At 51.8% G+C, this 46,787-nt stretch carries 35 protein-coding genes; 20 read left to right on the top strand and 15 right to left on the bottom strand.

Features of this window, described 5'->3' with window-relative positions; genetic code table 11:
* Positions 1-515: 515 nt before the first annotated feature.
* From F1593_RS17970 to F1593_RS17955, 4 genes are all read right to left on the bottom strand, one after another.
* Positions 516-2,036 carry a transposase gene (locus tag F1593_RS17970; protein ID WP_149402947.1) on the bottom strand — a complete coding sequence of 507 codons (1,521 nt, stop codon included), beginning with the start codon at positions 2,034-2,036 and terminating at the stop codon, positions 516-518.
* A 516-nt stretch (positions 2,037-2,552) separates the two neighbouring features.
* A complete protein-coding gene (locus F1593_RS17965; protein ID WP_149402945.1) occupies positions 2,553-3,275 on the bottom strand; it encodes an alpha/beta fold hydrolase in 723 nt (240 codons plus the stop codon).
* 17 nt (positions 3,276-3,292) lie between these two features.
* Positions 3,293-3,856 carry a PadR family transcriptional regulator gene (locus tag F1593_RS17960; RefSeq protein WP_149402944.1) on the bottom strand — a complete coding sequence of 188 codons (564 nt, stop codon included), beginning with the start codon at positions 3,854-3,856 and terminating at the stop codon, positions 3,293-3,295.
* Positions 3,857-4,408: 552 nt separating this feature from the next.
* Positions 4,409-5,566, bottom strand: a complete 1,158-nt coding sequence (locus F1593_RS17955; RefSeq protein ID WP_149402943.1) for a quinone oxidoreductase family protein — start codon at positions 5,564-5,566, stop codon at positions 4,409-4,411.
* A gap of 145 nt (positions 5,567-5,711) precedes the next feature.
* Here F1593_RS17955 and F1593_RS17950 point away from each other — a divergent pair, with 145 nt between their 5' ends.
* From F1593_RS17950 to F1593_RS17930, 5 genes are all read left to right on the top strand, one after another.
* A complete protein-coding gene (locus F1593_RS17950) occupies positions 5,712-6,569 on the top strand; it encodes a helix-turn-helix transcriptional regulator (protein ID WP_149402942.1) in 858 nt (285 codons plus the stop codon).
* A gap of 194 nt (positions 6,570-6,763) precedes the next feature.
* Positions 6,764-8,356 (top strand): IS4 family transposase, encoded by a 1,593-nt coding sequence (locus tag F1593_RS17945; RefSeq protein ID WP_149402941.1) that lies wholly within the window; start codon positions 6,764-6,766, stop codon positions 8,354-8,356.
* Positions 8,357-8,797: 441 nt separating this feature from the next.
* Entirely contained in the window at positions 8,798-9,817 is a 1,020-nt protein-coding gene (locus F1593_RS17940) for a DNA methyltransferase (RefSeq protein ID WP_149402940.1), read from the top strand.
* A 144-nt stretch (positions 9,818-9,961) separates the two neighbouring features.
* A complete protein-coding gene (locus F1593_RS17935; protein ID WP_172632217.1) occupies positions 9,962-10,765 on the top strand; it encodes an inositol monophosphatase family protein in 804 nt (267 codons plus the stop codon).
* Positions 10,766-11,360: 595 nt separating this feature from the next.
* Positions 11,361-12,494, top strand: coding sequence for a L,D-transpeptidase (locus F1593_RS17930; RefSeq protein WP_149402938.1), 1,134 nt, complete (start codon positions 11,361-11,363; stop codon positions 12,492-12,494).
* Positions 12,495-12,604: 110 nt separating this feature from the next.
* Here F1593_RS17930 and F1593_RS17925 read toward each other — a convergent pair whose 3' ends face one another.
* Positions 12,605-13,690, bottom strand: coding sequence for a glycoside hydrolase family 16 protein (locus F1593_RS17925; protein WP_216368906.1), 1,086 nt, complete (start codon positions 13,688-13,690; stop codon positions 12,605-12,607).
* A 535-nt stretch (positions 13,691-14,225) separates the two neighbouring features.
* Here F1593_RS17925 and F1593_RS17920 point away from each other — a divergent pair.
* Together F1593_RS17920 and F1593_RS17915 are read left to right on the top strand one after the other, a co-directional pair.
* Positions 14,226-14,852, top strand: coding sequence for a LysE family translocator (locus F1593_RS17920; protein WP_149402937.1), 627 nt, complete (start codon positions 14,226-14,228; stop codon positions 14,850-14,852).
* Between the two features lie 375 nt (positions 14,853-15,227).
* Complete coding sequence (locus F1593_RS17915; RefSeq protein WP_149402936.1) at positions 15,228-17,522, top strand: FUSC family protein; 2,295 nt, start codon at positions 15,228-15,230, stop codon at positions 17,520-17,522.
* 707 nt (positions 17,523-18,229) lie between these two features.
* Here F1593_RS17915 and F1593_RS17910 read toward each other — a convergent pair.
* The 6 genes from F1593_RS17910 to F1593_RS17885 all read right to left on the bottom strand — a co-directional run bounded on the left by F1593_RS17910 (position 18,230) and on the right by F1593_RS17885 (position 23,611).
* The gene (locus tag F1593_RS17910; RefSeq protein ID WP_149402935.1) at positions 18,230-18,505 is read right to left on the bottom strand and encodes a hypothetical protein; all 276 of its coding nucleotides are present in this window, start codon (positions 18,503-18,505) and stop codon (positions 18,230-18,232) included.
* Between the two features lie 101 nt (positions 18,506-18,606).
* On the bottom strand, positions 18,607-19,584 hold the full coding sequence (locus tag F1593_RS17905; RefSeq protein ID WP_149402934.1) for an alpha/beta hydrolase: 978 nt from the start codon (positions 19,582-19,584) through the stop codon (positions 18,607-18,609).
* Positions 19,585-19,767: 183 nt separating this feature from the next.
* Complete coding sequence (locus tag F1593_RS17900) at positions 19,768-20,616, bottom strand: alpha/beta fold hydrolase (RefSeq protein ID WP_149402933.1); 849 nt, start codon at positions 20,614-20,616, stop codon at positions 19,768-19,770.
* 470 nt (positions 20,617-21,086) lie between these two features.
* Positions 21,087-22,013: a hypothetical protein gene (locus F1593_RS17895; protein ID WP_149402932.1), complete on the bottom strand. Its 927-nt coding sequence runs from the start codon at positions 22,011-22,013 to the stop codon at positions 21,087-21,089.
* A 24-nt stretch (positions 22,014-22,037) separates the two neighbouring features.
* Positions 22,038-22,880 (bottom strand): protein phosphatase 2C domain-containing protein, encoded by an 843-nt coding sequence (locus tag F1593_RS17890; RefSeq protein WP_149402931.1) that lies wholly within the window; start codon positions 22,878-22,880, stop codon positions 22,038-22,040.
* Positions 22,881-22,918: 38 nt separating this feature from the next.
* Positions 22,919-23,611: a hypothetical protein gene (locus tag F1593_RS17885; RefSeq protein WP_149402930.1), complete on the bottom strand. Its 693-nt coding sequence runs from the start codon at positions 23,609-23,611 to the stop codon at positions 22,919-22,921.
* 763 nt (positions 23,612-24,374) lie between these two features.
* Between F1593_RS17885 and F1593_RS17880 the strand changes: the two genes are divergently transcribed.
* The 11 genes from F1593_RS17880 (at position 24,375) to F1593_RS17830 (ending at position 40,686) form a co-directional block, all read left to right on the top strand.
* Positions 24,375-25,919 (top strand): TIR domain-containing protein, encoded by a 1,545-nt coding sequence (locus tag F1593_RS17880; RefSeq protein WP_149402929.1) that lies wholly within the window; start codon positions 24,375-24,377, stop codon positions 25,917-25,919.
* 201 nt (positions 25,920-26,120) lie between these two features.
* Positions 26,121-26,465 (top strand): hypothetical protein, encoded by a 345-nt coding sequence (locus F1593_RS17875; protein ID WP_149402928.1) that lies wholly within the window; start codon positions 26,121-26,123, stop codon positions 26,463-26,465.
* Positions 26,466-26,480: 15 nt separating this feature from the next.
* Entirely contained in the window at positions 26,481-28,169 is a 1,689-nt protein-coding gene (locus tag F1593_RS17870) for a hypothetical protein (RefSeq protein ID WP_149402927.1), read from the top strand.
* Between the two features lie 366 nt (positions 28,170-28,535).
* Complete coding sequence (locus F1593_RS17865) at positions 28,536-28,826, top strand: WXG100 family type VII secretion target (RefSeq protein ID WP_149402926.1); 291 nt, start codon at positions 28,536-28,538, stop codon at positions 28,824-28,826.
* A gap of 313 nt (positions 28,827-29,139) precedes the next feature.
* The gene (locus F1593_RS17860; RefSeq protein WP_149402925.1) at positions 29,140-29,505 is read left to right on the top strand and encodes an EsaB/YukD family protein; all 366 of its coding nucleotides are present in this window, start codon (positions 29,140-29,142) and stop codon (positions 29,503-29,505) included.
* Positions 29,506-29,571: 66 nt separating this feature from the next.
* Positions 29,572-33,657 (top strand): type VII secretion protein EccCa, encoded by a 4,086-nt coding sequence (gene eccCa, locus F1593_RS17855; protein ID WP_149402924.1) that lies wholly within the window; start codon positions 29,572-29,574, stop codon positions 33,655-33,657.
* A 62-nt stretch (positions 33,658-33,719) separates the two neighbouring features.
* A complete protein-coding gene (locus F1593_RS17850) occupies positions 33,720-35,534 on the top strand; it encodes a serine/threonine protein kinase (RefSeq protein ID WP_149402923.1) in 1,815 nt (604 codons plus the stop codon).
* 33 nt (positions 35,535-35,567) lie between these two features.
* The gene (locus F1593_RS17845; protein ID WP_149402922.1) at positions 35,568-37,217 is read left to right on the top strand and encodes a serine/threonine-protein kinase; all 1,650 of its coding nucleotides are present in this window, start codon (positions 35,568-35,570) and stop codon (positions 37,215-37,217) included.
* 12 nt (positions 37,218-37,229) lie between these two features.
* Positions 37,230-37,742 (top strand): DUF2690 domain-containing protein, encoded by a 513-nt coding sequence (locus F1593_RS17840; RefSeq protein ID WP_149402921.1) that lies wholly within the window; start codon positions 37,230-37,232, stop codon positions 37,740-37,742.
* Positions 37,743-37,769: 27 nt separating this feature from the next.
* Positions 37,770-40,025: a serine/threonine-protein kinase gene (locus F1593_RS17835; protein WP_149402920.1), complete on the top strand. Its 2,256-nt coding sequence runs from the start codon at positions 37,770-37,772 to the stop codon at positions 40,023-40,025.
* 34 nt (positions 40,026-40,059) lie between these two features.
* The gene (locus F1593_RS17830; protein WP_216368905.1) at positions 40,060-40,686 is read left to right on the top strand and encodes a hypothetical protein; all 627 of its coding nucleotides are present in this window, start codon (positions 40,060-40,062) and stop codon (positions 40,684-40,686) included.
* 661 nt (positions 40,687-41,347) lie between these two features.
* On the opposite strand, the gene F1593_RS17825 is transcribed toward F1593_RS17830, so the two are convergent.
* The 3 genes from F1593_RS17825 to F1593_RS17815 all read right to left on the bottom strand — a co-directional run bounded on the left by F1593_RS17825 (position 41,348) and on the right by F1593_RS17815 (position 45,028).
* Complete coding sequence (locus F1593_RS17825) at positions 41,348-42,358, bottom strand: ABC transporter permease subunit (RefSeq protein WP_149402919.1); 1,011 nt, start codon at positions 42,356-42,358, stop codon at positions 41,348-41,350.
* Positions 42,359-42,457: 99 nt separating this feature from the next.
* On the bottom strand, positions 42,458-43,996 hold the full coding sequence (locus F1593_RS17820; RefSeq protein ID WP_149402918.1) for a sugar ABC transporter ATP-binding protein: 1,539 nt from the start codon (positions 43,994-43,996) through the stop codon (positions 42,458-42,460).
* 96 nt (positions 43,997-44,092) lie between these two features.
* On the bottom strand, positions 44,093-45,028 hold the full coding sequence (locus F1593_RS17815; RefSeq protein ID WP_149402917.1) for an ABC transporter substrate-binding protein: 936 nt from the start codon (positions 45,026-45,028) through the stop codon (positions 44,093-44,095).
* A gap of 414 nt (positions 45,029-45,442) precedes the next feature.
* On the opposite strand from F1593_RS17815, the gene F1593_RS17810 reads away from it, so the two are divergent.
* Complete coding sequence (locus F1593_RS17810; protein WP_149402916.1) at positions 45,443-45,670, top strand: bacteriocin; 228 nt, start codon at positions 45,443-45,445, stop codon at positions 45,668-45,670.
* A 79-nt stretch (positions 45,671-45,749) separates the two neighbouring features.
* Here the strand turns inward: F1593_RS17810 and F1593_RS17805 are convergent, their stop codons facing one another.
* Complete coding sequence (locus F1593_RS17805) at positions 45,750-46,019, bottom strand: alpha/beta fold hydrolase (protein ID WP_149402915.1); 270 nt, start codon at positions 46,017-46,019, stop codon at positions 45,750-45,752.
* A gap of 252 nt (positions 46,020-46,271) precedes the next feature.
* Between F1593_RS17805 and F1593_RS17800 the strand changes: the two genes are divergently transcribed.
* Positions 46,272-46,787, top strand: a 516-nt coding sequence (locus tag F1593_RS17800; RefSeq protein ID WP_149402914.1) for a transposase, incomplete at its 3' end; no start/stop codon positions are given.

Below are 46,787 nucleotides of genomic sequence, written 5' to 3'. Positions count from 1 at the left end.
GTCTGCTGATCCGCTGGGAGAAGCGCCCGCGTTCCTATCAGACCTTGTTGTGCTTGGCTTGTGCGCTCATTTGCTTTCAACAATGTGATCGCGTTTCCTCCTTGTAGGTTTTCGGATAAGTTCTCACGGGTGGAGGGGCATTGCCATTCCGCCCCAAAGCCCCACCAGTGCAGGCGGGAAGATCAGAGCCAGTGCGAGAGCGTCGTGGCCCTCCACCCGTGAAGGGTGGCTCCTACGGATGGCTCCTCTCGCCTTCATTCCTCTTCATGAAGCGGGGTGGTAGTGCACCCAAAAAACGTTTGCAAGCACGCCAGGATCCGTAGAAGCCACCCTTCACGGGTAATACTTCTGACTTAAGAAAAAAGGGGGGGGAATGGGGAGAAAAAAGCATCAAGAATGTCCTTTCTGACATACTAAAAAAAACTCCATGTGAAGAAAGGACGTTCTTGATGCTTAGCTTACGTCAGTTGCACGAAAATGACAAGGTCTGTGAACACATGAATCTCACTTTTTTTCTACGACGGCAAACCTGATCGGCAAAGGCACTCTTCCAACGAGGCAAGATAGGTCTGTGGATCACGGCGAAAGCGGAGTTGGCGACGACGACCCTCGTGACGATAGTCAAGAGCCTGGCGAAGCGCCTGCCAGGCGGTGATATTGGAAGGGCGGAGGTCCGCAGCCGAAATGGACAAGATGCGGCTGGCTCCTGCAGCAACAACGCGTACTGAGCCACGAACGATCAGGGTCGGTGACGCCCGTTTCCGTCCGGTGGCGCGCCGCTCGGCATGCCGGGCAGTGCCAAAGAACTGTTCCAGGTCATTGTTGGTGCAAGGCAAATCGTTCACCTGATAGCACGCAAACAAACCATCCCAATAGCTGGCCGTGACTTTCTGGAAGTGCGTGACCGCAGGAGCCAGGGCTCCAAGTCGATCTTGCTGTTGAGTCATGGTGGACAAGAGCTGTTGATATTCCTGCTTCAGCGTGTCCACATCGTGCTGGTTGGCATTAGCCAGCAGGTGAGCTGCTTGATGCACCCACGCATACGCTTGCTCGATGGCTGGCCAGAGGTTTTCTGTCGCTGTCAATCCTGCTTGCATGAGCCGTTGAAGACGGCTAAGCTCGTCAGGAAGCTTCCTTTTTTGTTCAATGCGAACGATGGAGCCAGAAATATCTTGAAGGCGTTTTTTGAGCTTCAACCCATCGGCATCGAGCGGTGGTTGTCCATCATCCGTGAGTGCGCTCCTGACCGCCAGACAATAGCCGCGTACCGCCTCAGCCTCCTCATCCGTTCGTCTCTCTAATGACCGCTCGATCGGACGCACCCCACGCACGTGTTTTTTGAGTTCCTTCTTGGCATGGCGGTCAGCATCGGCGATGGGTTTGGCGGCCTCACGCAAGTAGTGAAAATGGCAAAGCTGGTGGGGAATGTCTGGCAGTGCGCTCGCCACCGCGTTGCGGATGGAACGTTGCCCATCAGTAATCACTCCTTTGATCGGGATCTCCAATATTCGACACAGATTGGCAACCTCTTCCAAGAGCGGCACTAAATCCTTTTCTGTCGCTCCGAGCAAGCTCCGCGCCACCAATACTTCTCCCGAACAGCAGTCGCGCAGCACCCACAATACCTCGTGCCCCACATCCGGCTGCAATCCATCAAGGGCTAAGATCACCTGCTTCTGGCCTTTGAGCCGCTCACGCAACCGCTTTCCGTCCGCCAGATGGAGCGCTAGCAGTTCTTCATACCGATAGAGTTGATCGGTGACGGTTCGTTGGGCCACCACGAGACCTCTGTCAAGCAACTCCTGGTGGATCTGCGGAATACTGCGTTGCTGTTGATAACGCAATGTCCCGACCAGGGCAACCACATCCAAGCCAAATTCTCCGTGGGGCAGTGCCCATCCACCTTCTTCCTCTGGTCGCGTTGGCCGGTGGAAGCGCGGGCAGGCTGTGTTTCGGCACCGGTACACTTTGAGCGTGAGACGCGTGACCCCCTGTAAGGTCGTCACCGTCCGGTGGCTGTGATGGCCCATACGCATTCGACTACCACACTTCTGACAGGTGATTTGAAGCGGGGAGAGTGTCACACATCGAACTGGAGGTGGACGGCTTTGCTTTCTTGCCACGGAGAACCTCCTACTGGATCATGTCAGAAGTCACAGCCAAGACAACTTTGTAGTATCTTGTTCACGCATGTCCTGGACTCGTCACTGGATTGTTTTTCGTGTCATACTTCTCTTGTCTCGGAGCGAGAAAAAACATGGCACCAGAGCGTTGATGCCATGCGAAAGCGTGAGAAGGAGTCTCTGTCTTGTCTATGATGCTTCCAGAGCACATTCCGCTTTACAATATATGTGTCCCTTCATGTGCGAACAATTGATGGATTAACCTCAACATGCTACCCCTCTCCTCAATTGGGGCAAGATCACATGGCGCATCTCACAGGGGAAACGCGAGCGGAATGGCAACGTGTGTTTCCTGGCTTGTGCTCACTCTGCACGTCGTAGAGACCATGACCGTTTCTTGTATGAACAACCAATTGAGGCAAACCTTCCTCACTCTTGACTCAGCGAGAGGAGATGGGCGGCCAGTTTGTCTGGCGCGGCAAAGAAGGGGAGATGTCCCGTCTCAAGCGAGAAGACCCGCTGGCATGGCGTCGCTGTGTACATCTGCTTCTGTGCTGCAGGAGATACCACCCGGTCTTGCAGCGTCTGGATGTACACGCGCGGTACTCGTCCAAACCGTTGCGTGCTCACGCTTACGGGAGTGACAAGCGGTGCCAACGGCTCATCACGGTACTTGATCTTTGCACGAGACACGTCCTCATCTGGGCAATCGGCGAACAATGCCTCCTTCAACCCCTCCTCTCGAATGCCGAGCGTCCCTTGAGGCTCATTGACGACGAAGTAGGTGCCAAGCTTGGCCTCACGATCTGATCCTGCGATCTGAGAGAGGGACTCGCTCTCACGAAGTAGATAGGCACTCAAGTAGACGAGGGTCTGAATGCGCTCCGGATGCCGCTCCGCTACCTGTGATGCCACGACGCCTCCCATACTGTGGGCGACAATGATCACTGGCTCGGGCTGCTGCTCAAGCATCTGCGCCACCTGGTCAGTATAGCTTTGAAGCGAAGCAGACGAGACGGGAGACGAATCCTCGCCGTGGGCAGGGAGATCAAAAGTGACAATGCGATGGCCCGCTTGCTTGAGCAGTGGCGTCAGCTTCGACCAGCACCACCCACCAAGCCAGGCACCGTGAATTAAGACATAGGTATTCATCGTTCTTTTCCTCTTTTCTAGGGAAGTCCTTCAAGCTTTGCAATGGTTTCCTCACACCACACGAGTTGTGCTCGTCCCATATGTAAGCCATAGCTGAGAGCGAGGAGCCGATATGGACGCCCTTGGGGCACTTTCTGTTCCAATGCGACAACAGATGCTTGCCGATCGAGATCCTCAAGGGACGTGAGCATGTTTTGGAGCGCCTCGCGCCAGAACCTCATCTGTTCTATCGTGATGGAGAGAGGCACCTGATCTGCGAAGAACATCTTGAGCAGATGTTCATTGCGTGGAGTCTCGTGAAACACTGTCGGTTCGTTGAGCCAGCGGCGCAACTCCGCCCTTCCCTGCTCAGTCAACGTGTAGAGATGTCGATCTGGCCGCCCCTCTTGTTTCTCCTGAGAGCTGACGACCAGCCCTTCCTGCTCCAACTGTTTCAGCGTCGGGTAGATCCAGGCATAGTTTTCGTTCCAGAAGTAGTTCATGCTTTTCTCGGTGAATTTTTTGAGATCATATCCTGACATGGGTGCAATCGTCAGCATACCCAGGATGGCATAACGGCTCTTGTTCTCCGATCTCTTCATGCTTGTTCGCATTCCCCTTCTCAATGTATAAGTCTTGTATATACAAGACTTTAATATGAAAAGAGAAAAAAGTCAAGAGTTTCGTGGAGGCCGATGAGCGTGTGAGGCTCGACGGTATGCTCATACAAATGGAGGGTTGAGAGCTCTTTCAACGCTTTTCTTGTTCGTATGGGAAAGGCAGAACTCTCCTATCACCGTGAAATGCATGCTGCTAGTGCTTTTACGATTTTTATGGCATCAAAGAGGGAATAATTCATCTCACAATCGTCCATTTCATTCTGACATATACACCCTTCTACCATCTATCAGCTGGTAAATTAACTGAAGGGTGGACCGACTTTGCACGGAAAGGTGGGAATTTGACGTGAAGGATGGGAATCAGCGTTTCACCTCCAGGCCATGCCGCTTCTAATGCGGCTTCTTCTATTGGCATTTTGTAAATTGGGCCAGTGTCAGTGCATGGTGTTTGGTAACCTAAGCGAAGGGGGTGCCCCCTTCGCTTAGGTTACCAAACACCAATGAGAGATCTGCCTTTAGTGACGCACAAGCCTTTTAAATGCTGGATGGTTTAAGCACCGTGAGTTGGAAAGCGCCTCCATGGTCGTGGGCATATTGGACTGCTTGATTTACCTGCTCAAGCGAAAATGTGGAGACGGAGAATGGTTCAAGGTTGAGCAGGCCACTGTTAATCAACTCAACTAGCAGCGAGGGCGCATGCCTTGGACACATCCATTGGCCGCGAATCACCAGGTTGTTGCGCATCACGTAGTTATAAGGTATATCCAGATCGGCTTGCACACCTCCCATCAAGACGGCTGTTCCTCCGGGGCGCACAGTCATAATGGCACGGCGGGTTGGTGCGGAATCGTGGATGGGTCCCAGGATATCCAGCAGGCAATCGATTGGACCTTCAGCCGCTTCCATAAAGCGTTTGCGGTTCATCGCTTCATCTTCAGATAAAGAATAGGCCGAATACGTGATGGAAGAACCTTCAGTAGCTTCTCTAAAGCGATTACTACCAGTCGCTTCATCTGCAGAAAGTAGCACAGGACGGACACGTGAACCGAATTGGTGTACGAGCGTGTTAAGAGCTTGCTCATTGCGCCCAGATGCAACGACGCGAGCCGCGCCCATAGCCAAAGCAACGGCGACAGCGGCACTACCGAAGTGACCGGTTGCTCCATTGACCATAATAACCTGTCCAGGCTGGAGGCCCGCAGCTAAGAACCCACCGTAGGAGACTAGCAGCGTATTCAGCCAGACAAGTTTGGCGGGATCAATGGAACGCACATGTTCAAGAGAGAAGGCATTCTCAAGGGGTAAGAGCATTTTTTCAGCAAACGAACTATTCCTGAAGTGTGCCTGGAGTTTCTGTGGTCCCTCGCCAGGAGCGACCCATCCTTGCAGCATGATATCTGGGGAAAGAGCATCATCACGTGACCGCACGGTGGGATCGCAGAAGACGAGCTGACCAGGTTTAAGTCGAGTAGCGTCGGGACCCGTTTTTTCTACAATACCGACAGCTCCACAGCCGGGAGCGAGCGGAAGCAATAAGGGATAGTGTCTTTGCCCAGTAAAGACTTCCTGTGCATAGGCCAGGACTGGAGCAGCTAGCACACGAACAAGTACTTCGCCTGCACCCGGCACTGGTTCAGGAATATCTTCAATGGTAAGAGGTTGACCGATGGTTTTGAGAATTGCGGCTTTCATATACTATGTCCTTTCTGTATTTGCAACTTGACATTGCTGCTCTTATGCGAGCATGCTAATTCTGGTAGTAGCATGCCACAGGTTCTGAGGCTATACCAGAGCGTGCTAATACTGGTATTGGCACCACCAGGGAAAGGAGCGCAGCATGACAAATAACAACGAGCAACGTGGAGAACTGGCAACCTTCTTACGCACGCGCAGGGCCAGGCTGTCACCAACAGATGTGGGATTGCCACGCACAGCACGCCGCAAGACGGTGGGATTGAGACGAGAAGAAGTGGCACAACTTGCCGGTGTCGGGGTCACCTGGTATACTTGGCTGGAACAGGGGAGAGAGATCAATGTCTCCGTCCAGGTCCTCGATAGTCTGGCACGAACCTTACGGCTTTCTGCGGAGGAGAAAGCACATCTGTTTCTTCTAGCAGGTCAAGTACCACCTCAGCATCCTGCGCCTCAGCAGGAACATGCCAGTCCTTTCTTGCAGAAGTTTCTTGAGCACCAGGGAAGCAGCCCAGCCTATATTATGGGCCGGAGATGGGATATCCTGGCCTGGAATCGTGCGGCGTGCCAGGTTATCACAAACTTTGCAGCCCTGCCAATAGAAGAGCGCAATATTGTGCGTTTAATCTTCACCCATGAGGAATTTCGTCACCGTTTCGTGGATTGGGAAGCAATGGCGCAACGGATTCTGGCACAGTTCCGAGCGAGTAGCAGCCAATATCGCGATGATGAACAGTTGGGTGCACTGATTACGGATCTGCAGCATTGCAGTCCAGAATTTGCGTGCTGGTGGCCGCGTCATGAGGTGCAAGGGAGACAAGATGGACAGAAGGAACTTCTTCATCCGCAAGCAGGTTTGCTTGCACTCGACCATAGTACTTTTCAGATCGATGGTTCTCCAGGGTTGAAAATGGTGGTCTATCTTCCAGTAAACGAGGAAACTGCCAAGAAACTCGAACAGCTATATAAACAGGAAGAAGCTGCAGGAGAAGTGACACACTAAGGATGTAAATTTTGAGATGAAACTGGTGAAATTTTGCTCATTTTCTGTTGATCAGCGGCCTTCACAACAACAAGAAGACCGCTGAAACGAGGATAGAGGAAGCAACTCATCCACAGAACAATTGCCAAAGTTCCACCAGTTTCATCTCAAAATTTACAGCTTACCAGGCACTGAACACTGGCCCAATTTACAAAATGCCAATAGAAGAAGCCGCATTAGAAGCGGCATGGCCTGGAGATGAAACGCTGATTCCCATCCTTCACGTCAAATTCCCACCTTTCCGTGCAAAATCGGCCCACCCTTCAGTTAATTTACCATCAGCTTCAGATCAGGCTTGCCGCTCTAGTTTTTTTGAAACCTTTTACCCTCGCTTGATTGTCTCGGAGATCTTGACGGCCTGCCAGCAGCAGAAAGCGCTCAACACCCCCGCCAAAAAAACACGCGTGCGGGGCTGTACGCCAGAAGCGATGATGCTCTTTCAGCTCAGTTGTTCCTTGTGGCGACGGCGCTCTCAAGAGCAGGTCTGGCAAGAAATCAGTTCGGAATTGACCGAGTTGCATCCACGCCTGCCTGACACCCGTCTTTGCAGTGCCGCTTTGAGTCGGCAACGCGAACGCCTGGGATCCGAACCGTTTCGCCAGCTCATTGAACGCTGTTGTCAGCCCCTTTGCGATCAGCAGACACCGGGCGCTTTTTATCATCATCTGCGCGTCATGGCGGTGGATGGCACCTTCTTTGATGCGCCCGATACCCCGGAAAACGCGCGTGCCTTTGGCCGGGCTCGCAACCAGTATGGTCAGGGAGCCTATCCTCAGGCGCGTGCGGTGCTGCTGATGGAAGTGGGAAGTCGAGCGATCATGAATGTCTCTCTGGGGAACTTCCATCGCTCCGAGATGCATGGCGTGGTGGATCTTCTCCCCTCTCTTCGCCCTGGTATGCTGCTGCTGGGGGATCGAGGGATCTTCAGTCTCTTTGTCGCCGAGCGTGTGAGCCAGCTGGGAGCCGATATCCTCTTCCGCATCAAAAAAAACCAGCTCCTGACGATCGAAAAGCGGTGCTCGGATGGCAGTTATCTTACCACGGTGTCCCCCTCAAGTTCATCGCACTATCGCGCCAGCGAGCCTCAAACGTTGCGCGTGATTGAGTACCAGGTCAGCGATGCGCGTTGTGGAAAACCAGGAGAAATCTTCCGGCTGGTCACCAGTCTGCTTGATGAAACGCTCTATCCCATGCAGGAATTGATTGCGCTCTATCGGCAACGTTGGGGCATTGAGCTCATGATTCGCGAACAAAAAGTGACCCTGCAGGAACAAAAGAGAGTGGTACGCTCGCGCAAGCCCGATGGGGTCAAGCAAGAGCTGTATGCCCTCTTTCTCACCCACTATGCCGTGCGAGGATGGATGAAGGAAGCAGCCAGCTTGATCCAGGAGGATCCTCGTCGGATCAGTTGCAGCAATGCCATTGAGCAGGTGCGCCGAGGGGTGAGACGAAGCATGATCTATGCGCCAGAGAACCAAGAACACCTTCACACACGCATGGTTTTTCACATCAGCCAGGAGGGCGTACGGCAGGAGAAGATGCGCATGAATTATCGGGAGGTCAAACGAGTGCATAGCAAATACAAACCCAAGAAGCGAGAGCGAAAGGCACCCAGAGCATTTGAAAAAGAGGAGACGTATCTGTCCTTTGTGGAAACCGTGATTCGAGAGCAAGCAGAACTCGACAAGGAAAAGCCGTCAGGAAAACCGGCGAGAGAAGCCATCCCCAAACACTCGGCGATGGCTTAAGTCAGAAGTATTACCCGTGAAGGGTGGCTCCTACGGATGCATCGGCGTTCCCCATGCTCCCTCTTTCCATTCATTTGTTGGAGTAGGTGGGTTGACAACATGCTTCTACCAGAGAGCGCTGGAGATGCAGGTCGGTTACGGGGTGCGAGATGGTCGTGTAATTCCCCCGTAGAACGGGGGCCGCTACGTTGGGTCGAGGCATAGGTTGGGCCTGGTGTTCTGTCCTGCTTGTGAGCTTTGAAATGCATTGCTGTTATACGTAAGCAGGTAGCTATTTTTCTACAGATATGATAGAGTGAACACAGCATTTAGTGTATTCTGTTGTGCATGATACTATGGCGTATTCTATGCTATTTTTTGCTAGTATAGAGGCGATTAAATCTATATATTGTAGAGGATAGCTATGCATGCGTTTGTGATTGGAGGGTCTGATAGGTACGTATGGCTGAATTGGTTTGGCGGGGGAAATTACGACCTTTATTGCATGCGCCGTCGTTGCCGTTGCAAACACGGGAATGGTATCGACCAGATGAGCGCTCTTCCCGACCACATTCTTCCCAGGAGTGGCACAATCGCTTGATTCTGGGGGATCGCTCTGAGGTGCTGCGGGCCCTGCTCCCGGAGTTTGCGGACGGCGTCCAGTTGATCTATGTAGATCCTCCTTTTATGACGGGCCGGACATTTCGCGTCGGGGCACAGGATGCGTCCGCTACCAGCATTGCCTATCGCGATATCTGGCAGAATGATCTGGATGGCTATTTACAATGGCTGTATGAGACATTCTACTATCTCTATCATTTGCTGGCCCCGGATGGTTGCCTGTATGTCCATCTGGATTGGCGGGCGACTCACTATGCGCGGGTGATGTTGGATGAGCTTTTTCAGTCTCCGGCACGAGGTGGGGGTCTGAAGAATGAAATTATCTGGCATTATCAGTCGGGTGGGAGGACGCAGCGGGCGTTTGCGCGTAAGCATGATACCTTGCTACTCTACGCGAAATCCTCTGACTATACCTTTCATGGTGAGCGTGTGGGCCTGCGGCGCGGCAAGGAGAAGCGGAACCATATGCGCAAGGAGGTGGATGAGAATGGGCAGACTAGCTGGACGATTCGTTCGGCTGGGAAGCTGTATCGCTATTCTGAAGATATGACAATGGGACTGGATGATGTATGGAGTGACATCAGTCATTTGCACCAGAAAGATCCCGAACGGACCGGCTATGCGACGCAGAAGCCCGCCGCCTTACTGGAACGTATCATTTTGGCCTCGTCGGAGGAAAATGATCTGGTGCTGGACTGTTGCTGCGGGAGTGGAGTGACCCCCGGCGTCTCCGAGCAGTTGGGACGCCGCTGGCTAGCCTGTGATCAGAGCGAGGTCGCTATTTCTGTCACGCTGGCTCGACTGCTGCGACAAAATCGGCGCAACGTTTTTGCCCTCCAGAGCGTTAAGATGATAGAGTGAAAGCGCTTGCAATGGATGCAAGTGCAGTCATGTGGCACTCAGAGGGCCAACGAGGGCAGCGCTTTAGATGTACCGCACATAATGGCTATGAAAAAGAACTTGCGCGGGAGATTCGCTTGCGCGCAAGAGATAGGCGAAACCAACATGTTAGAATTACTCGAACAGCTATTTCGTCAGGTCCGAGCCTATACCCAGGCCGAGCGCTATGATCGTAAGCAGGTCTATGCCCGTTCCTCCAAGCATACGACGATGCAGTTTGATCGCGATGCTGAGGATCTCATTATTTCGGGTCTTGTTGAAAGTGGCCTGGGATTTGAAATTATCACTGAAGAACGCCCCACCTTTGCTACCTCTGAGCATCCCCTGTATCGGATTGTGGTGGACCCCATTGATGGCTCGACAAATGTTGAGCGTGGTGTGATGACGGCAGCGGTTGCCCTGGCCGTCCTGCCCATCGACGCGCCCGTGACACCAGAACATGTCCAGTGGGCCCTTGTCGGTGAGCTGTTCACCGGCATTGTCTATGAGGCCCAGAAGGGCGGCGGCGCGTTCCGCAATGGACGCCGCTGTCAGGTCAGTACGACCACGGCACTCAAAGATTGTGTGGCGGGCCTGAATCTGGATGGACACAACGGGGATACCCTGCGCTCGCTGCTCACCGGCAATCCACGCCTGGGCATCGTGCGCCGTACTGGCAGCTCCGCCATCGATAGTGTCTATGTCGCCAGCGGCACCTATGATGCCTACATCGATATTGGGGATGAAATTACCGGAGAGTCCTTTCTCGCCTCTGCCAGCATCGTGCTAGAAGCCGGTGGACTGGTTACCGATCATGAAGGCAAGCCCCTGCGCCCTATTCTGAACCTGAATGATCGCTTCTCGCTGGTCCTGGCTGGCAACAAAAAGCTGCATCAGGACATCATCGCACGCATCCAAAAAGGTGGCTAAAAGACCGTCAGAAGAGAATAGATTGATATGTATATAGATAGCTCGGGGCTTTGTACACCCAGGCAGGGGCTGTACACCAGATCCAACCAATGTGTGAGAGCGCGCAGCGCCCCCTTGGATCATATAACCATCAAAAGTAGCGGCCCCCCTTCATGGGCAATAGCGCTTAACCCCCGAGAAGCATGAAGGAGGAAGTGTAGGTGCGTGCCGAGGTCGCAACCGAGGTGCGCTTTCCTCATCATCGTACGATCCGCTCGCCCGTAGGCACATGGGTACCCCAACCGAGGTGCGAGGGGAGAAGAGAGAGCGTTGGAGGGAGATGGAGATACGTGAACAGGCAAGCGCACCTCGGTTGCGACCTCGGCACGCACCTACATCGTTCCCCAACTCTCTGTCCCATGCCCGGGCTCCACCGTGAAGGGTGCCCGCTACGGAGGATTGTGTCGCCGCCGCAGGCGGCAAAAAAGAGTACTAATAATGGCGAATTTGCTCGCTCTGGCGTATACTAAGAGACAAGTAGTAGCACATACCGCTCTTTGAGCCAGGACTGCTCAACAAGCTGATAACTTTCTAGAAGCGAAAAAGGAGTTCTTCCATGCATGATCTACGAGGTGTCTTTACAACAGCGAAACGGCCTGACGGGATGCTCTGCCTGCTGTGTAGTCTGACACTTTGTCTGCTGCTGAGCGCTTGCCAGTTACCCGGTCAAACGTCGGCTCCCACCTCATCGTCCCAACAACCGCAGGCGAGCAGTACCAGCGCCGCTCCGGCCATCAGCGACAGCCTGAAAAGTCAGGGCAGTATGGAGTTGCAGACGTTCCAGCAGTGGATTACGCAGATCAAAACATATGAAGGACAGACGGATTCCTATCAGCAGCAATATCTCAGCGATCAGCATGCGCTGCAAACGGCCCGTACCGTCAGCAGTTATCAGAGCGCCCTGGCCCAGACGCGTGCCCACGTAACCGCTATCCAACTGCCAGCCGCTAAAGTCGAGGAGAGCAGGTTACAGCAGCAATTGCAGCAACAGGTCTCCGACTGGGAAAACAAGCATCCCCATCACGACAGCTATAACAATATCACCTATAAAATGGGCTTTGAATACGACAATCAGACTGGCATTGGCACCTGGATCAACGATGATTTATCCGCCGCCAAAACCCTGGCCGACTATCAACAAATCATCGAAAATACCAACATGTACCTGACTAACTTCAAAGCCTATGTCGCCAACAGCAGCGACACCACGCCCTCTAATCAGGTCCATCAGACTGACCTGCAACTGCTCACCACCTATCATAAGATGGATCGCGAGGTCCTGGTGGTATCCCTGGCCGAGCAAACTATGCGCGTCTACAACCAGGGCAAGCTCACCAAAACCTTCCAGGTTACCACCGGGCAACCTGATAAACCGACCCCGCCGGGAAGCTGGTGGGTCGAAAGCCGTCAAACGCACATCGTCTTCAAATCCAGTGATCCTAAAGGATCGCGCTACTGGTATCCCGACACGCCCATCAACTACGGCATGCAATATCACAGCAACGGCTACTACGTCCACGATAGCTGGTGGCGAGCCGAATATGGACCCAACACCCAATTTCCCCATCAAGACGTCACGGGAGATACCGCCGCCGATCTGGGTTCACACGGCTGCGTCAACATGTCCACCAACGACGCCAAATGGATCTACGACCACGTCCAACTCTTCACCGGCATCATCATCTATTAGCCGTATAATGGAGCAGGGATGCGGACACTGGCAGAGGCATAGGGGCAAGATGATCGTGCGTTTTTGTCCATTACAACCAATATGAAACATGAAGAGAGGAAGATTGGTTTTCAGGCGGGCGTGTAGGCGGTGATCCAGTCGATCTGGATATAGCCAGCGGTGGAGGCGGCGGGACAGGTTGGCAGGCAGGATTCGGTCTGGATGACCCAGTGCATCGGGCCATTGGGTATGCGGGTGGTGGATGTGCCAATGGATTGTCCGTCGAGAATGAAGTTGACGCTATTGGGGGTCCATTCGATACTGGTGGTGTGCCAGGATTGGTCGTTGGCACTCGTTGTATAGGTATCCTGGTCGTTACCGCTACTCGCGCCGAGATGATGCATAAAGGCATTGATCGTGCCGTCAAGACCATTCTCAGGAAAGTCGATCTCGCCATGGCTGGGCCAGATATTGTCGTCAGGCCACAGGAGCCAGGCCGTTTTGAAGCCTGGGAGGTTATCGGCACGGAAACGGATCGTATATTTCCCGTACAGATGATTTCCTTGCAACTTCGGGAGGAACGCGGCAGCCATTGGCGTGCCATTCTCAGTGTGTAAATAGAGATCAAGCAGGCCATTGCTGACGCTGGCAACCTTCGAGGGATAATAGCGCGAGGGCGCGCCTTGCTGACCGGCGGTATCAGGGGTGCCATCGGCATAAGTCGTGAATTCATTGCCATAGATACTGCCAGGGAAGCTACCCGCTGGAACATTCGTATTGAAGTCCTCAGCAAAAATTTGTCGCCAGCCCGCGAGATCCCCGTTCGGTATCGCCTGACCGGATGGATCTGCTGTTGCTGTATTTCCAGCACTCGCTGTCCCGGCAGTCGAGCCCCCGGTGGTTGCCGTTGGCTGTGCCGCAGTGCCAGCCTGGTTTTTTCCGGTCTGCGCGGGCTTTGAGGTATTCCCCGATGGGAGTTGATGTGGAGAGATTTGCAGGGCGTTGACGGATTTAGAGCTGACGGACGTGGAACTGATAATCGCTCTTTGTGTGAGCCCGCTATTGCCTGTCGGCGCTGGACCACTGGTCATTGCATTGAAAGAAAGCAAGCGTGGTGTCACAATAGAAGCAATAATGCAGGCTACTATCGTGACCAATGCAACAAAGATGCGCCAGATTTTGCGGCGCGTCCAATTTCCAAAACCCAAATGCTGCATTACGGCAATTATCCCCTTACGCTTCTCCTTTGTACGCGCCAGAGCAACTGGCACCAATTGAGAACCGAATTCTTTTTCTTTTTTTAGAAACCAACCTGCTTCTTAATCAAGAATATTCGATATCACCCTCATTTGACAAGAAAAAAGGACTTGTGTCGGCTCTGCCCTTCTCAATCTGATCATCAAGAACGCCAACCCTGCACAGCATATAAAATAATGATGGAATTGAAATCCATTTCGCGATTGTTCATAGGATGGTGTGAGGGATGTGTTATAATTGTGACAATTGTTTTCGCAAAAAATGAATAACGTCATTCAGGGAGTCACTAGTGTATCGGGATATTGATAGGTATGGTCGCAAGCAGCAGCAACAACAAAGCCAATCTTCGGTAAGATCTGGCTCTATTGGCCTGTGTTTTGCTCCCTGAACAAATCCCTGCAGTATTGTTGTGAGCGTCAGATCTTCCGATGAGGATCTGGCGCTTTTTGTATGTCTGGCGCGATGTGAGCGCTTTAAGAGGAAGGATTGTATGGTATGGCTGTCAGTTTCTGGTTGCGCGGTCTGTTGATCGGTCTGTCAGTGGCGGCGGTGGTGGGTCCGATGAGTGTGTTGTGTATCCAGCGAACATTGCGGCGCGGCTTCCGCTATGGATTGTTGTCCGGCCTGGGCGTGGCCTGTGCTGATGCGTTGTATGGCTCGGTCGCTGCCTTTGGCCTATCAATGATCGGTACATTGATCATTGATCAGCAAGCCTGGATTCGCCTTATTGGTGGACTCTTTTTGCTCTATCTGGGTGGCAAAACACTGCTGGCTCGTCCGGCTGAGCATGCGGCCAGCGTCGCAGTGAAGACGGCTAATCTGGTGGGAGCCTATCTCTCGACGTTGCTGCTGACGCTGACAAATCCTTTGACGATCCTTTCGTTTGCGGCTATTTTTGCCGGATTCGGCGTTGGTAGTGGTAAGAGCAATGTGTGGACGGCTTTGCTGGTGGTCGGTGGCGTCTTTTCGGGTTCGGCGTGCTGGTGGCTTATCCTGACGGGTGCGGTCAGCCTGTTGCGAGGACGTTTTACGGCGCGCTGGCTGCTCTGGATTCACCGCATTTCCGGCGCCGTGATTGCGCTCTTTGGTCTCTTTATCCTGTTCAGTTTCCTTCTCCTGTAGTATCGTGGCGCGGCAGGCTGCTGTCAATGGATGTGTTATGAACCCTATTTAAAAGGAAAGGAATTTATGGCTGGCTCGCGAATACATCGGCCTTGACACTTGTTAACAGATGCTCTCTCTATATGATATAATAGATATATTCCTATTCAGGAATAACGCAGCGGCAGGCAACACCCGATGAAGCCCCATGTTTGCACCGCAGCTACGAGGAATGGCATCTTCTTTCAGCGCTGAAAATGTTCCTCTCCTGGCAGTACGCGACTACGCTATTCGGTCGCGATGTGCCCTACTCCTTATCCTTTTATAAATGGATGGCCTGAGAATATACCTATCTTCTTTATTTTACTTTATTGCGCTTGAGGAATAATTATTTCTATGCAAGATGCTGTAAGATCTTTAACTAGCAGTGTGCGCTATTATATGCGTACTGCCTTTCAGCTTGATAAAGCTTCGATTACCGGCGGCATTCGGATGACTCTGATTACGGTACTGCCGATTATTGTGGGTGCCTTTCTGAAACGTGCGGACCTGGGCGTGATGGTTTTTATGGGCGGATTATACGCGATATTGGCCGATGTGGGTGGTCTGTATCGCACACGCGCCTTTGCGATGGGCATTGCGACGCTCGGTATTTCGCTGGCGGCCTTTGTGGCGACGTTGATCGGTGGGAGTGTCTGGCTGGCGGTGCCTCTGATGTTGCTGTGTGCCTTTGGCTGTGGGATGCTGGGCGTTTTCGGTAATGTGGGCTCCAAGGTTGGTTTTGTGGTGGTGGGCATCTTTATTATCGTGATGGGATCGCCTGCGTCTTTGCTGCTGGCCGGTGAACGATTGGGATCTTTTGTGCTGGGTGGTGCCTGGGCGATGTTGTTGACCCTCTGGCTCTGGCCCTGGCAGCCGCTTCAGCCGGTACAGGATGCTTTATCCGCCTATTATCAGGCGGTGAGCGAGTTTATCGGGCATTCCTGTCGTCCCGATCAGGGGCCGCGCAAGAGCGGTGTGCAGTGGAATCAACTGGTACAGAGCGAGCGGGCCGGTGTCCATGCCGCCCAGAACACCGCGCATGAAGTCATGCTCATGTTCCGCTCGAAGCGTGAGGAATCCAGTGCGCAGGGTCGCCTGTTCCTCCTGCTGACCCTGAGCGCTGACCGCCTGTTTGATGCCGCGATTGCCCTGGCTGAGAGTACAGAGGTTGCCCTGAGCACTATCGATAGCCATACTGAGAAGCAGGAAATCTCGGCCTTGTTGAATGCCCCGGTTCAGCAGATTGCTTTGATACTGAAGCGGCTGGCTGCTCAAATCGAGCGCGGTACGGCCCTGCATGAGATGGTCTGGCATGAGGATTTGCAGCGCCTGGATACGCTAGAGGAGCAGTTGCGTGAGGCTTTACCACATCTGCTGCCGGATTATGCGGCGCTGGCTCGCTTGCGCAATGTGTTGCGCTTACTCAAACATGTCCGAGCAGAGATGGAGACGGCCTTTGGCTACGCCCGGCGCCTGTATACAGGCCGTAGTTTTGAATCTTCTCAGGTGCAAAAGGGACGTAGCTCATGGCCCTGGCTGCATACGCTACGGAGCCGCGTCAATGAGCGCCTGAGCCTGCTGGTGGATAATCTGACGCCACGCTCTTTGATCTTTCGTCATGCGCTGCGTCTGGCGGTTGCGACCACGCTGGCGGTCGCCTGCTATATCCCTTTGCGCATCCCCAACGGCTACTGGATACCCCTGACCATCCTCTTTATCCTCAAGCCGGATTATGGCGGCACACGTCTGCGCGCCAGTCAGCGTGTCCTGGGAACGATGCTGGGTGGGCTTGCCGCGACCTTGCTGGTCGCCACCGTCCATAATGAGATCCTTGTGATCGCATTGCTCTTCCTGATTGCCTTTTTCACCTTCGCCCATCTCTCTGGTGACTATGGTATTTTCGTCGTCTTCCTGACCCTCTTCGTGGTCCTGATGCTTGATTTTAGCGCCCACGATGGCTGGGGAATTGCTCTGATCCGTATCGCCAATACAGGTATTGGGGGGCTGATCGCGATCCTCTTCGGCTATCTCTTCTGGCCGCAGTGGGAACTGGAGCGTATGCCCGCGCAACTGGCCCGCACCATCACCGCCAATCGAGAATATTTCCATTGTGTGATGGCTGTCTATCTAGGCGAGACTCATGCGTGGGACGCAGTTCATCAGGCGAGCAGGTGCGCGCATCTGGAAAATGCCAACACGAGCGCATCCTTCCAGCGCCTCTTGAGTGAGCCGAAAAACAAACAGGGAGCGGTAGAGCGCTTCTATGCCCTGGTGACCTATAACCAGCACTTCAGTGATCGTATCACCGCGCTGGCCCAGCATATTCGCACCCTTGACAGGCAGCAACAGGCGCTACCGGGCCTGACCGCCTTTGTCCAGCAGACCGAAGAAATCTTACGCGATCTGGAGGCCGCCGTCTCCACCGGACGACATCTCAGCGAAGTAGAGACGCTCGATCAAGGCTTGACGCACGTCCAATCCGTCCTGAAGACACTACTGGAGCAGTGCTACAGTGATTTTGCGACGCGCCAGCAACAGCAGCCTGATACAAGCAGCCAGGAAGCGGTCAATGCCGCCTCATTCGTCGAAGCGCAACTGGACCGCCTCACCAACGACGTTATCGGCATGACCCAACTTCCAGTCTCCTGATAGTAGCAGCCACCCGTGAAGGGAAATACCGCTCAAGCTCAAATAACGAGAATCATGATGGAGAAGTGTAGGTGCGTGCCGAGGTCGCAACCGAGGTGCGCTTTCCCGTTCACGTATGACAATCACGCCCCAACGGGCTGGCATGAAGGGATGAGAGCCTCCGGGAGAGCATTCTCATACGAGGAAGAGGAAAGCGCACCTCGGCTGCGGCCTTGGCACGCACCTACATCACGCCCCAACGGGCTGGCATGAAGGGATGAGAGCCTCCGGGAGAGCATTCTCATACGAGGAAGAGGAAAGCGCACCTCGGCTGCGGCCTTGGCACGCACCTACATCACGCCCCAACGGGCTGGCATGAAGGGATGAGAGCCTCCGGGAGAGCATTCTCATACGAGGAAGAGGAAAGCGCACCTCGGCTGCGGCCTTGGCACGCACCTACATCACGCCCCAACGGGCTGGCATGAAGGGATGAGAGCCTCCGGGAGAGCATTCTCATACGAGGAAGAGGAAAGCGCACCTCGGCTGCGGCCTTGGCACGCACCTACATCACTGCCCCAACGGGCTGGCATGAAGGGATGAGAGCCTCCGGGAGAGCATTCTCATACGAGGAAGAGGAAAGCGCACCTCGGCTGCGGCCTTGGCACGCACCTACATCACGCCCCGAGGCTCTGTCGCATGCCGGGGCACCATTATTGGGCAATACTGGATTATGCGGTCTGCTCGGGTTCGTCGACGGCGGAGGTGATTTCAACGATTGCTTCGACGTCGGCGGCCTTGAGATTCAGAGGTTCTTGCGGCTCATCGATCTCAACCAGTAGCAGGGCATCATAGCGTGAGCCATGCTGGGTCAACTCAAATTGAATAACTTTGATGACAATATAGCCGGGGCTACCGGGAACCTCTTTGCCAATCAGATCGTTGGCACGCGCAGCTACCTCCATCACTGATGGAACGTGTTCTAAGCCGACAAGACGTGTATCCATAAACAGAAAATCCTCCTCTTGCAAAAGTTGTCCTTATCTCTGAATACGTGCCCCGCCCTCTGAATGGATACGTTCGCCACGCCTACCACGTCAGGGATTGCCTATATACCCTGCAAACGCTTCTGCTCTGCGACAGCTTGCAGGGCCTGTGTCACCTGAGCAATCGCGGTTTTGCCAATATCGAGAACCCCCGCAAAGCTAAAGAATCCATGGATCGCGCCCGGATATCTCGTCAAGGTGACACGCCCACAGGCTTGTTGGAGACGGTCGGCATATGCTTCCCCTTCGTCACGCAGCGGATCGCATTCAGCCGTGAGGATCAGTGCTGGGGGAAGGTGAGCTACATCCCTGGCTTTGAGTGGAGAGATCCAGGGATGGCTCCGATCCTTATCGCCATAGGTGAGGTCCAAATCCCGTTTCACCTCCGCCTGATTGAGCACCACGCCATCGTATTCCTGCCAGGAACGAGTCTCAAAGTTCGCATATCCGGAGGTACTTGGATTGATCAGGATCTGCAAGGCAATGCCTGGCCCGTTCCGATCTCTGGCCATGATGGTGGTAGCAGTCGCGAGCAAGCCTCCAGCGCTATCGCCGCCAATGGCCAGGAGGCTGGCATCAGCATTGATTTCTGAGGCATGAGTAGCCACCCATTGTGTTACGGCGTAGGCATCTTCCCAGGCGGCAGGAAATGGATGTTCAGGCGCAAGGCGATAGTCCACAGAGACAATCAGCCAGCCAGAGCGGTTAGAAAGCTGGCGTAATGGGCGATCGATGGTATTCAGATCACCGATCGTGCAGCCTCCTCCATGCAAATAGACAAGGACTGGCAAATCCGTCGTGTCACGTGGCTGATAGATGCGAACAGGGAGAGGGCCACCAGGGCCAGGAAGCGTCCGTTGAACAATACGCAAGACTGGCTCCGGCTCGCCTGCCAGAGGATCAAGTCGGTGAAAACTGAGACGACTGGCCGCAATCTGTTCAGGTATGGTGAGCGGATGAGCTGGCTGTGGCTGCTTCGCCGCATCCGCTGCCCATTGGCGAAGCAGCGCCCTCGCCTGTGGATCGAGTTGATGATGCATAGGTTCCTCCAAAAGAGCGAATGCTCTGTAACTGGGAACAGTGTACCAGCAGAAAAAGAATATGTACACCGTTTTTCAAAAGTGATGTGGTAAACTACTTTCAAAAAACAAGGAGAAATTGCATTACCTTGTCTACAACTGTAGGACTATAGATACACTGTCCGCCTGCTTGTACACTCAATCTTAATTTGTTGTCCTGGTAAGATCACTGCCTGCAAGCTGGCCCAGGAAGTGCAGCACGAGGCGATTGAATTCTTCTGGCTTTTCCATACTGACCATGTGCGCAACCCCTGATATCAGCACCTGTTGTGCTCCTGAAATAGCGGAGGCAAGCTCATCCACAAGGGCGAGCCTGGCGGGAATATCCAGGTCTCCAACCATGAGCAATGTTGGGACATGTATCTCGTTGAGCCTGAGTATCGCTGGTGGTGTGAGGGGGATCCCTTCGGCCTCCTCTGGCATAGGAATGTTGAACGCATGCATTTGCATCTGGTGCACGCGCTCCCTGACTGCAGGCGCTACCTGTTCGGGTGTGCGCTGAGGACCATCGACCCACATACGTAGATTAAGCTCGGTCGCTCCTGCTAGATCGCCCTTCTCCAGATAGGCATTCTCCTCATCACTGAATTGCAACTCGCTCTCTGAAGGCTTCTGACCGCTGACACTGGGCGCAACGAGAATCAAGCTTGCAACCAATTCTGGATAGGCGAGAGAAAAATCGAGCGCGACCAGACCACCAAATGAAATGCCCAATACATGCGCTTTTTCCACGTGAAGATGCCTGAGCAGATTGGCTGCATCCGCGTGATTGGAGATAGGACCTGCGGGCACTTCTGTCGCTCCATAGCCGCGCAAATCATAACGGATGACGCGATACTGTTCGGCAAAAACAGCGACTTGCTCATCCCACATCCTGCTATCAGCGATACCGGCATGGATCAAGAGGAGGGGATAGCCTGTTCCTGCGGTTTCATAGTATAAGCGTGCTCCCTCATGGCCGAGGAAGCCAGTTTCTTTCTGTTCTGTTTTCACAAAAATCTCCAGCAAATTGTACAGATATGTATCTGTATTGAACACACGAGCATCTATTCTTTTTTAGAAGAAAGACGAGAAGAACCTGCAAATCTGGAGAGTGAAACACGCACAGCCAGCGGGCAAACGATTTGTTATGAATATATGCTTTGCAGATATGCGGTTATCTGCGGATCTATCCAAGAAGTGCCAGGGTTCTGTTATTGAGGCAGATAGATGCTGTTAAGAAAGGTTGCCTCACATGATAGAACTATGTTATCCATGGATTCCTCCTTTCTGTTCTGTGCTAGACGACGACGATCAGTACCCGATGAGTATAACACGCAACTTGCGCGAAGTAAATAAGAAGAAAGATAAGGCTCTCTATCCTTCCGGGGGATTGAGGGAGGGGAAGTTTGCGATGGCAGGCATGCCGGGGGGCATGCCTGCCATCGCGCTCCGCTTTCACGCTAAAGGATGTAGACCTGGATTTACCCCTCCCAGCGTAACTGAAGGAGACACATTACCCAGGAGCGAAAATCTGGGCAATGTGCCAGATTGGATGAATACCAGGCCTGTTCAAAGAGCTCATGCAGGCCTGGATACATCCCTCGCAGTGTCTGACGCACTGCTCTTAAGCGCTGTGTCATCTCTTCGCGTGCTCCTGGATGTTTGAATTGAAAAAGAGACTCGCCATCAGTCAATGCACGGATCAGTGGATTCCACCAGGTCAGCATTTCCACGAGCAAAATCGCACCTGCAAAACGGTCCCCCAGATGATAGCTTTGCCCCTGTACGCCAAGGCGTGGATGTTGATATCCGTACCATCCCTTGCTCGGTTGTGCTACTGGTGGCATCCCTTGCATATACAAGCCTTCAAGATCTATCAATTCGACATGCTTATAGTTCAAAATTATGACATTATCTCCAGCAATATCTGTGTGAGCCAGGCCATTTGTCTCCAGGCTCCATAAAACATATGCCATTGTGAGCGCTAATTCTTTTGCCTGCTCAATGGAATACTGCGAGCAGAGATCTCCGTCATCCATAAAGCCTGCCCACGTTCTGCCTGACTGCCAGGGCATCAGAATGGCATATTCCAGGCCTGGATGTGTTGCAATCAATTCTGGAAATACTGTTTTCAGCAGACAAACGCGCTTCGCTGCCAACAAACCGGGAAGATGTCCAAAGGAATTTTGTCTGGCTACCTTTTGCTCAATGGATGGATCAACCGCCCCCGGATTTGGGACTTTTAAAGCCCAGAGGGTTTTATCGGCTTCTTTTTGTAGCTGATATGTCGTTGTATTCATACGCACAATTTTATTGACTTCATCTGGGAGTACCGGGTGTGGTAAGAAACGATAGGTATCTCTTTTGATGATAAGTTTTGTTTGCATATCCGGGCAAAATATATTCATGATTTTCGATTTTTCTTTATCTCGTTATGCTAACAGGTCATTCCAGCATAATTTAAGCAATGTCATATCATCGTTTCTGGGCTGTTGTAATAAGGACTGTATGCGTACTTTTATCTCTTCATCGTCCAGATAGATCAGGTCTGGTCCAATTGCGTCAAGTCCATCGGTGTGGATGATCAATGGATCAGGCCGATGCAGGGTGCTGGTGCGAACTGTAATCTTTCCCTGGCCGCCTTGTTTTGTCGACCAGCGGTTTGTATCTTCGCCGTGATCCCCTAGCTCCCGATACTGATTCTGCCCGCTGAAGGAATAGCCCGTCACGTTTCCCATCCAGCAAAAGAGCGCTGGCATATATTGTGGCGTCGCAGTTGTCGGGGCATAATCGATACGACCGGCGAGGAACACGGTTCCGCTGCCATAGAGATCGCGCTGCTCATTGATGATCTCGCATTCCCAGGAAGATAGCTCGGCAGGGAGCCTCAAATGAGAAAGCGTACTCTGTGCACTCTCAGCCCAGAGAGAGAAGCTCGAACGCAGCGAGGGAAGCAAAATCAGAGGATCTTGCGGGATGTGCGGTAATATCTGTAACCATTTGACCAGGCGACGGGCCAGATAGCGTGCAGCAAAATGCCCCTGATAGGAACTACCTACGCCATCGCAAACGCAAAAGTAGAGCGATGCTGTACGCCATGAAATTACGAGCCTGACGAAGTCTTGATTGGGAGATCCTTCCAATTGAGATTCAAGGCAGCGTGTTGAAAGGCAACGAATAGATAGCATAGACTCAAACGTAGTGTGTATGAAGGTGTCTGTGCGGAGGGCGGTTTCGATCACTGAAAAATCATTCGTATGGTTGGCATGCTGCACTGTAGATACTCCTCTTCCAAAAATATAGCGAAGCGAATTTATAGCTGCGTTGCAGAGGAAGCGGCGATGGCTAAACGCATCAGTTCAGTTTGTGTGCCGGGGAAGAAGAGGGCCGCACCTTTCTGAAGCTGGTAGCCAGCAGATCGATTGATGCTTTGGCGGTAAGTTTCAGGTAAAGGTGACGATAGAGAGAATAAGAGCCTGGCATAATTATCAGCAATATCCTTTGCTCTATGTACACCTTCCCATTGTTGCCAGTTCGTCACCGGTTTACGCAGCAGTTTTGTCGTCATAAGCACATTTTCTACCAGTATCGGGCCATCATCAACGCGCATTTTCTGAATGCGTTGCACAATGGGTGCTGGATCCTGGGTGGTGCGCAATGCGTCCGTAAGATGACAAACGAGTGGAGCAGGGCTACCCTGATAGGTCTCCAGGTGCTGGTGTAGAAGATCTTCTACGGTGCTAAAGCCAGCCGCCGTATCTGTATCTTCTCCGCCTGCTACCAGTTCGGGTGGGCCACCAACACGCATTAACTCCGGGAGGGTGCGAATGCCTTGCAGAATGTCAAGAACAGTTGTGCTATAGGCGAATATGGCAATATGATAGCGTGGCTGCACCTTATTATCTCGCATGGAACGTAAAACCATCGCTTTGATCCCTTCGCGCAATGTTGCATTGACCAGATCGATTTTGCTCGTCGTTGACCTGGGCTCACAAGGGTCATTCATAGACGCACTTGCATCTATGAGGTATATCACCAGAGCAGGTGTAAGCCTCGTTGCTGGTTGTAGATACTGTTCCATAATTTCTCAACGCACTCCTCTTCATCGAACTTCTAAAATGAGCAAAAAATGTATGTTTTTTTTCGGGCAAAGGAAGCTATACACTACTGTCCCAAAAACGCTCTAGCACTTTTTGAACAGTATTGTAACAGTAATCATACAGACGGGCAAGAGATTATCAGGGTTTGCCAATTCTCAGGTGCAGGAACCGTATTTCATGAAGAGGAATGAAGGCGAGAGGAGCCATCAGTAGGAACCACCCTTCACGGGTGGAGGGCCACGACCCTCTCGCACTGGCTCTCCTTCCCGCCTGCTCAGGTGGGGCTTTGGGGCGGAATGGCAATGCCCCTCCACCCGTGAAGGGTGGCTCCTACTGATGCATCGGCGTTCCCCATGCTCCCTCTTTCCATTCATTTGTTGGAGTAGGTGCCGAGGCACGCACCTACACTTCCTTTCATGATGGATTTGTATCACTTTGTCGTTTGCACCTCAGCCTATAGAGAGGTACTCATCAGGTCCAAAGATACCAGTCAATACAGGACTGGTCGCGATTATGTAGACAAATCCTCAGTTTCTCTCCATAATTGAGGTTATAGAGACAAATTGTCTTTTGGGGAGTCGTCACGCCTATCTGTTCGAAGCTGCATCTATTGCTGCATTCTTGCATTTATATTATATTTTATAATATTCCTATCTTAAGGAGAAACATATGGCATCAACTCGTATCTTCGTTAGCTATGCGACGGCAAAATCATCTCGGAATGAACGAGATTTTGCCGCGCAATTTATCCTGGATCTACAAACTGCCAGAGCAGAGGTTATAACTGCCAGTGAAAGCATTTCTGACGAAAACTTTATGCAATTCCTTTATAAAGAATTGCACCAGTGCCAATACGTCGTCCTGGTGCAGAATGCCGAAGCAATCCAATCAACGCGGGTACAATCTACCATTAACCTTGCGTTAACCCTGGTTTCGCAGGGGCGTATAAAGGAAGTATTACGCATCGTTGTGGCATCCTCCTCACCAGATAAAGAGCCTCGTATTGTCGCTAATCTTCGGACATTTGACGCCACTCAGGATTACTTGAGAGCGAGAGATAAGCTATTACTCTACCTTGACTTGCTTACACTTGAGAAAGATCCAGAGGAGACCTTCATCGCTTCACGTGAAATGCGTAGAACATTGAATGAAGCGGCCTCAACAGTCACAGGTGGCTCAACCAACCACGCAACATCTCTGGAGCCCAGGTATACTCCGAGAACCGTTGAGCCTTCCATTACAGGCTTTACTAATGAAAGCAATAATGAGCAGGTATATCCCGATCGGAATGAGCCGCAAGCGCGAGCGCAACCTCCTGCCGGGAAAATCACACAATCCACACCTCCTGCAGAGCGGAAAGGAAAATTGCTGGCTAGCAGACACAAGCAAGCGCAGATAGATCGGCCCGTGCCACTCCGAGAAAACTATCAAATTGCGCCTCTCTGGATCATTATTTTCTCTGCTATCCAGGTTCTCACCTTACTCTTTGCGATTGGAGTTCTCATCTGGGGGAGAGCAGCAAATCCAACCAGCACGGTGGTAAAGGCAACACCGACTGCCGTCCCTTCTGCATTTACCAATCAACTGAATGTGCAGATTCTTTCGGCAACACAATCGCAACAAAATCCGTATGGAAGATCTAATAAATTGGTCGTCAATGATGTTCTCGATGGCAGTTCCTCTGCCAATGATTACAGTTGGGAAAACCTCAATAATGCGCAGTCTATGAGCTGCCATTTTGCCAACCAGTCCTACATGCTCACTTCAAATGGTCCTGGTAGCTGTCTGGCAACGAAGACCAGCTATAAGAATCTGACCTACCAGATACAAATGACGATAGCGCAAGGGCAGATGGGCGGAGTCACCTTTCGTGCCAGTATCGCACAACATACGTATTTCAAGTTCGAAATTACCGTGAATGGGAACTACATCATTGAGCGCAACGACAACAATAATTTGGATTACCAGATAGCAGGTGGTTTTAGTCCCGCCATTAAACAAGGGCTCAACCAGACCAATCTTATTGGTATCAATGCCAATGGTCAGGCATTGGACTTTTATGTGAACCTGCAGCATGTTGCCTCTCTACAAGACAGCCACAATCAGGCACCTGGGAGTATAGGGGTTGTCGCCAGTGGGCCAAACGAAGATTTTACAACGCAGGTTTCCTTCAAGTATGCCAGGGCATGGAGTTCCGAAGAACCGACCAATTAAAGCTGTTGATCATCGAATAGTTGTTCCTGGGAAGAATCCTTTCCATACTACTAAAGTCTCGTAATACTACCAGTACTTTGTAAAAGGTAGTTAGTATATTTGTGGGCTATTACCTTTTCGACAAGATGTGTATGCTAAAATAGTTATACATTCGTTTTCTCTTCTGTAGCAGAAGTAGTAATTCATCCAAGGAGTGAAGTCATGCCATTGCCATCCGAAAGCGATTTTCAAATTGACACGGTCTCGGTCCAGGACCTGGGCACAGGTATTGTGAATGGTGCAAAATCCGTGCAGAGCTCTCCTGATCCGGAAGCACTTGACACCTTCAAGAGCGATATAGACAAAGTTGTGCCGGAAATGCCACTGATCCTGCAGGGAAAGCTTGCCCAATTCAATACGAATTTTTATAAGGCTTATACAGACGTTTTGACGCAGCGCAGTGATATCGGGCGTATTCTGCTTAACACCGCAACCGCCGCTGATAAGCAAGAGGTTAGCGCGGTTAATGTATTCACCGATATCGCCCCCACAACACTTATCTCATAACGGAAGGAATTCATTGTGACGAAGTTTGAGGACGTAATCCAGCCGTTGCTCACCAGTCTAGAAGACCTGAGCAAGAAGAGCACTACGGCTTGCAATCACTATAACACGACAACCGATCAGTTCCAAACCTATGTCTTCGACAATATCGATGGCGCGACGGGATCTATTCCCTTTCTCGGCAAAGGTGCCCAGGGCTGTAAAGATGCCGTTAGCCGCAACGTCTCGCGTTCCCAGCATGTGACTACCAAATTACAAGATTTTCAACTGGCCTGTGATCAGACGCGCAAATCGCTTGAAGAGCTGTGTCCGCCATATGATCAAGATTCGCACTATTATCTCGGCGTCCACGATACATTTGGCAACATGGGTGGTAATGCTGATCCGTACGCGACCTCTGTGAGTCAGTTCTTTAACGAGGGCCAGGGCTATTCGCCATACAGCGGGGTTGACTCCAGCAGCATCAGTGAGACCGTCGTCTGGCGCATTCGTGAAGACACACTGCCGAGCCTGTGTGGGAATCTGGATCAGCTGCTCATTCCTGGCAAAGGGCAGCAACTGATCGAAGATAACATCAACTACGCTGTTTCCTGTATTCAGAGTGATTTCCAGAGCTTTCAGTCCAAACAGCATACTTACCTGGAAACCGCATTGAGCAGTAAAGAGATCAATAAAGATGCATGGAAGTACTATGACTCGCAGGTCAATTCCTGTTATCAGATCGCACAACACTACCTGACCACGATTGTCAACAAAATGAAACTGGGCTATGGTGAGTGGTTGGCGGAGTTCCAAACCATCGTCGGGCAATTCCAGACCGATATAGATGGGGCATCGGCAATCAGTTCGCCTAGTGTTGGAGACCTGATCGCCGATGTTACTGCTCCTGGCATGACTGGCAAAGTCTATCTGTGGCAGACTCCTAATGGCCTGATGGTAGTCGTCAAACCTGGTACCAATGCAGATGACGTCACGAAGGCTATTAACCAGTATATTGCAGCTCATGGTCTCTCAAAGGATACCGCTGTCACATTGGTTGGGTACAAAGATGGGGGAAATATCACCCAGCAGATGGTTCTGAATGCTGAACAGGGCGGCGAAAACTTTAAGGTGAACAACCTGGTCCTGGTTGGCTCAAAGCCCTTGGAGACCCTACCAGAAAATCTTAATATCATTTCATATACCACGGCAAGCAAAGAGACGCCGGAGAAGGAGATGATGATCCTTGGCCTCAAACCTGATCAGATTATTATTCCCGTCTCAGCGGTAGCACTCGCCTTCCTTACGGATGGGATAGGGGAGGCAGGGCTCGCGGCAGCCGGTAGGGAGGCACTCATCGGGGGAGGAAAGGATATCTTGAAAGAAGCGACCCTGGCCGAGATCTGGAATCATACCTTTGGCATGGGTCCCACCGCTAGTACACCCGAACGGATGAACCCATCCATGCCTTACAATGTGTACTATGATCCCGGCGATGGGAGCGGGGTCCACATGATATCGACTGTGGAGTTGTCTCAGCTCGTCTACAACAAAGTTTCGCCGAAGGCGAAGTTCTACTTTAGTCAACCTTCGGTCGTTCCAGAAGAAGGTGGTGCCAATCTGGACAATTTCACCAACAGCTCCTATCTGAATTCGCAACCCGTGCCCGATCCCAATCCCAGTGGTTATCCTCACGGCGGAATAGCTCCGATCAATACCGGAAACTAATAAATCTGACTGTTTTTCTCATGATTTTTTGTGAGAAATTACCTTGTTGAGAGAGAAATAGTACCATAAAATTCTTTTTAACTTGTTTTAGTTGAATTATATCGATATAATTCAATCGGGATGTCTTATGTACTCCATTTTACGCTTCTCAAAAGAGGTTGAAGCGTGGTGTGAAGGCGTGAGACATAGGCTTCCGACAAATTCAACCTTTACGGGGGTGTCAGCCTCCTGTGCTGTGTATGAGTTTTCGCACCGACGGTGCTCAAACAGCTTTGTAGTGGGTGCAGGCGCGCAAGCGCCAATTGCAAGATCCCGCTGGTACTGGGAGACTGACACATTTTATGACATGAGAGAGGTGTTTCTACTATGGCCGAGATTCATGCGAATACAGCAGGTATACAAATTGGCGCATCAAGGTTTTCCCAACAATCAGTGGAACTGGGTGATCTCATCACTGCCGTCAACGGAACGATTGAAGAGCTTCAATCGCTCTGGAAGGGCCCTGCAGCTATTCAGTTTGCTGATTTGATGAGTGAGTGGCACAAAGACGTCAATGATATCAAACTGGTACTCGAGACGATCTCACAAAAAGTCAACGGCGCCGGTCTGGGTTATGACGACCTGGATAGCCAGATCCAGCGTTCCTTCAGAGTATAAGTTTTCCCAACGTGGCATTTGTAGCTGCTTTATGACCTGGGAGCCTGAAGAAAAACAGGCTCCTATGGTCATATTTACTTATCCATAAACCGTTTCAATAAAAGGAATGATAAACAAAAATGGGGGGGGATTCGTACCGCAGGGGAGAAGTGTAGGTGCGTGCCAAGGCCGCAGCCGAGGTGCGCTTTCCTCGTCTCGTACAATAACACTCACCCGTAGGCTCAGATCCCATCAGATCGCATCATGATTCCAGGTGAGAGAGGCGCGCAAACGCCTTTTTATTGTGTGATGTAGAAAAGTGTAAGAAAAAACGATGCAAACAGTACTTGTTACCATTGTTGGAAGTGAAAACAGATTCGACCTGCAGGTACCTGCAGAGGTACCTGTAGGTAAACTCATCCCTATGTTGCTCGAAATTTGTGATTTCAATCGTACATCCATCCCACAACGAGGAAGAGCACAATGGACACTCTCTATGGCCGACTCAGATACGGCGTTACCAGCGATTGCATCGCTGCTTGATGCTGGAGTAGTAGACGGCTGTATTCTGCTCTTGCAGGATACGTCCTCACCAGCACGGCTACGACAAGCTCAAGAGCCTCAGCCAACCTTTCGGCCTGTGAATATCGAACCTGGCGAAAATACTGGAAATATTGGGGTGCGATGGAATATCCAGTAGAGACTATCTTAGCATCGACCGATACCATTGATGATGACTAGTGCGGAGTAGAGAGTTAGAGTTCCTATGGCAAAAACAACCTTTTATCGGCCCGTCAGAAATTATCCTGCGTCATTGCCCAATGAGCAAATACAAATTGAAGCACCTCCACAGATGCCCCAGAATCAAGGTGGTAAATTAGCTTCAATTGTGCAATATCTCTATCCCGTCTCAGGTATGTTCATTATGCTCATTTCAATGCTGTCATACTTGAGCTTTGCGAACGGCTCGCCCAATCCAATCATCATCATCGCCGAAATTTGCATCATGCCTTTGTCTCTTGGCATCATGTTCCTTTCAATGTATTTCCAACGCAGGGCGCAGAAAACGCAGCAAAAGGCTATTACTGAGTCGTATCGAGGCTATCTTGATAGTATACAGCGAAGGCTCACTGAAATTAGAAAACTCCAGGTACAGCGCAACACGCACCTGTATCCCGAACCATCTCTGTTACCAACGATTGTCGCCCAACGGCAGGCACTATGGGAACGCCGCCCGGCGGATGAGGATTTTCTCTCGGCACGTATCGGGGTCGCGCCGATTGCCCTCTGTTGTGCAGTGAACTTTAAAGAAGATTACAAAGCAAGCGTAGATCCTTCACTGCTGCAAGAAGTGCGTGATCTGGTAAATCGGAACAGCCATATTGATGGTCAGCCTCTGGTCATCTCTTTAAGAAAACTGGGATCGATTTCAGTCGTTGGTCCAAACTCGGCAGCACGCACCCTGGCACGAAGCATAGTCAGCCAGCTCGTCACATTTCATACGCCTGACGAAGTGTCTATTCTGACGTATTTTCCTCCTTCTGCCGCCCCAGAGTGGGACTGGCTAAAGTGGCTTCCCCATACACACCGTTTACGACAGGTAAATTTAGAGCATCCCACTGCGACTGATCCCTTGTGCCTGTTAGCCGATACTGTCGATGATTTACGGGTTCTTTTTGAAACGCAGATCAAGCCAGAAATAGAGTTGCGCTACAAAATGCTCAAGGGAAAAAATCAGGATGAGCTGTCGATGAAGTTCAGACATCTCATCTTTATCTTAGACGGTTTTACGCCTGGTGGCCTGCTCAGGCAAATACCTGAGCTAGAGCAAATCATGCGCGATGCTGTCCAGCTTGGCATCACTGTAATCAGCCTTGTGGACACGAAAGAGCAGGAGCCACCAGTCCTACAAGCTCGCCTTGCGCTTGCGACGACATTTCACGATTTGTACCTGTCCTACCAGGAAACCTTTCCTGATGGCAAATATGTCGAATTCATCGCCCTTGATAAAATTGAAGTGAGTCAATGCGAGCGGATTGCTCGCAGCATGGCGCCGCTTCATGTCGTTGACGGAGAGGCTAGCCTTGACTTCTCGCAAAATGTTAGCCTCTTACAGCTTCATAACATTCCAGCGATCGAGACGCTTCAGGTGGCTGATCTCTGGCGCAAGCGCAATGACAAGCAGCTTTTACGCGTTCCGATTGGCGTGCAGAAAAATGGCCCTCTCATTCTCGATGTCAAAGAAATGGCGGCTGGCGGTTTTGGACCTCACGGCCTGGTGATAGGCGCAACTGGTTCAGGTAAAAGTGAATTGCTGCGTACGGTTGTCACCAGCCTCGCGCTCACTCATGATCCCTACACCGTCAATTTTGTGCTGATAGATTTCAAGGCTGGCGCAGCTTTTGCTGAATTTGCTGATCTACCACACGTCGCGGGCATCATCACAAACCTGGAAAACGATCCTCTCCTGATTAGTCGTATGTATGACTCACTGCTAGGTGAGCAGCAGCGGCGTCAGAATTTGCTCAGCCAGGTTGGCGCTCCAAACATCATAGAATATCATAAAAAATGGCGCAATAATCCTCATATGGAGCCAATGCCATACTTGATTATTATTGTCGATGAGTTCGCTCAATTGATCGCAAACTATGAAGACTTTCTGGCGCTTTTCACCAAGTTTGGTCAGGTTGGACGTAGCCTGGGAATGCACATGATGCTCGCCACGCAACGGGTAGATGAGGGGCGTATCAGGACGCTGGAAGGCCACTTGCGTTACCGTATTGCTTTGCGTACATTCAAAGCGGATGAGAGTAGCGCAGTTATTGGAACCCATGATGCCTATTACTTGCCTCCATCGCCAGGCAGTGGCTATTTTAAAGTTGATGAGGATATCTATACCAGTTTTAAGACTGCCCTTATTTCATTACCCTATGTCCCGCTCAGCCAGCGCAATGTTGATCCCATCACGCTCTTTCGTACATTTACCGCTACAGGCCAGTTGCTTTCTCCCCAGACAAAGGATGCGACACAGCCACTACAAGCGATTACAAAACCACGTACAGAAATGCAGATGGTGATTGAGAATATCAGCCAGGCTCCAGCACCAGCCAATGGTTGGCGTGTTCACGCTGTCTGGCAAGCCCCCTTGCGCGAGAGAATAGCCCTTGCGGATGTCCTACTGCATTGTGGTCAGGGAAAATTAGATGGTTCCGCGTTTCCCACACGCGCACCCTTTGGACCACTCTGTGTTCCGATCGGTATGATTGATCGACCCGCTAAACAGGTGCAAGATCCCTTGCTCCTTGATTTCTCCGGCCTGGGCGGCCATCTGGTCGTTGTCGGAGCACCTCAAGCGGGAAAAAGCACGCTGCTTCGTACATTGATAACCTCATTGATTGTGACGCACACACCGCAAGAAGTACAGATCTATGGAATTGATTTTGGTGGCGGTTTGTTGCGTATCTTTGAGCATGCTCCTCACGTGGGCGCTATCTGTAGTAGAGCTGACAGGGATAAGCAGCAACGTGTATTGCGGCGCATGCAACGTATTGTCGCTGAACGTGAGGCGTTGTTTGCACAATACGAAATCGATGGTATGGCTAGCTATCGGCATTTGCGGCAACAAGGGCAATTTTCGCATGAGCTTTATGGGGATGTCTTTCTGTTCATCGACAATTTCGGTCAATTCCAGAGCGAGGGTGAGACCAATGATCCCGAGAGTGTTGCTCTAGTTACGTCGCTCATTGCCAGTGGCTTGACCTATGGGGTCCATGTTATTTTAACGGCCAACCAGTGGACAGATATCCGTACGAGATTGCGCAGCAACATTGGAACGCGCCTGGAGTTGCGTTTAAACGATACCAATGATTCGGAGTTTGATCGCAAAGTTGCCGCAATGATTGCAATGGAAACGCCAGGGCGCGGCTTACTGCCAGAAAAGTTGCAATTCCAGACGGCGTTGCCTATTGTAGGTGATCACGCTTCTGATGATGTCTCGTCATTTGCGCTGCAGAAGATACTCGAGACATTGATACAAAGAGTTCATACCACCTGGAAGGGGCCAGGTGCCCCCAAAATACGCGTGCTGCCGCAGGAGGTTCGCTGGGCAGATATGCCCGTTGCGGTAACTGCGCAATCACAAGGTATACCGCTTGGCTTAGAAGAGACCAATATCAATCCAGTCTTTGTCGATATGGTGCACGATGATGCACACTTCTTAATCCTTGGTGATAAAGAGTCTGGGAAAACAACGCTGCTACGGACATGGATTACCGGAATTCAGCGCTACTATACACCGGAGCAAGCGCAGATTATCATTATTGATTATCGTAAGTCATTGCTCAGTATAGCGAGCGGTAATCATGTGCTTGCTTATGTCTCTACACTGGATAAGATCAAAGAGTGTGTTCAGATGCTCAATCAAGAGTTTGAGCGACGTCTGGCGAAAATTTCCTCATATCCAGAAGAAGCAGTCACAAGCGATAGAACGTGGAATGGAACACACTATTATCTCTTCGTTGACGACTACGAGATGGTTGCCACACAAACTCCGCAATCAGGGAATCCACTCAATTCTCTTGAAGCCTTGCTACAGCCAGCAAAAGAGGTTGGTTTTCACTTGATTCTGGCCCGCCGCATCGTAGAAATCGGTCGCGCTAACTATGATCCCATCTATCGTGGTATCAAAAATATGGAAGGCCCTGGCTTCATTATGCGTGGCGATCCAGTTGAAGGGCGGCAGGTACTTCATAAACAGAGTGCATCTGATAAGTTGCCTGCTGGACGCGGTTACATGGTACGCCGTGGAGCACCGGCAATGCAGGTACAGATAACGAACACTGAAGTACAGTGAGAAGAGCAATATAAAGAGCATTTCCTCTTAACCTGAACTAGAGAAGAAAAGAGTTTTAGCGCATGGCAGACTATGTTGGGCAGCAATTTGGGCCTTACCGCCTTGTTCGTATCATAGGGAAAGGTGGCTTTGCCGATGTGTATCTGGGTGAACATGTTCACCTTGGCAGTTTTGCTGCGGTCAAAATTTTGTATGCACGCCTGATCGATGAGTATCACGAGCACTTCCTCAACGAAGCGCGTACTTTAGCCCGTCTTTCCCATCACCATATTATCCGTCTGCTCGACTTTGGTATTGAAGACGGGATTCCGTTCCTGATTATGGAGTATGCGCCCCATGGAACTCTGCGGCAACGTCATCCTTCTCCAATGCCATTGCCGCTCTCGACTGTGGTGGAGTATGTCAACCAGATTGCGGCTGGCTTGCAATCGGCTCATGATCAAAACTTGATCCATCGTGATTTGAAGCCGAGTAATGTGCTCATCAGCCAGCACAATGAGCTGTTACTCAGCGATTTTGGGGTGGCCTTGGTTGCTCAGACTACCTATTCTCAGAGTTTAGAAGGGGTGGTGGCGGGAACCGTCGCCTATGTCGCGCCCGAGCAATTGCAGGGGAAACCCCAATTGGCGAGTGACCAATATGCATTAGGGATTATGGTGTATGAGTGGTTATGTGGGGATCGTCCGTTTCATGGGACGGTTATTGAGCTGTGGGCGCAACATCAGTCGGCCTCACCGGCACCACTGCGTCAATATGTCCCTGATCTCCCAGCAGAGGTAGAGCAGGTGGTGCTGACCGCGCTTGCCAAGGATCCCAAACAACGCTTTGCGAGTGTGCGAGCGTTTGCGACCGCCCTGGAAGCGGCGAGCCGTCCTGAATCCCTGGCGGTGCTCCCTGCGAGCAACGTCTCCTCGACACAGGTACATGCTCCTGATCAAGAGGTTGTCCAGGCAGCGGTCACCGTGCGTGAACGCGTGCCCCAACCAGCAGATATTACTGAACCAGACGGATCAGCGCAATCGTCCGAGGTGAGCTCGGAGACGACAGAGGGGTCCTCGGCCATTCAGCCTGTCCTCATGGCGGCACCGACGCAAAATAGACGAAAAAAGAGGATGACAGTGGCGCTGATTGCCGTCACATTGCTGCTGCTGCTAGCGAGTACGCTTGTCTATGCGCTTGAGCGTGGAAGTAGCGTCTCTCCCTCGACATCGACAGTACACAAAAACCAATCCGCTGATAAGAGTACGCGTGTTGTCAGCCGCATGCATACGCCCACAGCCAAAACAACTCCCCACATCATACATCCCAAAACAACTCACCACCCCACAACCACACATCCCAACACAGCCTCGACACCTTCCAGCACAGTTTTAGCAACGCATGACAACCCTTCCAGCGCTGTTTCGCCAACTGCGATAGTTAGCAAGCCTACTACACCGCCAGCCACCGCCACCGCTGTTCCGACCGCCACACCGCAAACGAGCTTTGCCGTCGACGGCCAGAATCCAACCATCTACACAGTAGGTGGGAAAACGTGCGCGGCAACACAATCCAATTCAACCGCACAGAGTTTTAATCTGGGCGGCCTAACAGGAACATTGTATTTTCAGTTTAGTTTCACTTGCCACGCAGCCTGGGCCAAGGTTATATTTTCCAAACCTGTCCCACATAACTATGGAAATGCAAGCATTGTCCGTAATAACGACGGAAGATCCTATACCTGTAATGGCGGAGGAAATCTGGAAGTAGCTCCTGGTCAGACATCTTGCTATACTGGCATGGTCTATGATGGACCGGCCCAGACAGCCTCTGCTTATGCCTCTTTTACATTTTCAAATGGACAAACAGATGTCTCTTCAGAATTAGGCCCTTACTAGAGATAGAGATAGAGAAGAAAAGAGTTTTAGCACATGACAGACTATGTTGGGCAGCAATTTGGGTCTTACCGCCTGCTTCGTGTCATTGGACAGGGTGGCTTTGCCGATGTGTATCTGGGTGAACATGTTCACCTTGGCAGTTTTGCTGCAGTCAAAATTTTGTATGCACGCCTGATCAAGGAGTATCACGAGCACTTCCTCAATGAAGCGCGTACTTTAGCCCGCCTTTCCCATCATCATATTATCCGTCTGCTCGACTTTGGTATCGAAGACGGAATTCCGTTCCTGATTATGGAGTATGCACCTCATGGAACTCTGCGGCAACGTCATCCTTCTCCAATGCCATTGCCGCTCTCGACTGTGGTGGAGTATGTCAACCAGATTGCGGCTGGCTTGCAATCGGCTCATGATCAAAACTTGATTCATCGTGATCTGAAGCCGAGTAATGTGCTCATCAGCCAGCACAATGAGCTGTTACTCAGCGATTTTGGGGTGGCCTTGATGGCTCAGACTACCTATTCTCAGAGTTTAGAAGGGGTGGTGGCGGGAACCGTCGCCTATGTCGCACCCGAACAATTGCAGGGGAAACCCCAATTGGCGAGTGATCAATATGCATTAGGGATTATGGTGTATGAGTGGTTATGTGGGGATCGCCCGTTTCATGGGACGGTCATTGAGCTATGGGCACAACATCAGTCGGCCTCACCGGCACCACTGCGTCAATATGTCCTTGATCTCCCAGCAGAGGTAGAGCAGGTGGTGCTGACCGCGCTTGCCAAGGATCCCAACCAACGCTTTGCGAGTGTGCGAGCGTTTGCGACCGCCCTGGAAGCGGCGAGCCGTCCTGAATCCCTGGCGGTGCTCCCTGCGAACAACGTCTCCTCGACACAGGTACACGCTCCTGATCAAGAGGTTGTCCAGGCAGCGGTCACCGTGCGAGAACGCGCGCCCCAACCAGCAGATATTACTGAACCAGACGGATCAGCGCAATCGTCCGAGGTGAGCTCGGAGACGACGACAGAGGGGGCCTCGGCCATTCAGCCTGTCCTCATGGCGGCACCGACGCAAAATGGACGAAAAAAGAGGATGACAGTGGCGCTGATTGCCGTCACATTGCTGCTGCTGCTAGCGAGTACGCTTGTCTATGCGCTTGAGAGTGGGAGTAGCGTCTCTCCCTCGATAGTACACAAAAATCAATCTGGTAATGAAAGTAAGATTGTTGTGCAGGGCACACATTCACCTACCATTACGCGCACCGTTACGCGCACTGCCAGGGCAACTCCAACGCATCAACCCACAATAAACCCGGTAGCTCCCATCGTCCAAACTACTACGGCACCGTTTATTCCCACGACTATTGTGATACCTACTGCGACGCCTACTGCGATACCTACTGCGGCGCCTACTGCGGCGCCTACTGCGACGCCAGCGCCCGCATGCCCCTCAACTATTCAATATGGCTCGACTGGACTGTTAGTCAATACGTTGCAACGCGCCCTTAATACCCATTATAACGCTCATGATTTCTCTAACTCTCCGGACAATTTTTCACCCCCGCTCTCGGTGGATGGAGATTTTGGATCATTAACGCAGTCAGCTGTCAACGATTATCAAAGTGCAAAAGGTTTACAGGTTGATGGAGTTGTCGGTCCAATGACCTGGCACTCCCTGGGTTACTGCTAAAATAAGGAGAATATGAACAAAAACGTAGGCATTGCACGAAGCGCAGCGCAGGTCAATGCTCCTTTGCTCGTACGAGCATCTCGACCGCCAGCCACCGCCACCGCTGTTCCGACCGCCACACCACAAACGAGCTTTGCAGTCGACGGCCAGAATCCAACAACCTATACAGTAGGCGGGAAAACGTGCGCGGCAACACAATCCAATTCAACCGCACAGAGTTTTAATCTGGGCGGCCTAACAGGAACATTGTATTTTCAGTTTAGTTTCACTTGCCACGCAGCCTGGGCCAAGGTTATCTTCTCCAAACCTGTCCCGCATAACTATGGAGATGCAAGCATTGTCCGTAATAACGACGGAAGATCCTATACCTGTAATGGCGGAGGAAATCTGGAGGTAGCTCCTGGTCAGACATCTTGCTATACTGGCATGGTCTATGATGGACCTGCCCAGACAGCCTCTGCTTATGCCTCTTTTACATTTTCAAATGGACAAACAGATGTCTCTTCAGAATTAGGCCCGTACTAGAGATAAAGAAGAAAAGAGTTTTAGCACATGACAAACTATGTTGGGCAGCAATTTGGGTCTTACCGCCTGCTTCGTATCATTGGACAGGGTGGTTTTGCCGATGTGTATCTGGGTGAACACGTTCACCTTGGCAGTTTTGCTGCGGTCAAAATTTTGTATGCACGTTTGATCGATGAGTATCACGAACATTTCCTCAATGAAGCGCGTACTTTAGCACGCCTTTCCCATCACCATATTATCCGTCTGCTCGACTTTGGTATCGAAGACAGGATTCCGTTCCTGATTATGGAGTATGCGCCCCATGGAACCTTGCGGCAACGTCATCCTTCTCCACTGCCATTGCCGCTCTCGACTGTGGTGGAGTATGTCAACCAGATTGCGGCTGGCTTGCAATCGGCTCATGATCAAAACTTAATTCATCGTGATCTGAAGCCGAGTAATGTGCTCATCAGCCAGCACAATGAGCTGTTACTCAGCGATTTTGGGGTGGCCTTGATCGCCCAGACCACCTATTCTCAGAGTTTAGAAGGGGTCGTGGCTGGAACCGTGGCCTATGTGGCGCCCGAACAATTGCAGGGGAAACCCCAATTGGCGAGTGATCAATATGCATTAGGGATTATGGTGTATGAGTGGTTGTGTGGGGAGCGCCCGTTTCATGGAACGGTCATTGAGCTGTGGGCGCAACATCAGTCGGCCACCCCTGCGCCACTGCGTCAATATGTCCTTGATCTGCCAGCAGAGGTAGAGCAGGTGGTGCTGACCGCGCTTGCCAAGGACCCCAAACAACGCTTTGCGAGTGTGCGAGCGTTTGCGACTGCCCTGGAAGCAGCGAGCCGTCCTGAAGCTATAGCGGTGCTCCCTGCGAAGATTGGACCGTCGACAGAGGTACACGCTGCTGATCAGGAGGTTGTCCAGGCACCGGTCACCGTGCGAGAACGCGCGCCCCAACCAGCAGATATTACTGAGCCAGACGGATCAGCGCAATCGTCTGAGGTGAGTTTGGAGACGACGACTGAAGGTTCCTCTGCCATTCAGCCTGCGCTCATGACGGCACCGACGCAAAATGGACGAAAAAAGAGCATGACCGTGGCGCTGCTTGCCGTCACATTGCTGCTGCTGCTAGCGAGTACGCTTGTTGTCTATGGGCTTGAGCGTGGAAGTAGCGTCTCTCCCTTGATATCGACAGTACACAAAAACCAAGCCGGTAATGAAAGTAAGATTGTTAACCAGGGCACACATTCACCTACCGTTACGCCCACCGTCCAGGCTCAGGCCACAGCCAATGCTCAGATCATAGCCACAGCTCAGGCACAAGGAAAACCACAGTTGTTGTGGACCTTTGCGACTGGAAGCCTGGTCAGATCCTCGCCCGCAGTGGTCAACGGAAGCGTGTATGTCGGCTCTGATAATGGAAATCTCTTTGCCATCAGTAGTGTCACAGGTCAGCAAGAGTGGATCTTTGCAACCAGAAGCCAGATTAACTCCCGCCCTACGGTGGTCAACGGGGTTGTCTATGTCGGTTCTGGTGATAATAATCTCTATGCCCTCGATGCCATGACCGGTCAAGAAAAGTGGGCCTTTCCAACGGGCAGCGGGATCTCGGCTTCACCTATGGTGGTCAATGGGACTGTCTATATCAGCTCAGGCAGTGGCAAGCTCTATGCCGTCGATACCACGACCGGTCAGCAGAAGTGGTTTTTTACAGCTGGTGGCCCGTTCTGGGGATCGCTCATCGTCGCCAATGGTGTGGTTTATGCGGGTTCCCTTGATCATCGTTTCTATGCCCTCGATGCCGCGACTGGCCGGGAAAAGTGGGCCTTCACGACCGAGGGCTATAGCGCGGTCTCGCCTGCTATCGCTAATGGCGTAGTCTATGTGGGCGCCCTTGATTCAAGGATCTATGCCATTGATGCCACGACTGGTCAGCAGAAGTGGGTCTTTGTAACAGGTGACGCGATCTGGTCCGCACCCACGGTGGTCAATGGCGTGGTCTACGTCGGCTCCAATGATCATAAGCTCTATGCCCTCGATGCCGCTACCGGTCAGCAAAGGTGGGCTTTTCCGGCGGGAGACAAGGTCTGGTCCGCACCCACGGTGGTCAATGGCGTGGTCTATGTCGGCTCCATGGATCATAAGCTCTATGCTATTAATACTACTACTGGCCAGCAAAAGTGGGCTTTTCTGACGGGAGATGCTATCCAGTTCTCTTCACCTATCGTCGTCAATGGGGTCCTCTATATAGGTTCCAATGATCATAAACTCTATGCCATTGCTATCGGTTGAGAGTGTTTGTGATTTCATTCATAAGGAGGCACCTATGAACAGTATCGCCGATGGAGCAGTAATCATCCAGAGCACACAGGAGTCCGTTCCCTCAATCCCTTGCTGGTTTGGCGAAGTGGCACTCATGGCAGCCTATCTCTGCCAACATGGCATGCTGACGAAGATCAGCGAACGGGTACGCTTTGCGCGGCGGCCTTTCGGTCAGTATGAGGTCATCGACTTTGTGGCCGTGCTTTTCGGGTATGCTCTCAGTGGCGAACGCACGCTAGAGCTATTCTACGAACGACTTCAGCCTTTTGCCGTTCCTTTCATGGCCCTCTTCGGACGAGATCACCTGCCTGCCCGCTCGACCCTCTCGCGCTTTTTGGCAGCACTGACAAGAGAGCCGATTGAAGCTTTGCGGACGCTCTTTCTCGAAGACCTACTGGAGCAACGAGCCGACTTTGAGCAGTACCTCTGCGGGCTGACCGACCGAACAGGCAAGTTGTGGAAGGTCTTCGACATCGATGGGACACGAGAGGCGGCCCGTCAACGAGCCTTGCCGGAGAGAGAAGACCAGCCTGCTGCGCAACGTCGTCTTGATGAGGTGTGTGCAGCAGGCTACACGGGACGCAAATTCTTCTTTGTGAACGAACACTGTTTTTGTATCTGCTTCTGCTGAAGCGAAAGAGCATTGCCTGAGCTGAAGACATTGCAGGTACCATAGCTATCCCAGCCCATGTCCCGGCGTCACAGGCCATGTTGCTCATCACTCACTCTCGTTGCGCAACGCGTGGGCTTTGAAGGGTTGCCCGCTAATGATCTTTTACCAATGAAAATGGTACAAAATGAAAAGGGACGGGGAGAACCAAAGTAGCGGCCACCGTTCTACGGTGGAGTCGTACGCGAAACACCCCTGGAAGACACTCCAAGAGAGCTGAGAGCAGGTGTCAGGGGTGATGCTCACCAATGGGGGGAAGAGGCCAGGGCTGCGCCCTTCAAATGAAGCTTGACAGAGTAGCAACCGAGGTGCGCTTTCCCCTTCATCGTACGAGCATCTCGCCCGTAGGCCATTGCTCCCCCAACATCCATGTCGGGGGACAGTGCAGAGCGTTGGGGCGAGATGGTGGTACGTGAACGGGAAAGCGCACCTCGGCTGCGGCCTCGGCACGCACCTACACTTCTCCATCATGCTTCCAGGTAGTTGAACCGTATTGGGGGATATCCCAAACCCCGGCAAAGGGTGGCGAGCCCTTTGCAATCCCGCTTGAAAAGCCTTTTTTGGCTCGGAAGAGCAACCTCCAGATTCACCGTTGTCCGCTTGCTGCCGAAGATGTATGGCGCTACGCAATGGCGCGTCCCGCACGGAAACGATCAATGAGCACCGCGATGACGATTACCGCGCCTTTAATGATTTGCTGATAGAAAAACGGAACATTCATCAATACCAGGCCATCATTGAGAATACCGATGATCAGCACACCAATGAGCGTGCCGACGATTGATCCTACACCACCTACAAAGCTGGTGCCGCCGAGAATGACGGCTGCGATAGCATCAAGTTCATAGCCCTGGCCGCCAGTTGGCTGGGCACTCAAGAGGCGCGCAGAAAAGATAATGCCAGCAATACCGGCACAGATGCCACTGATGGTGTACACCCATAGGATATTCCAATCAACTCGGATGCCGCTCAAGCGTGCGGCCTGTTCGTTGCCACCGATGGCGTACACATGACGGCCAAAGGTAGTCCGCGTCAGTACAATATAGCTAATGATAAAGACGATCAGCGCAATGATAACTGGCATGGGTATCGGGCCAAGTGAGCCACCACCGAGGAAGCCAAAGCTGAGGTCGGTTTTGATGAGCGGATAGGCTCCTGTTGTCACATAGGCGAGTCCACGCAGGTACGTTAGCGCACCAAGGGTGACGATAAATGCGGGCAGCTTCAATTTTGCGATCAGCACTCCATTGAGGAGTCCGCATAAGGCTCCGGTGACAATGCCTCCCAATACCGCGAAAAAGCCAGGAACGCCGATGGCGTCAAGTCCCACGGCCAGCACACCGGCAACTGCCAATGCCGAACCGACACTTAGATCGATGCCACCTGTTAAGATAACAAAGGTCATACCTGCCGCGAGTACAGCATTAATTGAAACCTGACGGGCAACGTTGAGTAAATTACCGACTTCCAGGAAGTGTGGGGCGAAGATAGCCATGATAATACATAATATGAGCAAAACCAGCGCCATGCTGAGCTGCTGCCACAACCGATATGCTCGCCCACGCACTGATGTATCTTTTGCTTCTGCGAACCTTGCGGTGTTCACTGCTTGCGTGTTTTTGATGGTTCCCATTGCTCTGTTTCCATCCCTTCCTGATGAAAAGGTGTCCAGTCCAGTCCAGTCCAGTATCACTGAAGGCTACACTGCCTCTACACGCATTACTCTCTTATTTTAATGTACTGCCAGCCCGGCGGCATGTGTCATAATCTCTTCCTGTGTCGTGGTGCGACCAGGTAATTCAGCCGCGATGCGTCCTTCATGCATCACCAGGATACGGTCGCTCATCCCCAGGACTTCTGGCAATTCGGACGAGATCATTAAGATTGCAACCCCGCTGTGAGCCAGCTTGCTCATGATGCGATAGATTTCGGCCTTGGCCCCAACATCAACACCTCGCGTCGGCTCGTCAAGCAGCAGAATCTTAGGCTTAATGGTCAGCCAGCGTGCCAGCACGACTTTTTGCTGGTTGCCTCCGCTCAGGTTCAGCACCTTTTGTTTGAGTGAAGCGAGACGAATGCCCAGGTTGTCCACCTGCTCTTGCGCGATATGATGGATGCGTCCCATATTGAGCAGCCCACCGGTCGTCATTTTCGACAGTGTGTTCATGGCAATATTTTCTTGCACCGCCAATTCGAGGAACAGTCCCTGCTCTTTACGGCTCTCTGGCACAAGACCTATGCCTGCGCGAATAGCATCAATCGTACTATGAATGGTCACTGACTTCCCATCAACCCTGATCTCTCCAGAGATATGACGATCAGCGCCAAATATCAGGCGTGCCAGTTCAGTGCGTCCCGCCCCGATCAGCCCCGCCAGCCCAACAATCTCTCCCCGCCGCAATAGCAGATTGGTACCTTGAATATATTCTCTGTCAGAGAGGTTGCGTACCTCCAATACCGTATCCCCGATCTTAACCGCCGCATGCTCGTACAGCTCATTGATTTCTCGGCCAACCATACTCTGAATAAGCTTACTATCGGTGATATCGGCACGCTCCATCGTCGTCACGTATTGCCCATCACGTAAAACAGTGGCGCGGTCGGCCAGCTCGTATATCTCTGCCATACGGTGAGAAATGTAGATGATCGTGATACCACGACTTTTCAACGTGCGCATGATGTCAAAAAGCTTCTTTGTCTCTCGTCCTGTAAGAGATGCCGTTGGCTCGTCCATTACCACAATCCGCGCATTTTCAGAGAGCGCCCTGGATATCTCAACCAGTTGTTGTTGGGCGATACTCAGACGCCCGACCCTGGTCGAAGGAGAGAATGTCGCGCCAATCTGTGCCAGCACTTCCTGTGTCTCTTGATTCATGTGTCGGAAGTCGATCCAGCCGAGCGGTGAGTGCGGCTCTCGGCCCATAAAGATATTCTCAGCGACAGTCAAATTGGGCGAAAGGTTCAACTCCTGGTGGATAATGCTGATGCCCAGAGCGCGAGCTTTATTTGGATTGTCGATGACAACTGACTTGCCAGACAACTCAATTGTGCCGCTATCGGGACGATAGACCCCCGCTAAAATCTTCATCAGCGTCGATTTTCCCGCTCCGTTCTCCCCCACGAGCGCATGGATTTCACCCTCTCTGATTTCAAGATGCATATCTTGCAGCGCTTTTACTCCCGGAAAGCGTTTTGAGATATGCTCCATACGCAGGTTGACGTTCCCTGGCACTCTGTGCTCTGGTAAGCTCTCTTTGCTACTCTCATCCATACTTCTTCTCTTATCTGCTTTGTGCGCTGGCGCTGGTGTGTGTGTGTGTATGTATGGGGGCACTACCGTGTATGTGGGCACTACGAAGAATGGAGGTTAGATGTGCCAGCCCTTGTAGCTGTTCACGTTACTCTGAGTGACAAGATTCACAGGTATCTTGAAATCATTCTGTGGCAACTTCTGGTGATTGAGGACCTGTATGCCAAGTTGTACCGCTTGTTGGGCTATCTGATCAGGTGCCTGGGCCGATGTGGCAGTGAATATGCCTCTGGTTTTCAAGGATGCTATCGCATCAGGGGAACCATCAACACTGACCTCAAAGAAATCGCTGCGCTTTGCCTGCTTGGCCGCCAGCTCAACGCCCAGAGCAGTTGGATCGTTAATAGCGAAGATCGCATCCAACTTTGGATTAGCGGTCAGGATGTTCGAGCCAAGGTCAAGTCCGACATTGCGATCCCCTGTTCCGACCTGGGTCGCCACAACCTTAAGGCCGGGATTCTTAGCCAGAACCTCAGTACACCCTTTCATACGATCCTGGACAGCGGTTACTGGTGGGCCATCAACAATGGCGATCTGCCCATGGCCCTTCAGTCTGTCGGCCATATACTGGCAGGCAGATCTGCCTGCCGCAACATTATCCGAGGTCACCGTGGCCGCGACACCGCCCTGTGCGCCCACATCTACGGCGACCACCGGGATACCCGCCGCGGTTGCGCGTTTCACTGAGGGTGCAATACCCGCGGAATCAACGGCATTCAGCAGAATAAGCACGACACGTTTCTGGATAAAATTATCCATTTGATCGCTCTGTACACCGATATCATGGTGAGCGTCCTGGAGGTCTACCTTTGCTCCTATTCTGGTAGCGGCGGCTTCCGCGCCATGCTGAATAGCGACAAAGAATGGATTGTCGATGGCCTGTACGCTCAAACCAATGGTTTTGCTCTGAGGGCTAAAGGTGGTGGTACACCCGGAAAGGAGCATACTTCCCAGCAGCACGAAAAGAGCAAGTGTCAACACTGACTTTCGCATAGAGAAGATCCTCTACAAGTTCATGGATTGGGAGACGCTAAAATACTGGAATCCAGGAGCGCAATAATAGTAGAGCTTAAACTAAATAGTTTGCTGCTTATATATAATATATACAATCGATTTCATATACAGTCAAGTGCACCAGGCAGGCAGATTGTATGGCGAAGTATTGGAGATCTGTGAATGGCGCTCAATCCTCCACTCAGTCTTGTTTAACTCCCCTGTCTTGTATTATGAGATAAATCACGAACTACATGTGAAGTGTTCCATAGTATCTTGCACCATATCAAGGTATTCTATGCACAGAAGAGAGACGCGGCGGGGCGAGTAAGTGGATTGCTTCGCCGGTGTCAATCTGATAGCACAAAAGAGTTTTTTGAAGATATCAATCGCGAGAATGAAAGGGAAATCAGGATGAAACTTTTCCGCAATGCACAAAATGAGAAATCGGTTGTGGCGCAGAACAATGAGATCGAACTTAGCGATCAGGAGCTGGCAAGCGTAAGCGGTGGTTGTGGCAACGAGTACCGTTTTGATCGTGAGCACGAGCACCGCCACTATGGTCATCAGGACGAGGACTGCTATCATAGCGAGCATCATCATTATGAGCGCCGTCGCCGCCATCACCATGATTGCTTTTAACGCTGGCTGAGCCAGTCGAATGCTACGGGAAGTAAGAGGCAGATGGGCAGAGAGCCCAATGCCTCTTTTCTTGTTGTCCTTACTGCTGGCTTTGTCCTTGTTGTCCTTGCAAAAATGCGTCCAGGCGTTGGGCGACGAGGTCGGGAGCCTCGACGGGGAGCCAGTGGCTGTAGTCGGCGAAGTGTTCAACCTGTGCCTTCCCGAAGCGTTCGGCCCGCTCCGGCGTGATAAAGGGACTTTTATCGCCCCAGAGCACTGTTGTGGGTACCTGTGCCATCAAGTCCAGCAGGCGCTCCTCCCAGCCCTTAAAATCCCTGGCATTGATGCCGCGGTAGAGCTGGAGCATCATGCGTTGCGTGGCCGCTTTACAGAAAAGGCCCAGAAAGCCCTCCGTTTTGAAACGGGGGATGAATGGGCGTTCCTTTGTGGGAGGGATAGTGGGGCAGGCTCATCTCGCATCGCACCCACCTCTCCAGAACGTTCGCAGTTCGAGTGGGTTCCCTTTCATCAATCAGGTCCTGTCTTCTTGACCGGTATGAACAGGAGATGCTAAGATAGCATCAGAAGAGAGTCGAAGAGATGTGAACGAGAGGGGTGGCGGATGTTGACGTACGAATATAAGTTGCAAGGGAATCGGGCACAGTATGCCGCCATTGAAGAAGCTCTCCGCGTCACGCAATTCATTCGCAACAAGTGTCTTCGTCTCTGGATGGATGAAAAAAGGATCGCGAAGAATGACCTGCAGGCTTATTGTGCCGTCCTGGCCCACGACTTCGATTTTGCCCACAAGCTCAATTCCCAGGCTCGTCAAGCCGCCGCAGATCGCGCCTGGCACGCTATCACCCGCTTCTATGAAAACTGCAAGAGCAAAAAGCCTGGGAAGAAAGGGTATCCGCGCTTTCAAAGAGACAACCGCAGTGTTGAATATAAGACGTCGGGCTGGAAGTTGGAAGCCGATGGGAACCATATCACGTTTCGCGATGGCTGTGGCATTGGGCGTCTCCGCTTGATTGGCACCCGCGCCATTGAAACCTTTCCCCTCCAGCAGATCAAGCGCGTGCGCATCATCAAACGGGCAGCTGGTTTTTTCTGTCAGTTTTGTGTGCAAGCAGACCGC

Source organism: Dictyobacter arantiisoli (assembly GCF_008326305.1).
Lineage (GTDB): Bacteria > Chloroflexota > Ktedonobacteria > Ktedonobacterales > Ktedonobacteraceae > Dictyobacter > Dictyobacter arantiisoli.
Note: the sequence above shows the minus strand (reverse complement) of the source record. Positions and strands in the feature narration are given on the sequence as shown.

Coding starts and splice junctions, on each gene's coding strand:
- F1593_RS17970 (WP_149402947.1), bottom strand. CDS start 2,036: ATGCGTATGGGCCATCACAGCCACCGGACGGTGACGACCTTACAGGGG.
- F1593_RS17965 (WP_149402945.1), bottom strand. CDS start 3,275: ATGAATACCTATGTCTTAATTCACGGTGCCTGGCTTGGTGGGTGGTGC.
- F1593_RS17960 (WP_149402944.1), bottom strand. CDS start 3,856: ATGAAGAGATCGGAGAACAAGAGCCGTTATGCCATCCTGGGTATGCTG.
- F1593_RS17955 (WP_149402943.1), bottom strand. CDS start 5,566: ATGAAAGCCGCAATTCTCAAAACCATCGGTCAACCTCTTACCATTGAA.
- F1593_RS17950 (WP_149402942.1), top strand. CDS start 5,712: ATGACAAATAACAACGAGCAACGTGGAGAACTGGCAACCTTCTTACGC.
- F1593_RS17945 (WP_149402941.1), top strand. CDS start 6,764: ATGCCAATAGAAGAAGCCGCATTAGAAGCGGCATGGCCTGGAGATGAA.
- F1593_RS17940 (WP_149402940.1), top strand. CDS start 8,798: ATGGCTGAATTGGTTTGGCGGGGGAAATTACGACCTTTATTGCATGCG.
- F1593_RS17935 (WP_172632217.1), top strand. CDS start 9,962: ATGTTAGAATTACTCGAACAGCTATTTCGTCAGGTCCGAGCCTATACC.
- F1593_RS17930 (WP_149402938.1), top strand. CDS start 11,361: ATGCATGATCTACGAGGTGTCTTTACAACAGCGAAACGGCCTGACGGG.
- F1593_RS17925 (WP_216368906.1), bottom strand. CDS start 13,690: ATGCAGCATTTGGGTTTTGGAAATTGGACGCGCCGCAAAATCTGGCGC.
- F1593_RS17920 (WP_149402937.1), top strand. CDS start 14,226: ATGGCTGTCAGTTTCTGGTTGCGCGGTCTGTTGATCGGTCTGTCAGTG.
- F1593_RS17915 (WP_149402936.1), top strand. CDS start 15,228: ATGCAAGATGCTGTAAGATCTTTAACTAGCAGTGTGCGCTATTATATG.
- F1593_RS17910 (WP_149402935.1), bottom strand. CDS start 18,505: ATGGATACACGTCTTGTCGGCTTAGAACACGTTCCATCAGTGATGGAG.
- F1593_RS17905 (WP_149402934.1), bottom strand. CDS start 19,584: ATGCATCATCAACTCGATCCACAGGCGAGGGCGCTGCTTCGCCAATGG.
- F1593_RS17895 (WP_149402932.1), bottom strand. CDS start 22,013: ATGAATATATTTTGCCCGGATATGCAAACAAAACTTATCATCAAAAGA.
- F1593_RS17885 (WP_149402930.1), bottom strand. CDS start 23,611: ATGAATGACCCTTGTGAGCCCAGGTCAACGACGAGCAAAATCGATCTG.
- F1593_RS17880 (WP_149402929.1), top strand. CDS start 24,375: ATGGCATCAACTCGTATCTTCGTTAGCTATGCGACGGCAAAATCATCT.
- F1593_RS17875 (WP_149402928.1), top strand. CDS start 26,121: ATGCCATTGCCATCCGAAAGCGATTTTCAAATTGACACGGTCTCGGTC.
- F1593_RS17865 (WP_149402926.1), top strand. CDS start 28,536: ATGGCCGAGATTCATGCGAATACAGCAGGTATACAAATTGGCGCATCA.
- F1593_RS17860 (WP_149402925.1), top strand. CDS start 29,140: ATGCAAACAGTACTTGTTACCATTGTTGGAAGTGAAAACAGATTCGAC.
- eccCa (WP_149402924.1), top strand. CDS start 29,572: ATGGCAAAAACAACCTTTTATCGGCCCGTCAGAAATTATCCTGCGTCA.
- F1593_RS17850 (WP_149402923.1), top strand. CDS start 33,720: ATGGCAGACTATGTTGGGCAGCAATTTGGGCCTTACCGCCTTGTTCGT.
- F1593_RS17845 (WP_149402922.1), top strand. CDS start 35,568: ATGACAGACTATGTTGGGCAGCAATTTGGGTCTTACCGCCTGCTTCGT.
- F1593_RS17840 (WP_149402921.1), top strand. CDS start 37,230: ATGAACAAAAACGTAGGCATTGCACGAAGCGCAGCGCAGGTCAATGCT.
- F1593_RS17835 (WP_149402920.1), top strand. CDS start 37,770: ATGACAAACTATGTTGGGCAGCAATTTGGGTCTTACCGCCTGCTTCGT.
- F1593_RS17830 (WP_216368905.1), top strand. CDS start 40,060: ATGAACAGTATCGCCGATGGAGCAGTAATCATCCAGAGCACACAGGAG.
- F1593_RS17825 (WP_149402919.1), bottom strand. CDS start 42,358: ATGGGAACCATCAAAAACACGCAAGCAGTGAACACCGCAAGGTTCGCA.
- F1593_RS17820 (WP_149402918.1), bottom strand. CDS start 43,996: ATGGATGAGAGTAGCAAAGAGAGCTTACCAGAGCACAGAGTGCCAGGG.
- F1593_RS17815 (WP_149402917.1), bottom strand. CDS start 45,028: ATGCGAAAGTCAGTGTTGACACTTGCTCTTTTCGTGCTGCTGGGAAGT.
- F1593_RS17810 (WP_149402916.1), top strand. CDS start 45,443: ATGAAACTTTTCCGCAATGCACAAAATGAGAAATCGGTTGTGGCGCAG.
- F1593_RS17805 (WP_149402915.1), bottom strand. CDS start 46,019: ATGATGCTCCAGCTCTACCGCGGCATCAATGCCAGGGATTTTAAGGGC.